52 protein-coding genes and 1 riboswitch (1 of these 53 cut by a window edge) are annotated in these 55104 nt (G+C 67.4%); of the genes, 26 read left to right on the top strand and 26 right to left on the bottom strand.

Annotation, left to right across the window (positions count from 1 at the left end; genetic code table 11):
* Positions 1-314: the end of an arsenical resistance protein ArsH gene (arsH, locus tag AC5JLE_RS17995; protein WP_164109108.1), read on the top strand. 415 nt of this gene lie to the left of the window's left edge; only the last 314 of its 729 coding nucleotides appear in the window; the start codon falls outside the window, past its left edge; the stop codon is at positions 312-314.
* Between the two features lie 28 nt (positions 315-342).
* Here the strand turns inward: arsH and AC5JLE_RS17990 are convergent, their stop codons facing one another.
* The 4 genes from AC5JLE_RS17990 to AC5JLE_RS17975 form a co-directional block, all read right to left on the bottom strand.
* Positions 343-675 carry a hypothetical protein gene (locus AC5JLE_RS17990; protein WP_239517579.1) on the bottom strand — a complete coding sequence of 111 codons (333 nt, stop codon included), beginning with the start codon at positions 673-675 and terminating at the stop codon, positions 343-345.
* Positions 676-872: 197 nt separating this feature from the next.
* Positions 873-1559, bottom strand: a complete 687-nt coding sequence (locus AC5JLE_RS17985) for a L,D-transpeptidase (protein ID WP_014645514.1) — start codon at positions 1557-1559, stop codon at positions 873-875.
* 167 nt (positions 1560-1726) lie between these two features.
* Positions 1727-1999: a hypothetical protein gene (locus tag AC5JLE_RS17980; protein WP_010487149.1), complete on the bottom strand. Its 273-nt coding sequence runs from the start codon at positions 1997-1999 to the stop codon at positions 1727-1729.
* A 211-nt stretch (positions 2000-2210) separates the two neighbouring features.
* Entirely contained in the window at positions 2211-3215 is a 1005-nt protein-coding gene (locus AC5JLE_RS17975) for a DUF2268 domain-containing putative Zn-dependent protease (RefSeq protein WP_239517580.1), read from the bottom strand.
* A 161-nt stretch (positions 3216-3376) separates the two neighbouring features.
* Here AC5JLE_RS17975 and AC5JLE_RS17970 point away from each other — a divergent pair, with 161 nt between their 5' ends.
* The 5 genes from AC5JLE_RS17970 to AC5JLE_RS17950 all read left to right on the top strand — a co-directional run bounded on the left by AC5JLE_RS17970 (position 3377) and on the right by AC5JLE_RS17950 (position 6886).
* The gene (locus AC5JLE_RS17970) at positions 3377-3952 is read left to right on the top strand and encodes an OmpO family porin (protein WP_005411880.1); all 576 of its coding nucleotides are present in this window, start codon (positions 3377-3379) and stop codon (positions 3950-3952) included.
* Positions 3953-4077: 125 nt separating this feature from the next.
* Positions 4078-4845 (top strand): helix-turn-helix transcriptional regulator, encoded by a 768-nt coding sequence (locus AC5JLE_RS17965; RefSeq protein ID WP_164109110.1) that lies wholly within the window; start codon positions 4078-4080, stop codon positions 4843-4845.
* A gap of 68 nt (positions 4846-4913) precedes the next feature.
* On the top strand, positions 4914-5282 hold the full coding sequence (locus AC5JLE_RS17960) for a VOC family protein (protein ID WP_164109112.1): 369 nt from the start codon (positions 4914-4916) through the stop codon (positions 5280-5282).
* Between the two features lie 123 nt (positions 5283-5405).
* On the top strand, positions 5406-6380 hold the full coding sequence (locus AC5JLE_RS17955) for a Dyp-type peroxidase (RefSeq protein WP_049405218.1): 975 nt from the start codon (positions 5406-5408) through the stop codon (positions 6378-6380).
* 86 nt (positions 6381-6466) lie between these two features.
* On the top strand, positions 6467-6886 hold the full coding sequence (locus AC5JLE_RS17950) for a hypothetical protein (RefSeq protein WP_164109114.1): 420 nt from the start codon (positions 6467-6469) through the stop codon (positions 6884-6886).
* Positions 6887-6992: 106 nt separating this feature from the next.
* On the opposite strand, the gene pnuC is transcribed toward AC5JLE_RS17950, so the two are convergent.
* The 7 genes from pnuC to AC5JLE_RS17915 all read right to left on the bottom strand — a co-directional run bounded on the left by pnuC (position 6993) and on the right by AC5JLE_RS17915 (position 15812).
* Positions 6993-7562: a nicotinamide riboside transporter PnuC gene (pnuC, locus tag AC5JLE_RS17945; RefSeq protein WP_069118177.1), complete on the bottom strand. Its 570-nt coding sequence runs from the start codon at positions 7560-7562 to the stop codon at positions 6993-6995.
* Between the two features lie 8 nt (positions 7563-7570).
* Positions 7571-9760, bottom strand: coding sequence for a TonB-dependent receptor (locus tag AC5JLE_RS17940; protein ID WP_164109116.1), 2190 nt, complete (start codon positions 9758-9760; stop codon positions 7571-7573).
* A 70-nt stretch (positions 9761-9830) separates the two neighbouring features.
* Positions 9831-9926, bottom strand: a riboswitch (TPP riboswitch).
* A 98-nt stretch (positions 9927-10024) separates the two neighbouring features.
* Positions 10025-11149, bottom strand: a complete 1125-nt coding sequence (locus AC5JLE_RS17935; protein ID WP_100450879.1) for a phosphotransferase enzyme family protein — start codon at positions 11147-11149, stop codon at positions 10025-10027.
* 121 nt (positions 11150-11270) lie between these two features.
* Positions 11271-11678 (bottom strand): glycine zipper 2TM domain-containing protein, encoded by a 408-nt coding sequence (locus AC5JLE_RS17930; protein WP_014645533.1) that lies wholly within the window; start codon positions 11676-11678, stop codon positions 11271-11273.
* A gap of 247 nt (positions 11679-11925) precedes the next feature.
* Complete coding sequence (locus AC5JLE_RS17925) at positions 11926-13914, bottom strand: peptidoglycan-binding protein (protein WP_032959398.1); 1989 nt, start codon at positions 13912-13914, stop codon at positions 11926-11928.
* 112 nt (positions 13915-14026) lie between these two features.
* Positions 14027-14797: a hypothetical protein gene (locus AC5JLE_RS17920; protein WP_164109118.1), complete on the bottom strand. Its 771-nt coding sequence runs from the start codon at positions 14795-14797 to the stop codon at positions 14027-14029.
* Positions 14798-15173: 376 nt separating this feature from the next.
* Positions 15174-15812, bottom strand: coding sequence for a response regulator (locus tag AC5JLE_RS17915; RefSeq protein WP_014035550.1), 639 nt, complete (start codon positions 15810-15812; stop codon positions 15174-15176).
* A gap of 75 nt (positions 15813-15887) precedes the next feature.
* Here AC5JLE_RS17915 and AC5JLE_RS17910 point away from each other — a divergent pair, with 75 nt between their 5' ends.
* The gene (locus AC5JLE_RS17910; protein WP_099475995.1) at positions 15888-19487 is read left to right on the top strand and encodes an ATP-binding protein; all 3600 of its coding nucleotides are present in this window, start codon (positions 15888-15890) and stop codon (positions 19485-19487) included.
* On the opposite strand, the gene AC5JLE_RS17905 is transcribed toward AC5JLE_RS17910, so the two are convergent.
* Entirely contained in the window at positions 19481-19882 is a 402-nt protein-coding gene (locus AC5JLE_RS17905; protein WP_014645538.1) for a c-type cytochrome, read from the bottom strand. The two genes, AC5JLE_RS17910 and AC5JLE_RS17905, sit on opposite strands and share 7 nt — an antisense overlap.
* Before the next feature lie 65 nt (positions 19883-19947).
* Positions 19948-21624, bottom strand: a complete 1677-nt coding sequence (locus tag AC5JLE_RS17900) for an electron transfer flavoprotein-ubiquinone oxidoreductase (RefSeq protein ID WP_041862952.1) — start codon at positions 21622-21624, stop codon at positions 19948-19950.
* A 257-nt stretch (positions 21625-21881) separates the two neighbouring features.
* Between AC5JLE_RS17900 and AC5JLE_RS17895 the strand changes: the two genes are divergently transcribed.
* Positions 21882-23045, top strand: coding sequence for an acyl-CoA dehydrogenase family protein (locus AC5JLE_RS17895; RefSeq protein WP_134966594.1), 1164 nt, complete (start codon positions 21882-21884; stop codon positions 23043-23045).
* Between the two features lie 203 nt (positions 23046-23248).
* Here AC5JLE_RS17895 and AC5JLE_RS17890 read toward each other — a convergent pair whose 3' ends face one another.
* Complete coding sequence (locus AC5JLE_RS17890; RefSeq protein WP_049441773.1) at positions 23249-23728, bottom strand: tRNA (cytidine(34)-2'-O)-methyltransferase; 480 nt, start codon at positions 23726-23728, stop codon at positions 23249-23251.
* A 69-nt stretch (positions 23729-23797) separates the two neighbouring features.
* On the bottom strand, positions 23798-24274 hold the full coding sequence (locus AC5JLE_RS17885; RefSeq protein ID WP_414934798.1) for an XAC0231 family protein: 477 nt from the start codon (positions 24272-24274) through the stop codon (positions 23798-23800).
* A gap of 416 nt (positions 24275-24690) precedes the next feature.
* On the opposite strand from AC5JLE_RS17885, the gene AC5JLE_RS17880 reads away from it, so the two are divergent.
* The 4 genes from AC5JLE_RS17880 to AC5JLE_RS17865 all read left to right on the top strand — a co-directional run bounded on the left by AC5JLE_RS17880 (position 24691) and on the right by AC5JLE_RS17865 (position 30178).
* Complete coding sequence (locus AC5JLE_RS17880; protein ID WP_262216759.1) at positions 24691-27540, top strand: M16 family metallopeptidase; 2850 nt, start codon at positions 24691-24693, stop codon at positions 27538-27540.
* A 169-nt stretch (positions 27541-27709) separates the two neighbouring features.
* Entirely contained in the window at positions 27710-28027 is a 318-nt protein-coding gene (locus AC5JLE_RS17875) for a DUF4156 domain-containing protein (RefSeq protein ID WP_005407628.1), read from the top strand.
* Between the two features lie 103 nt (positions 28028-28130).
* Positions 28131-29147 (top strand): 3-oxoacyl-ACP synthase III, encoded by a 1017-nt coding sequence (locus AC5JLE_RS17870; RefSeq protein WP_014035559.1) that lies wholly within the window; start codon positions 28131-28133, stop codon positions 29145-29147.
* Positions 29148-29287: 140 nt separating this feature from the next.
* The gene (locus AC5JLE_RS17865; protein ID WP_100450885.1) at positions 29288-30178 is read left to right on the top strand and encodes an alpha/beta fold hydrolase; all 891 of its coding nucleotides are present in this window, start codon (positions 29288-29290) and stop codon (positions 30176-30178) included.
* Between the two features lie 71 nt (positions 30179-30249).
* Here AC5JLE_RS17865 and AC5JLE_RS17860 read toward each other — a convergent pair whose 3' ends face one another.
* Positions 30250-30681, bottom strand: coding sequence for a YkgJ family cysteine cluster protein (locus AC5JLE_RS17860; RefSeq protein WP_029380125.1), 432 nt, complete (start codon positions 30679-30681; stop codon positions 30250-30252).
* Between the two features lie 104 nt (positions 30682-30785).
* Here AC5JLE_RS17860 and oleC point away from each other — a divergent pair, with 104 nt between their 5' ends.
* From oleC to AC5JLE_RS17845, 3 genes are all read left to right on the top strand, one after another.
* A complete protein-coding gene (oleC, locus tag AC5JLE_RS17855) occupies positions 30786-32444 on the top strand; it encodes an olefin beta-lactone synthetase (RefSeq protein WP_041862955.1) in 1659 nt (552 codons plus the stop codon).
* Positions 32441-33433: a 2-alkyl-3-oxoalkanoate reductase gene (gene oleD / locus AC5JLE_RS17850; RefSeq protein ID WP_014645546.1), complete on the top strand. Its 993-nt coding sequence runs from the start codon at positions 32441-32443 to the stop codon at positions 33431-33433. Before oleC ends, oleD begins: the two co-directional genes overlap by 4 nt.
* An 81-nt stretch (positions 33434-33514) precedes the next feature.
* The gene (locus AC5JLE_RS17845) at positions 33515-33670 is read left to right on the top strand and encodes a DUF1328 domain-containing protein (RefSeq protein WP_005407633.1); all 156 of its coding nucleotides are present in this window, start codon (positions 33515-33517) and stop codon (positions 33668-33670) included.
* 76 nt (positions 33671-33746) lie between these two features.
* Here the strand turns inward: AC5JLE_RS17845 and ddlA are convergent, their stop codons facing one another.
* Positions 33747-34841 carry a D-alanine--D-alanine ligase gene (gene ddlA, locus AC5JLE_RS17840; RefSeq protein WP_164109124.1) on the bottom strand — a complete coding sequence of 365 codons (1095 nt, stop codon included), beginning with the start codon at positions 34839-34841 and terminating at the stop codon, positions 33747-33749.
* 335 nt (positions 34842-35176) lie between these two features.
* Between ddlA and AC5JLE_RS17835 the strand changes: the two genes are divergently transcribed.
* Both AC5JLE_RS17835 and ubiB read left to right on the top strand, forming a co-directional pair.
* Positions 35177-35812, top strand: coding sequence for a ubiquinone biosynthesis accessory factor UbiJ (locus tag AC5JLE_RS17835; protein ID WP_049405183.1), 636 nt, complete (start codon positions 35177-35179; stop codon positions 35810-35812).
* The gene (gene ubiB / locus AC5JLE_RS17830; RefSeq protein WP_049405181.1) at positions 35809-37464 is read left to right on the top strand and encodes a ubiquinone biosynthesis regulatory protein kinase UbiB; all 1656 of its coding nucleotides are present in this window, start codon (positions 35809-35811) and stop codon (positions 37462-37464) included. The genes AC5JLE_RS17835 and ubiB overlap by 4 nt, the downstream gene beginning before the upstream one ends.
* Positions 37465-37516: 52 nt before the next feature.
* Here ubiB and AC5JLE_RS17825 read toward each other — a convergent pair whose 3' ends face one another.
* Genes AC5JLE_RS17825 through AC5JLE_RS17810 form a run of 4 tightly spaced genes read right to left on the bottom strand, consistent with a single transcriptional unit; the run spans position 37517 to position 40649 of the window.
* Positions 37517-38302 (bottom strand): YaiO family outer membrane beta-barrel protein, encoded by a 786-nt coding sequence (locus tag AC5JLE_RS17825; protein ID WP_134966979.1) that lies wholly within the window; start codon positions 38300-38302, stop codon positions 37517-37519.
* A 4-nt stretch (positions 38303-38306) separates the two neighbouring features.
* Complete coding sequence (locus AC5JLE_RS17820) at positions 38307-38912, bottom strand: LbetaH domain-containing protein (RefSeq protein ID WP_032962223.1); 606 nt, start codon at positions 38910-38912, stop codon at positions 38307-38309.
* Positions 38899-40038, bottom strand: coding sequence for a glycosyltransferase family 2 protein (locus AC5JLE_RS17815; RefSeq protein ID WP_014645551.1), 1140 nt, complete (start codon positions 40036-40038; stop codon positions 38899-38901). Before AC5JLE_RS17815 ends, AC5JLE_RS17820 begins: the two co-directional genes overlap by 14 nt.
* Positions 40038-40649: a PIG-L deacetylase family protein gene (locus AC5JLE_RS17810; RefSeq protein WP_014645552.1), complete on the bottom strand. Its 612-nt coding sequence runs from the start codon at positions 40647-40649 to the stop codon at positions 40038-40040. Before AC5JLE_RS17810 ends, AC5JLE_RS17815 begins: the two co-directional genes overlap by 1 nt.
* 166 nt (positions 40650-40815) lie before the next feature.
* Between AC5JLE_RS17810 and AC5JLE_RS17805 the strand changes: the two genes are divergently transcribed.
* Together AC5JLE_RS17805 and AC5JLE_RS17800 are read left to right on the top strand one after the other, a co-directional pair.
* A complete protein-coding gene (locus tag AC5JLE_RS17805) occupies positions 40816-41403 on the top strand; it encodes an O-methyltransferase (protein WP_014645553.1) in 588 nt (195 codons plus the stop codon).
* An 85-nt stretch (positions 41404-41488) separates the two neighbouring features.
* Complete coding sequence (locus AC5JLE_RS17800; RefSeq protein WP_014645554.1) at positions 41489-42232, top strand: pseudouridine synthase; 744 nt, start codon at positions 41489-41491, stop codon at positions 42230-42232.
* Between the two features lie 70 nt (positions 42233-42302).
* Here the strand turns inward: AC5JLE_RS17800 and AC5JLE_RS17795 are convergent, their stop codons facing one another.
* On the bottom strand, positions 42303-42851 hold the full coding sequence (locus tag AC5JLE_RS17795; RefSeq protein ID WP_401730180.1) for a DUF2059 domain-containing protein: 549 nt from the start codon (positions 42849-42851) through the stop codon (positions 42303-42305).
* Between the two features lie 113 nt (positions 42852-42964).
* Here AC5JLE_RS17795 and arfB point away from each other — a divergent pair, with 113 nt between their 5' ends.
* The 3 genes from arfB (at position 42965) to dcp (ending at position 46270) form a co-directional block, all read left to right on the top strand.
* A complete protein-coding gene (arfB, locus tag AC5JLE_RS17790; RefSeq protein ID WP_005420755.1) occupies positions 42965-43396 on the top strand; it encodes an alternative ribosome rescue aminoacyl-tRNA hydrolase ArfB in 432 nt (143 codons plus the stop codon).
* Positions 43397-43400: 4 nt separating this feature from the next.
* Complete coding sequence (locus tag AC5JLE_RS17785) at positions 43401-44003, top strand: lysophospholipid acyltransferase family protein (protein WP_049405171.1); 603 nt, start codon at positions 43401-43403, stop codon at positions 44001-44003.
* Positions 44004-44113: 110 nt separating this feature from the next.
* Entirely contained in the window at positions 44114-46270 is a 2157-nt protein-coding gene (gene dcp / locus AC5JLE_RS17780) for a peptidyl-dipeptidase Dcp (protein ID WP_496065514.1), read from the top strand.
* Positions 46271-46416: 146 nt separating this feature from the next.
* Here the strand turns inward: dcp and AC5JLE_RS17775 are convergent, their stop codons facing one another.
* Positions 46417-46863, bottom strand: coding sequence for a 3-dehydroquinate dehydratase (locus AC5JLE_RS17775; protein WP_004153636.1), 447 nt, complete (start codon positions 46861-46863; stop codon positions 46417-46419).
* Between the two features lie 3 nt (positions 46864-46866).
* Positions 46867-47268: a hypothetical protein gene (locus AC5JLE_RS17770; RefSeq protein ID WP_197561642.1), complete on the bottom strand. Its 402-nt coding sequence runs from the start codon at positions 47266-47268 to the stop codon at positions 46867-46869.
* Between the two features lie 275 nt (positions 47269-47543).
* Between AC5JLE_RS17770 and lepB the strand changes: the two genes are divergently transcribed.
* Together lepB and AC5JLE_RS17760 are read left to right on the top strand one after the other, a co-directional pair.
* Complete coding sequence (lepB, locus tag AC5JLE_RS17765; RefSeq protein WP_014645559.1) at positions 47544-48170, top strand: signal peptidase I; 627 nt, start codon at positions 47544-47546, stop codon at positions 48168-48170.
* A gap of 123 nt (positions 48171-48293) precedes the next feature.
* Entirely contained in the window at positions 48294-49550 is a 1257-nt protein-coding gene (locus tag AC5JLE_RS17760) for an MFS transporter (RefSeq protein ID WP_197561641.1), read from the top strand.
* Between the two features lie 118 nt (positions 49551-49668).
* On the opposite strand, the gene AC5JLE_RS17755 is transcribed toward AC5JLE_RS17760, so the two are convergent.
* Together AC5JLE_RS17755 and AC5JLE_RS17750 are read right to left on the bottom strand one after the other, a co-directional pair.
* Positions 49669-50577 (bottom strand): LysR family transcriptional regulator, encoded by a 909-nt coding sequence (locus AC5JLE_RS17755; protein ID WP_014645561.1) that lies wholly within the window; start codon positions 50575-50577, stop codon positions 49669-49671.
* A 337-nt stretch (positions 50578-50914) separates the two neighbouring features.
* Positions 50915-51883: a LysR family transcriptional regulator gene (locus AC5JLE_RS17750; protein ID WP_032956220.1), complete on the bottom strand. Its 969-nt coding sequence runs from the start codon at positions 51881-51883 to the stop codon at positions 50915-50917.
* 110 nt (positions 51884-51993) lie between these two features.
* On the opposite strand from AC5JLE_RS17750, the gene aceB reads away from it, so the two are divergent.
* Together aceB and aceA are read left to right on the top strand one after the other, a co-directional pair.
* Positions 51994-53616 (top strand): malate synthase A, encoded by a 1623-nt coding sequence (gene aceB, locus AC5JLE_RS17745; RefSeq protein ID WP_262216939.1) that lies wholly within the window; start codon positions 51994-51996, stop codon positions 53614-53616.
* A 64-nt stretch (positions 53617-53680) separates the two neighbouring features.
* Positions 53681-54982: an isocitrate lyase gene (gene aceA, locus AC5JLE_RS17740; RefSeq protein WP_197562177.1), complete on the top strand. Its 1302-nt coding sequence runs from the start codon at positions 53681-53683 to the stop codon at positions 54980-54982.
* Positions 54983-55104 lie beyond the last annotated feature (122 nt).

Below are 55104 nucleotides of genomic sequence, written 5' to 3'. Positions count from 1 at the left end.
CGGTGATGCAGGTGAGCGGCGGCTCGCAGTCGTTCAACACGGTCAACGCGTTGCGCGTGCTTGGTCGTTGGATGCGCATGCTGACCATCCCCAACCAGTCGTCGGTGGCCAAGGCCTGGCAGGAATTCGATGACGACGGCCGGATGAAGCCCTCGCCGTACTACGATCGGGTGGTGGATGTGATGGAAGAGCTGGTGAAGTTCACGCTGCTGACGCGGGGCCGGTCGGACTACCTGGTAGACCGTTACAGCGAGCGGAAGGGCGACGCGCACGCCGCGGCATTGGCGCGGGCTGCAGAGGCTACGGCTTCCTGAGCCTCATTGGTGCCGATGTGAGGCACGCTCACCCAAGCAGCCTCTTCACCCTTGAAGCTGCAAGGCGGATGATCACCACATAGGCCAGCAACATGCCGGTGCCGATGCCCATTACTTCGATTTCCCAGTTGCGGCGGTAGGGAGAAGGGCCCATGAAGGCCCACGCCAGAAGCACCGCCGCAATCAGCAAGGCGCTGCGATTGGCCTTCGAAATGAGCGCATCTTCGGTCGCGCGCCCCATGTTCGGATCCCAGGAACCGAGCAGCCACCCCAAGCCACGCAGGTAGTCGCGCGCCACGAAGAACAGGAAGACGAATACGCCTCCCATCGTGCTCAGCAGAAACTGGAAGAGTGGGTCCACCGGCGGCCTCATGGACGAGGCAGACATTGCCTCGCAGGATCGTCTACGGGCGCAGTATGCCAGCGTGCCGGGCCTCGGGGGCACCACGCCTCACACGCAGGCGACTCTCCATGAGCAGACTGTGCATCGCAGCCGCCCGGCGGGCGGGCATGGCCCGGGCATGTGCCCACAACGCCCAGGGCGGACGCACAAACGCACTACTCGCCAGCGTGCTGTGCGGTCTTCTTTTGGTTGCCATCTGTGACGGCACGGCTCTGCGCGAACTCCGGGAACGTCTTCGCGATCGAATCCTTGTCCGGCAGGATGTAGAACACACCGCCCTTCTCGAACGTGGACTGCACGATCTGCTCGTAGAACGCGGGCGAGACATTGATGCAGCCGTGGGTGACGCGGTTGTCGTCCGGCGAGGGCGATGCCAACCGCTCGGCGCGCTTTTCCTTCGGGCTGCCCGGCGGCAGCGGGTGCATCGAGACTGCGGAATCGTAGTCCACCCACAGCACGCGTCCGGCATCGTCGGACGGGCCGTAACCGCCAATGAAGCGGCCGGCAGGCGTGGTGCGGTCGTGGCCGGGAATCGCGCTCAGTGCGAGCTTGGCGACGCCCGGTGCGGAGTGATCGCCGATCGCCGAACCGAACAACGCCGGTGCTGCGCCGCGCAGCTTGCCGTCGCCGCCGAAGACCAGAACCTGCGCCGCCGCCTTGTCCATGACCGCAAACGGATAGCCCTGGTTGTCTTTGCTGGCGACCACCCAGCCGGCCAGCTCGATCACTGTCTCGGACACGCTCTGGTCGGGCGGAAGTTCATCAACGGCGGCGACCGATGGTGCAGGTGCGTCCTTGTCCCTGGCGTTGGCTACGCCGCTGCACGCAACGGCCAGTGCCATGGCCAGGGAGGCATGGAGGGCGCGGCGTGCAGGGGAGGGGGAAGTACGAATGGGACGGCTCCTTGCAATGCAATCGTGGGTGGAAGGATGCCAGTGGCCGGTGAAGGCCACTGGGTCCCGATGCACCCGATACAGAGGTGGATCAATTCAAAACGGTGAGGGAGCGATTACCCGCGCGGCTTGCGGCCGGCAGGTGCCCTTTCAAGCTGCTGCACGCGACCTTCGATCTGGTCCAGGCGCTGATTGGCCTGCTGTGCGGACTGGTTGGCGGACTCCGCGCTCTGCGCAGCGCCCTGCACCTTGACGTCGAGCTGATCGAGACGCGAGTTGATGGTTGCAAACTCGTTCTTGTATGACGCGCAGGCGCCAAGGCTTACGGTGGCGATGAGAGCCACAGCAAGTGCGCGGGCCGTCTTCATGTGTTGCGGGTTCAGGTTCATTGCACTCCCTCCTTCGTCTGGGGAAGCTGGAATATAGCGGCGTTTGTTCCCGCCGCTACCAAGCGCTTTCAGCTGGAATTTGAATACGTGGAAGCACTGTGAAGCCGGCCCCTGACCCAACATTAACAAGCGGAATCAGGCGAGCTGATCTACGTCGGCGGCGTGCCTTGTGCCTGTTCAAGGTCGCCAATTCATCAGTATGAAGCGGCTCTCACAGCACGTGCGTTTCCACGCCTTTGGCAGCAGTGCAGGCAGGCGTCCATCCACTCGCCTCGAACACGGTCGCGGCGGTGTCGGGCCGCACATCCAGCAGCGTGGCGATGGCCCTGGTCCTGTCTGGCGCGCGGGAAACATAGCTGCGCGCGATGCGGTAGCCGACCCAGTATCCGAGATCTCCACGTCGTGCTTCATCGCCGGGGCCGTCGTACAGCCACTTCGAAAGATCGGTGCCCCCGCTGTCCTGTACGAACGCGCGCTCCAGCGCACATTCGCGGCCCTGGGCCCAGCGACGCAGATGCGCGTTGGCCGGTTGCCCCGAGATCAGTTCACCCACGTACTCGGCGCCGCCTTCAAGCAACGTCTGATAGAGCAGGGTGGGCTGCGCGACATCGACGCTCGCACCGGGCTGTTGCACGTGCACGTACTCATGGGCGATCAGGTGCACGAAACGATCGCCGACGTCAGGCTGCATCCAGTCGGCGTTGCACAGTGCTTCCAGACCGATCACCACACCATCTTCGGTGGTGACGCCGCCGCTGTTGCCCCGCCCGACCAGCACGGTGACCGGAGGAAAACGTGCAGTGGGGAGCAGCGTGCCCAACCGATCGAGTGCGTCGGCAACCCGCGCGCGGATCGCCGGCAATGCCGCTGCACAGGCCCGCGCCCTGGCGAACAACGCCGGCTTGTCCTGGATGGCCCTGGCCAAACGCTCCATTGAACCGATGCGGCTGCCGGTGAAGCTGCGCAACGCCTCCGTGCCGATGTCCAGATAGCCGCGCTGCAGGTCTTCGGCACTTGGTTTTCCGCCAGTGCCATCCAGCACGCTGAAGAAACGCGTGACATCGTCTGTCTGTACCACGATGCGTGCAGAAGGTTGGGCGCGCTCGGCCGCGTTGGCTGGCAGCTGCATCATCGGCAGGGCGACGAGCAGCAGCACCCGCACCGCGCGGCGCGCATGGGGCGGAAACAGCAGTGATGCGACGGACGCGTGCGGCATGTGGAGTTCCCTGAACGCCAGCCTTATTTATACACCAGTCAGTTCAATATTCAGGGTTGATTAGACCCCCTAACGGATAATTCACACCTGTCGACCGCCTCCTCTCTCTCCCCCTCCCGGGAGGCGGCCGACGAAACCAAAATAATTAAAGGTGTGTCCCGATGAACAAGAATTCGCTGCTCGCCCTGGGTCTTCTGGCTGCCCTGCCGTTCGCCGCATCGGCAACCGACGGCCTGTCGTACAACTACGTTGAAGGCGGCTACGTGAACACCGATGCCAAGGGCGGCGACGCCGATGGCTGGAAGGTGAAGGGTTCCGTGGCGGTGCACCCGAACTTCCACATCTTCGGCGACTACAGCGCGCAGGAGACCGACAAGTTCAAGAATGACGTCGACCAGTGGCGCATCGGCGCCGGCTACAACTACGGCATCGCACCGAACACCGACCTGGTGGCCCGCGTTGCGTACCAGAAGTTCGACATGAAGCATGGCCTGGACTTCAACGGCTACTCGACCGAAGTCGGCGTGCGCACCGCGTTCAACCCGTACGTGGAAGGCTACGTGATGGCCGGCTACGAGGACTACACCAAGAAGCACGGCATCAACCCGGACGGCGAGTTCTACGGCCGCGTCGGCGCCACCGCCAAGTTCAACCAGAACTGGGGCCTGAGTGGCGAAGTGAAGCTGGCCAAGGCCGGCGACCGCGAGTGGTTCGTGGGCCCGCGCTTCACCTGGTAACAAACGCCTGTCGTTAGTGCGTGTTGTGCTGGCGTGTGACTCTCTCTCTCTCTCCCACACGCCAACCGAAGCCCGGCCTCGCGCCGGGCTTCACTTTTATGGGCCCCGTGGCGCCACAATGCGGCATGGGCGACCCTTTCTCTCTTGCAGGCACCGGCACGACCTACCAGGAACATCTGACGCCTGCGCCGCTGCGTGGCCGCTTCGGCCAGCTGTGGCAGAGCCAGCTCCCTGCCGATGCCGATGGGCACATCACCGTATTGCCCGATGGCTGCGTGGATATCCTCTGGCGCGACGGTGCGCTGTTCGTCGTCGGCCCGGACCGTGTGGCCGCGCACCCGGCGCTGGCACCCGGTGCGCAGGTGCTGGGCGCACGCTTCCGCCCCGGCCAGGCATTGGCCGCGCTGGGCCTGCCGCTGGCCGGGATCATCGGCCAGGCCGTGCCACTGGCTGATCTGAAGGGCGCGTGGGCGAACAAGGCGGCGGCCTCCATCGGCGACACCGCGCCTGTGCAGCGCCTGCAGCGGATGGCGCATTGCCTGCAACAGCACATGGGTGCGGCCGCGCTCGATACGCCGGCGCAGCGCGCCCATGTCCTGTTTCAGGCGCTCGCCGCGGGTAATGCCACGCTGGATACGCTGGCGGCGCAGTTGGGCCTGAGCCCGCGCAGCCTGCGGCGTTTCAGCCAGTCGCAGTTCGGCTACGGCGCCAAGACGCTGGAGCGGATCCTGCGGCTGCAACGTTTCCTGCGCCAGAGTCGCGCGCTGCCACAGCATTCGTTGGCGATGCTGGCCGCTGATGCCGGCTATGCCGACCAGGCCCATCTCAGCCGCGAGGCGCGCGAGCTGGCTGGCATGACCGCCAGCGAGCTGCGCCTGGAGTGGGGACAATGATGGCCGTTTTGTTCAAGACCGCCGTGCCGCGCTGACCGAAGCTGGGGTTCCAATCACGGAGCAACCTCATGAGCCACGAAGCTACCCACGAAGCCGAACGCCGCATCGACAACATCGAATTCAACGTCGCCGACATCGCCCGCAGCAAACGCTTCTACGGCGAGGTGTTCGGCTGGCAGTTCACCGACTATGGCCCGGCCTATACCGAGTTCGACGATGGCCGGCTGAAGGGCGGCTTCGTGTCTGACGCGCCGTTGCGTGCTCACGGAGGACCGCTGGTGATCCTGTACTGCGCGGACCTGGCCGACGCACGGCAGCGCGTGGTCGCCGCCGGTGGCGAAGTGGTGCAGGCGGTGTTCGCCTTCCCCGGGGGCCGCCGCTTCCACTTCCGCGATCTGGATGGCTACGAACTGGCGGTCTGGAGTGATGTGGACTGAGGTCTTCGTACCTTCGCTGGTGGACGGAACGAGAACCGCTCCGTCCCCGGTCAGGCGGTTCCGCTATGATCGCCCGCACATCGCCACACGCGATGCGTCCGCCTCAAGCCAGCAGGAACCGCCGTGAACTCCCAGCCCGCACCGATCACCGCCGTCAACCACACGCTCGACAACGAGCCGCAGCAGATCACCGCGCCGCTCACCCATTCGGCGGCGTTCCTGGTGCTGAAGGTGAAGGATGACGAGGCGTCGATCGCCAAGGCGCGCGAGGTGCTGGCCAGTACCGACGATCTGATCAAGAACACCGCCATCCGCGAGATCGAGCGCACCTTCACCTGCAACGTTGCCATTGGCCATCGCGTGTGGCAGCCGCTGGTAGGCTCCACGCCGCCACGCGAGCTGAAGCCGTTCCGCGAGATCAAGGGCGCGACCCACACCGCCGTGTCCACGCCCGGTGATCTGCTGTACCACATCCGCGCACGCACCATGGACCTGATCGTGGCGTTCGAGCGCAACCTGCTGATGGCCTTCGGTGATGCGGTCGAAGCGGTCGATGACGTGGCCGGCTTCCGCTATTTCGATGGCCGCGACCTGCTCGACTTCGTCGATGGCACCGCCAACCCGGAGGGGCTGTCGCTGCCGGAAGCCACGATCGTGGGTGACGAGGACCCGGAGCATGCCGGCGGCAGTTACGTGGTGGTGCAGAAGTACCTGCACAACCTCGATGCGTGGCGCGCGCAGAAGACCGAGGCGCAGGAGGCGATCATCGGCCGCACCAAGCACGACAACATCGAGCTGGACGACGCGCCGGCCGATGCGCAGAAATCGCACAAGACGCTATGCACCATCGAGGATGCCGACGGCGAGCACGAGATCCTGCGCGACAACATGCCGTTCGCCAACCCTGGCCGCGGCGAGTACGGCACCTACTTCATCGGCTACACGCGCCGCCTGTGGGTGATCGAGAAGATGCTCGAGCGCATGTTCATCGGTAATCCTGCACCGCTGCACGACCGCATCCTCGACTTCTCCACCGCCACCACCGGCGTGACCTTCTTCGCACCCTCGCGCAAGGTGCTGGCCGACCTGGGCGAGTGATCGCGCCGGGCCATCGCCGGCCGCCATCTGCCTGTCATCTAGGGCGCCGACCATGGCGCGCTGGATGGGAGTGCAGCAGGCAGGCGATGGCCATGGCAGGGAACAGGACCGGCATGCGCCGCTGGTGGCGGCGTCTGGCTGCGGTGTTCGGCGCGTTGGCACTGGGGAGTGCCAGCGTTTCCGCGCAGGAAGCCCCTGCGCACTGGATGGCCTACGCCGCCGCCGTGGGTGGCCAGCTGCAGCAGCGCCTGCAGCAGGAACAGGACCCGCAGGCGCAGCGTGTGCTGGCGTGGTTGCAGGCGCACCCTGACACACCGGCACCGCTTCCGGTGAGCGTGTGGATCGCGGCGGATGGCCGTATTTCGAAACTGGAATTCGACAGCCTGGGCGATGCCCAGGTCGACGCCGACCTGCGCGCGACGCTGCAGGCCGCGCCGTTGCAGGCGGCACCGCCGGCCGACATGCGCCAACCGCTGCGCCTGGGCCTGTTGCTGGAGCCGAAGTAGATCCGCGCCATGCGTGGATGTGGTGGGTAGATGCCGACCTTGGTCGGCAGGCGCGCACCAACCCAGGTTGGCGACTACCGGTAGCCCGGCCGCGCATGGCGTGGCGCTACCGCGTTGCCACCTGCGGTTCACGCGCGGCGGCGCTCCATGCGCGCAGGCCGAACACGGCCAGGCCGAGAAAGAACACGTACAGCGCGGCGGTCACGTGCAGCGACTTGAACAGGTACGCACCCACATAGACCACGTCCACTGCGATCCACACCCACCAGCAGGCCACGTGGCGGCGGGCCTGCCACCATTGCCCGACCAGGCTCAGACCGGTCAGCAGCGCATCCAACCACGGCAGGGCAGCGTCGGTGAAGCTGTGCATGGCTGCACCCAGCACCACGCCACCGCACAGGCCGATGGCCAGGTCGCGCAGCAGGGTGCCGCGTGCCAGTGGCACGATGCGGATGCTGCCCTCATCGGCGGCGTGCTGCCGCCAGTTGAGCCAGCCATAGACCAGGAAGCCACCGAAGGCGACCTGCAGCAGGGTGTCCGAGTACAGCTTGGCCTCGGCGAACACCAGGCCATACAGCGCCACCGACAGCAGGCCCACCGGCCACGCTGCCAGCCGGCGCCGGGCCATCAGCCAGACGCCGAGGATGCTGCACAGCGCGGCGGTCCACTCCAGCATCACGCCGCTCACAGCGCGAACGTCACCGACAGGCGGGCCTGTCGCGGTGCACCGGGGAACAGGTAGTAGTCACCGCCGCTGCTGCCGGTATCGCGCCAGTAGAAGCGGTTGAATACGTTGTCCACCGACAGGTTCCAGGTCACCGCGCGTTCGTGCAGGCGATGCTGGAAGCGCAGGCCGGCATCGAACACCGAGTAGTCCGGCGCGCGCACGCCACCATCGGCGCGTGCCACGTTGGCACCGGCATAGCGCCAGCCACCGGTCACGTCCAGGCCCTGCACGAACGGCAGCGCGTAGGCCACGTGCACGCTGGCGCGTACCTTCGGCACGTTCACCAGCTGATGGCCTTCATAGGCCGGCGTGCCGGTGTCGCGCGCGCGCGCCTGCAGCACGCTGGCGCTGGCCACGATCTGCAGTGCGTCCGTCAGCTGGCCGTTGGCGGTCAGCTCCAGGCCGGTGTGGGTCTGCGTGCCATCCTCGACGAAGGTGTAGCCGACGTCGCTGCTGTCGGGCCTGGCGTACTGGTAGGGCTGCGAGATGCGGAACACCGCTGCACCCAGCGTCAGCGCCTCGACCGGCACGTACTTCACGCCTGCTTCCAGCTGCCGCGACTGCACCGACGGCAGGAAAGTGTCGGCATTGCTGGTCCAGAACGGCGCTTCCTGGCCCAGCGAAATGCCGCGCACGTAGCTGGCATAGGCGTTGAGCTGATCGGTGGCCTTCCACACCACCGCGGTCTGCGGTAGGAACCGCGACAGGCGGCTGTGCCGCTGCGGAACGCCACGCTTGTCGTAGGCACGCTCGTCCAAGCGCACGAAGCGGCCACCGGCCAACCACTGCCAGTCATCGCCAAAGCTCATCCGGTCCAGCGCGAAGAACGCGGTCTGGCGGCTGTCCAGGCGTCGTGCGGAGGGGCCGGGCATCTTCGGCGACGGCTCGAACACGGGCACCTGCGGGTCGTGGATGTTGCTGGTGCCGACGTACTCGTTGACGCTCGGGCGCTTGTCCACGGTGCGGCGGAAGTAGTCGGCACCGAGGGTCAGCTGATGGCCGACGCTGCCGGTCTCGAAGCGGCCACGCAGCTCGGCACGGGCCTGCTGGTTGCGGCGGGTGTCGTCCGGGCTGCGGTAGTCGTAGACATCGTAGTCGCCGTTGGGTGCGAAGTAGTTGCCTGGCACGCTGCCATCGGCGCACTGCACGGCGTAGTAGCAACCGTAGGCGAAGGCGACGTTGTCATCGATCACCGAGCGGCTGTGGCCGACCGAGACGCGCGACTGCCAGGCATCGTTGAAGTCGTAGGTATGCAGCGCGGTGATGTTGGTGCTGGCGATATCCACCGGGCGCTGCCACGGCTGGTAGCCGAGCAGGTGCTCGCGGTCGACACCGCGCGGCAGGTCACGCGCGCCCAGCAGCTGGTAGCCGGACACCGAGCGCTGCGAGCTGGTCTGGTAGTTGGCATCTACTTCCAGCTTGCCGCGCTCGCCGATCAGCCAGTCGGCGGCCAGCGAGTAGAAGTTGCGGCGGCCATCGGCGTGCGCGACGTAGGAATTGCTGGAGTCCCATGCGGCATTCAGGCGCAGGCCGAAACGCGGGGTGATCCAGTGGCCGACATCGACGGCGACGTAGCGTGAGCCTTCCGAATCGGTGCCGAGCGTGGCGGTGCGTACTTCAGCCGGGCGCTTGCCGATGTAGTTGATGATCCCGCCCGGCGCCATCACCCCTGCCGCCAGGCCGGCTTCACCCTTGAGGATCTCGACTGACTGCACGTTCTCCAGCGCCAGGCGTTGCTCGCCGGCGATGGACAGCCCGTTGAAGCGGTAGCCGGTGGCGGCGTCCAGCGCGAAGCCGCGGATGGCGATGTTCTGGTAGTAGCCCACAGGTGCATACGCATCACCCAGCGAGGCATCGTTGCTGGCCAGCTCGGACAGCGAACGTACCTGGCGACGTTCGAGATAGTCGCGCTCGAGCACGTTCACCGAAGCCGGCGTGTCCTTCCACGAACCGCCGCCGAAGGCATTCACGCGCGAAGTATCGGCCTTCGGCTTGCCGGCCTCCACGCGCACCGCCGCCAGTTCGGTCGGCGAGCGTTCGGCACCAGTGGCAGCCGCATCGGTGGTGGCCTCGGCCTCGCTGGCATGCAGCGGCAGCGCGGCGCAGAGGGCGAGTGAGAGCAGGGTGGGGCGCAGGCAGCGGTTCATTCGGTTCGTCTTCGGACAACAAGGGAGACGAAGCGACGGCGCGCAGGTGCACCGGCCCATGATGGGGGTGTGGCTGCGGCTCAAAGCTCCCTACGCCGGTGCAAACCGGATCAGGTTCCAAGGGACTCTCTCAGCCTGGCAGATCCAGGCACCCCCGCTTCAGGTGACCATTTCACTACAAATGGTACGGATTTGCGAGCGCCAGCCGGGGTCAGATCCCTTTCCTGCGGAAAGGGATCTGACCCCAACGCTGCGTCAACCGGATCACGCGACGGCGTGCAGGGCCTGCAGCAGTGCCCGTCCCGGCGCGCTGTGGAACCACGCCGGATGGCCCAGCATGAAGGGCTGCCAGGCCACGTCGGCATTCGCGGCTGAGCGGGTGACACCTTCGAAGTACTCCACTTCGGACAGTGCGAAGTCGAAATGGACCATTGGCAGCAGGTCGGCCAGCAGGTGCACGCGTGCCGCCGACAACGGCAGCACCTCGCGGTAGCCGTCGAGCAGGGCCAGCGCGATATCGATGCGCACTGCCTCCATGCCGCGCTCCAGTTCCAGCCACGCCACTGCGTTGCGCTCGATCGCGGTGGCGAGGTCGAACAGCGCGCTGGTGGGCGACGCCAGGCCGAAATCCAGCACGGTGCTGACCTCGCCGTTGCGCCACAGCAGGTTGGAGACATGCCAGTCGTTGTGCGCCCACAGCCGGGGCTCGGCGCGCAGGCGCTCGGCCAGGCCGGCGTGCCACGGCAGCACGTCGCGCTGCAGCTGTGCTTCCCATGGAATGCGCGCGAGATAGCGTGCCAGCCCGGGACGTTCATCCAGTCCTGCCTTGATGGCGGCGATCGGATCGTCGGCACGGATCAGGTCGTCGCGCGCCACCAGCAGATGGGTGCTGCGCTGGGGCGCGTGGTAGCTGGCGGCGGCACGGTGCAGCTGTGCGAGCGTGCGCCCTGCCTCGCGGGCCTGCGCGACATCGGTCAACAGCGACCACGACACCGCGTCGCGATACAGGTCGTCGCCCACGCCGACATCGTGCAGTTCAAACGTCCATTCGCCGTGTTCGACCGCAGTGTGGCCATCGGTGGCCGGCAGCACCTGCACCACTGGCACGCCGGCGGCGGCGAGATGGGCGATGAAGTGGTGTTCTTCTTCCAGACAGGCCGCGCTGCGCACGCTGTGGTGGTGGCGCTTGATGAACACCGCGCCGCGCGTGTCGTCGACGATGGCGGCGGCAGACAGCGGCCGCGGGCTGTGCCAGCGCGGTTGGCTGTGCCCGCCCAGCTGCGGGTAACGCGTACTCAGCCACGCGATGTCCGCCGCGCTGATCGGTGGCCAGTCGGCAGCGACCTCGTCGTTGTTGAGGCCCTGCACGCGGTGGGAGGAAGACGTCATGCCACAGTCCGATCGGGAAAGTCACATCCAAGGCTGCGCATTCAACGCCATGCGCGTGGCCAACGCAAACGGGCGGGTCATCGACCCGCCCGTCTCCGCGTCATCGGTATGTCGGCGCTGCTTACCAGCCGCGATGGCGGCCGCGGTCGTGGTAGTAGCGGTTGTCGTAGTAGCGCTCACGCTGCCAGCGGCGGTCATCGCCACGGTCGTAGTAGCCACTGCGGTAGTAGCCACGGTCGTAACGGCGATCGTAGCGGTCGTCGTAACGGCGATTGTCGTAGTAACGGCGGTCGCGGCGGTCGGAGGTGGTCAGGTTGCCGATCGCGCCGCCGGCCACGGCACCGCCGACGGTGGCCGCAGGGTCGCCGTTGGACAGCAGGTTGCCGGCCACGCCACCGACCACGGCGCCGACCAGGGTGCGCTTGTCCTTCCTCGACATCGCGCTGGCATCGCTGACCACGGCGACACCGGCAACCAGTGCCAGGGCCATCGCCAGACCACGGAAGCTGAGTGTGGAAGTACTGAGCATGTTCGGTTCTCCTGTGAGGTGCATGCCACGCTGGGCAGGGAGGGCGCGGGGCGCCCCGGCTGCCGTGGAGACCACGCTGGCGTTCCAACATTGCCGGAACATTGCCTGGCCTACCGGGCGGCTTGCGCATTCATCTAGCGGCAGGCGGCATGAAGCAAGGCTGAAAGTGGCTTTTACCGCTCAGCTGGCAGAAAGGGAAAGGGCCGCGCATGGCGCGGCCCCTCCCGGTCTGCAAGGCGCTGCGGGCTCAGACGCCCATGGCCTTCTGCGCCTGGCGGGTCTGTTCCTGCTGCGCGTCCTGCTGCTGGTGCAGCACGTTCGGCGCGCCCTGCACCGCGCCGCTGCTGAGCGCCATGCTCTGCTCGCTGGCGGTGCGGGTTTCCACCGCAACGCGGCTGGCCGCCGGGTCACCGACCGTGCCCTGCACGGCGAACAGGCGCTCACCGTTCGGGCTGGGCACCACCGCGTCGATGCGCTGCAGGCCGGCGGCATGCGCCTCCCTGGTCAGGGCCGCTGCGGCGCTTTCCAGCGCGTGGCGGTCCTTGAAGGTGCCCGCCGGCATCCGCTCCAGGCCTTCGGTGGCCTGCAGGTACATCGGATTGCGCGGGTGCCGCTCGTCGTTCAGCAGCGGGCGCTCGCGGGCCTCCTTGATCGCATCCAGCGTCTTTGCACCGACGATGCCGTCGGCAACCAGCCCGTTGTCCTTCTGCAGCTGGCGTACCGCCGCTTCGGTATTGCGCCCGAAGCGGCCGTCCTCGGCCAGCGGCTTGCCGTCGGCCCCGGCATAGCCGAGGTGGCCCAGCTGCTCCTGCACCTTGCGCACGCCCTCGCTGTGCGCGCCCGGCTTGTACAGCTCGGCGTGCGGGGCGGCAGCGGCCTTGTGTTCGGCCGCAGGCTTGCCCTGGGTCTGCTCATGCGATTGGGTGCGGCTTTCCAGCAGGTCGCGCGCCTTGGACAACGGGTCCGACGCGAACAGCTTCCAGTGCGGGTGGTCCTTCACCTGCTTGAGGTAATCCTCCACCGGCATGGTGTGCACGCCCTTGCTGCCGGTGGACTGGCTGATCAGCAGCTTGTCGGTATTCGGGTCGCGCACCACCATCACGATGTGGTCGATGCCATTCCAGTGCTCGTGGCGGGTCCTGGCCGTATCCAGGCCGATGACCATGCCTTCCTTCAGCGCACCGGGCTTGAGGATGGCGTCGCGCTCGAGCAGCACGCCGGACTGTTCGACGGCCTTGTGCACGATGCCGCCGGAACCGAGGTTGCCCAGGTCGATGCGGTCGGCCTTGCTGAAGACAGCGTGCCCGGCCTTCTGGTTGATCTCGTCCATGGTCCGGTTCTGCAGGGTGCCGACCCAGCCGGAGCAATCGATGTAGCCCTGGTCCACGTTCTTGCCGGTCTTGCCCGGCACGTACAGCGCGTGGCCCGGGATGTTGATGGCGTACTTCACATCGTCGTACTTCACGCCAGCGTCGTACGCGGCGTGCAGTTCGATGCCCGGCTTCGGCGCAGCAGGAGCCGTTGCGGTCGCCGCCAGCGTGGCCGCAGCGGCGCCCACTGCGGCGGTCTGCGCAGGTGTGCCTGGAGCCTGGGCCTGGCCCGGTGCCACGGTCTGCGGCGTGATGTGCTTTTCCGGGATGCTGATCGCTGCGTACTTGTGGATGTAGTAGCTGGAGAAGGTCCGCGCCAGGTCGCCGTCGTTCATGCCACGCATTTCGGCCAGGGTGTGGCCGGTCAGCGCCTTGGCATCGGACCCGATCTGGTTGAGCACGTTGCGGCGCATGTTGATCTCTTCGCCATGGCCGTTGCGGACCACGCCGAAGGTGCCGGTGGCGATCGCGGTCTGCACCGAGCCATAGCCGGCGCTGCCCTGCTGGTGGGCCAGGTACAGGTCCAGGCCGGTCGGCGTGTCGCCGCCGGACAGGTACGGGTGGCCGGTGCGCTCATTGCGGCGCGCCATCGAGCCCAGGTTGTCCTGGTACATCTGCGCGGCGGCTTCGGTGTTGCGGGTCGGATCGAACTCGTGGCCGGTCAGGTGGTACTGGCGCGCCGAACCGGGCACGAACTGGAACAGGCCCTTGGCCCCGGTCGACGTATTGTGGGCGCGTTCGTTGAACGTGCCGCCGGTCTCGATGTGCGCGAAGCGCATGAAGTCATCGACCGGAATGCCCTTCTGCCGAGCGACCTGCTCGACGATGTCCAGGACTTCCTTTTTGCTGTAGTCATGCTGTGCCATGACGTTTTCCTCGGGGTTGATGGAGCGGCCGATGCCGCGAATCGCCAACCGGACTCATCCGTGAGTCAAGAACATGTCGGTCAACAGGTAACCCGCCTGCGGCGGATGGAAATCAGGGCGTGATGTACTGCTGGGCCTTGCTGTCGAAGCGGTAGTGCACGGTGTCGCCGGCACCCAGCGCGCGGGTCTTGCCCGGGGCTTCGATGGTGGTGCCCTTGAAGGTCACGATCAGCTGCGGCAGGCCGTTGCCATCGGCCACGAAGGCCAGTTCGCCATCGCTGTCGGTGCACGGCATCACGTTGCCGTCGTCGCAGGCCGCGCTGTTGTCTTCGCCGGTGCGCACCGAGCCGACGTAGCGCCAGACCTTGCTGTCCAGGTCGTCCTCGCTGCGCTTGGGGTTGAACAGCAGCAGGGCGTAGCCGCTGCTGCTGATGCCGCGGTCGAAGCTGCTGGTCGGCACCGCCAGCAGCAGGCGGCCGTCGGCGGTGCGGTGTTCGATCGGCTTGCGCCGGGTATCGACGTCGTCGGCCTTGTCGTAGGCGCCGAGCGCACCGATGGTCCATTCCTGGCCGCGGAACTTCCACGGCTTCTTCGCGTCGCCGCCGGCCAGCACGAAGGTGGCCTCGGCCAGATTGGCGCGGTCGTCGGGGCCGGCCGGCTGCTGTTCGCCCGGCTTGCCGTAATGCTCGCGGGTATCCCAGGAAAAGCCGGTGTAGTAGGTGGTGCCGTCCAAGGTGAAGCGGTGGCCGAACCAGAAGGTCGCCACGCTGCCGTTCTGGACCTCATAGGACGTCGCACCGTCGCCATCCACCTGGTAGATGAAATACATCACGGTCGGCGCGTCGGGCGGGGTGACGGCGGCATCGGGAGAGGGGTTCTGCATCGGGGCAACATCCTGTCGGGGCGCTTTGGCAGCCTGCGCAGGCGCAGGCTGGGAGGACGAGGGGGCCGGATCGGCGGCGCTGCAGGCGGCAGCGGAAAGAGAGACGAGCAGGCATGCCGCGAATGCGCGCAGGGGCCGCAACGGCAGGGTCCAACGTAGCTCGGGGGGGGACTGCATGCGCCTCTCCATGGTCAGCGTTGCCGGGCCAGACGGCCGGCAGGAAGCCGCACCCCATCCACCACGGACGGGAGCGAGGACATGAGCCGGTCGATTCCTTCGACCTCGCATTGAGAACTCATGCCCGTCCATCTTGGCACAGATCCGCAGACCGTCAAAGAGGGGGTGCGGCAGCCGGGTCTGTGATGTGAAGTGCGTCTCAGATCTTGCCGTCACGCAGGTAGTCGAACAATTCGGCGTCGCCCTTCAACCCCAGCTTGAGCATGGCGTCGCCCTTCTGCCGGCTGATGGTGCTGACGCTCTTGTGCAGCTGCAGCGAAATCTCCTTCACTGTCATGCCGGTGCCGAGCAGCCGCAGCACCTCCACTTCGCGTGGTGACAACGGCTTGCCGTCGCCCTCGCGCATGCGCCAGCTGCCGGCCGCGTCCACCCGCTCGCGCAGGCTGCGGCTGATGTAGGGCTGGCCGCGGTACACCGACTGGATGGCCTGCGGCAGCTCGTCCATTGACGAACTCTTGTCGACCAGACCGAGCACGCCACTGTCGAGCACCATGCGCAGGATCGCCAGGTTGCTGGAGACGCTGAGCATCAGCACCGGCAGGTCCGGATGCCGGCGGCGGATCATGCCGATCATGGCGAAGCCATCGGCCTGCGGGCTGCCCGGCATGGAGTAGTCGGTGACCAGCAGGTCACAGGGCTGGTTGGCGAGCAGGGTCATCAGCGCCTGCGCGCTGTCGGCCTCGCCGACCACGCGGCCCACGCCGCTCGACTCGATGACGGCGCGGGTACCGATGCGGACCACCGGGTGATCGTCTGCGATGATGATGCGCAAGCTCATGCTCTAGTATGGCCATCGGGCACGCCGGACCGCGACCATCGCGGTCCCTGGCAGGATTCTAGGAGATCGACGCAGATGCGTAGGTGGGCTGTTCGCGGGCTGCTCCTGCTGCTGGCGGTGCTGGCCCTGCCCGTGGCCCAGGCACAGCCGGCCCCTGGGCTGCTGCCGCTCAGCCCGTTGCAGCGCGAATACCTGGTGGCGCATCCGACCATCGTTGTCGGGCAGTATGACAGCGGTTGGCCGCCCTTCGAGTCCCTCCGTGACGGCCAGCAGGTCGGTCTGGGACCGGACTACCTGTCGCATCTTGCACGCCAGCTCGGCATGAAGGTCGAGGCGCGCCGCTATCCGGACTGGACATCCGTGCTGGATGCGGCATGTCGTGGCGAGATCGACGTGGTGATGAATGTCGGCCTCAGTGCCGACCGCACCCGCTGCATGGTCTATACCGCGGCCTACAGCGAAGCGCCGCTGGCCCTGGTGGGCCGGCCGGACGACCTGCGTGCCTCCGACATGCCCGACCTGGAGGGTCTGCGGGTGGTGATCGAGCAGGATTTCCTGACCGGTCCGCAGGTGCGCGCCCGATTCCCGCGTGCCCGCCAGCTTGTCGTAAACGACACGTTGAGCGCATTGCAGATGGTCAGAGACGACAAGGCCGATGTCTACATCGGCAATGCCTTTGTCGCCACCGAGCTGATTGCCAGCCGGCGCCTGCAGGGCGTGGCGCTGTTGCGGCCGAGCGACCTGCCCCCTGAACGGCTGCACTTCGGCATTCCCAACAGCAAGCAACCCCTGGCCGAAGCCCTGGACCTGGCGCTGGCGGCCACCAGCCAGGCCCAGCGTGATGCCCTCGCACAACGATGGCTGCCACCGCCGCACTGGTCGGCATCGGCGCAGCTGGCGCTGAGCCAGGCCGAGAAGCGCGTGCTGGAGCAGCCGTTGAAGATCGGTTTCGCCCCGAATGCCGCGCCACTGTCGTTCACCGGCGAGGATGGCCGGCCCAGCGGGCTGGCCAGCGAATACCTGCAGCGCCTGATGCAGGCCGGTGCCAACCTGCAGGTCGAGGACAGCCACGACTGGTACGAGGTGCGCGAGAAGGCCCGCCGCGGTGAGCTGCAGGCGGTGATGGGCATTCCTGTCGATTCACGGTACCTGGGCCCGGACTGGGTGTTCAGCCAGCCCTTCATCAGCGTGCCGAACGTGATCGTGGTCAGGAGCGATGGCGAGTCGCTGCTGGGCCTGGCTGACCTGCAGGGCAAGCGCGTGCTGCTGTCCGACCCGGAGCGTGTGCGCGGCTACGTGCTGCAGCAGGCACCGCAGGCGCGGATCATCGCTGCACGCAGCGCCGAGCAGTCGCTGCAGCGCCTGCTCGCTGGCGACGCCGATGCGTACATCGGCAACCTTGCCGTGGTCGATCACCTGCTGCGCAGCCGTTTCCCGGGGCGGCTGCAGGTGGCGGCACCGGCCGGCTTCAACGACCAGCTGGTGCTGGCTGTGGACCGCCGCCACGCGGCACTGGCTACCACCTTCGATCGCCTGCTGCTGCAGATGACCCCACGCAAGCGCGAGGCCCTGCGCAATGCCTGGCTGGGGGTGGAGTACCGCAACGGTGTCGACTGGAACAAGGTGCTGCGGTGGGGCGTGCCGGTGCTGCTGGTGCTGCTGACCGCGCTGCTGGTACATGGCGTCGGCCATTGGCGGCTGCGCCGCGAGGTGGCAGGACGTCGCCAGCTGGAGCAGCGTCTGGCCGAGGTGACCGACAACCTGCCTGCAGTGGTCTATCAGGCGCGTCGCGACGCCGATGGCGCGCTCAGCTTCCCGTTCATCGCCGGTGACCTGCCTGCGTTGTTCGGCATTACACGGCAGCAGGCCGAACAGGATGCGAGGGTGTTGCTGGAACGCATCGAGGAAGAGGACCGCGCGCACATCCTGCACTCCATCGAGCAGGCCGCGCGCCAGTTCGCCCCATTGATCCTGGAGTTCCGCCTGCGCAGCGATGGGGAGGGCGTGCGCTGGGTGCGCAGCCAGGCCCACCCCTATGCCGCCGAAGAGGGCGCGGTGATCTGGAGCGGTTACTGGGTGGACGTGAGCGAAGCGCGGATGCAGGCCGATGCCCTGGCGGCGGCGAAGGCGGACGCCGAGCAGGCCGCCGAGGCCAAATCGCGCTTCCTGGCCACGATGAGCCATGAGATCCGCACACCGATGAGTGGCGTGCTGGGGATGCTGGAGGTGCTGGCGCACTCACCGCTGGACAGCGAACAGCAGCGCATCCTCGGCGTTATCGAGGATTCGGCCCAGATGCTGCGGCAGATCCTCGATGACATCCTCGATTACTCGCGGCTGGAAGCAGGGGCGTTGCGCCTGGAGCCGGTGCCGCAACCGCTGCGGCCCCTGCTGGAGAGCGTGTGCCGCCTGCTGTCGGCCCAGGCCAGCGCGCGTGGCCTGGCGCTGCACGTGCAGATCGATCCCGAGCTGGCGCCGGCCCACGAAGTGGACGGCGTGCGGCTGCGCCAGATCGTGTTCAACCTGCTCAGCAATGCCATCAAGTTCACCGCACAGGGCGAGGTGCGCCTGCAGCTGGAGGTGCTGGGGCCGACCAGCGAAGACGGCGTGCAACCGCTGTGCCTGAGCGTTACCGACACCGGCATCGGCATCGCACCGGAACAACTGCAGCACCTGTTCGCGCCCTTTACGCAGGCCGGCGCCTACATCCAGCGTGACCACGGCGGCACTGGCCTGGGCTTGAGCATCTGCCAGCGACTGGTGCAGATGATGCAGGGCGAATTGACCCTGCACAGCACGCTGGGCGAAGGAACCCGCGCCGAAGTGCGGGTATCGCTGGTGGAGGCCGGCAGCGAGGACGCGGCGGCACTGCTGGCCGAGCAGGACCAGACCGCGCTGCTGCCCGCCGCGCTGCGTCAGGCACGGGTGCTGGTGATCGAGGACCACCCGACCAACCAGGCGATGATGGCGTGGCGGCTGCAGCAGCTGGGCGTGCCCCATGTGCTGCTGGGCGATGGCCAGCAGGCGCTGGATCGCCTGTCGTCGGAGAGCTTCGACCTGGTGATCACCGACTGCCGCATGCCGGTACTCGATGGATTTGGCTTCACCCGCCTGCTGCGCGAACGCGAGGGCCGTACCGGCCAGCCGCGGCTGACGGTGCTGGCGCTGACCGCCAGCGTGCTGGACGACGATGCGCGCCGCTGCCGCGAGGCCGGCATGGACGAGGTACTGGCCAAGCCGCTGTCGCTGGCCACGCTGCGTGCGGCGCTGCTGCGCTGGCTGCCGCAGGCCCAGGGCCAGTCGTTCGAGGTGCCGGTGCCGGAGGTTGCCGCCGACGACGGTGAAGCATTGCCTGATCTGGCCACCCTGCAGCAGCGCTTCGGCTCGCGCGTGGTGGCCGAGCAGCTGCGCGACAGCCTGTTGCAGGCCAGCGAGGGTGACCTGGCCGCCGTGCAGCGCGCCGTGCAGGCTGGCGACCGCCAGGCTGCGGCGCTGCACCTGCATCGCCAGGCCGGCGGGCTCGGGGCGATCGGGGCCACGGCACTGGCCCAGCAGGCCAATGCCCTGGTCGAGCGCCTGCAGGATGCGGCAGAGGCCGATACGGCGCCGTTGTTCGCCACCGTAACGACGTTCGTGGCGCGGCTGCAGCAACAGCTGCAGCGCCTGGCTCACTGAGCCGACTGCTGCTGCAGGTAGGCGATCACCAGGGCGCGGCGTTCTGCGCTGGGGAAGGCGTTGTACATGCGGGTGCCCGGCACCAGGTGCGTGGGTGACTGCAGGAAGGTATCCAGCGTCTGTGCGGTCCAGGTGATGTCGGCGCGGCGCATGCCGTCGGAATACCCATAGTCGGGCAGGCTGCCGGCGCGGCGGCCGATCACGCCGTGCAGGTTGGGTCCGAAGCGGTGGATGCCACCGGGCTGCACGGTGTGGCAGCCGGCACACAGTTCGAACGCGCGCTGCATGGCCTGCTGCCGGGCCTGTTCGGGCGTGGCCGGCACCGCGGGCGGGCGCTGGCAGGCCGTGGCAAGCAGGGCCACGGCAACGGCGGTGAGCAGGCGGCAGGCACGCATGGGTGGGCAGGATAGCGGTGCGGTGGAGCGGTCGGGGGGCGCCACACCGTCGCACCCCCGGGCGATCACATGCCCGAGTAGTTCGGGCCGCCGCCGCCCTGCGGGGTCACCCAGACGATGTTCTGGGTCGGATCCTTGATGTCGCAGGTCTTGCAGTGCACGCAGTTCTGCGCGTTGATCTGCAGGCGCGCGTTGTCGGCTTCGCCAACGAACTCGTACACACCGGCCGGGCAATAGCGGGCTTCCGGGCCTGCGTACTCGGCCAGGTTCACCTTCACCGGAATGCTGGGGTCCTTCAGCGTCAGGTGGCTGGGCTGGTTCTCGTCGTGGTTGGTGCTGCTCAGGAACACCGAGCTGAGGCGGTCGAAGGTCAGCACCCCATCCGGCTTCGGGTAGGCGATGCGGGTGTGCTTGGCGGCCGGTTCCAGGCAGGCATGATCCGGCTGCGTGCGGTGCAGGGTCCACGGCGGGTTGCGCACGCCCAGCTTCGGCAGCAGCCACTGCTCGACGCCGGTCATCAGCGTGGCCACGGTCTGGCCCTTCTTGAACCACTGCTTGAAGTTCTTGGCCTGCTGCAGTTCGGTGAACAGCCAGCTGGCTTCGAACGCCTTCGGGTAGGCGCTCAGTTCATCGTGCTGGCGGTCGGCGGCCAGCGCGTCGAACGCGGCGTCGGCGCACAGCATGCCGGTCTTGATCGCGGCATGGCTGCCCTTGATGCGGCTGGCGTTGAGGTAGCCGGCCTCGCAGCCGACCAGTGCACCGCCCGGGAACACCGTCTTCGGCAGCGACAGCAGGCCACCGGCGGTGATCGCACGCGCGCCGTAACCGATGCGGGTACCGCCTTCCAGATGCTTGCGGATGGACGGATGGGTCTTGAAGCGCTGGAACTCTTCGAATGGGCTCAGCCACGGGTTCCTGTAGTCCAGGCCGACCACGTAGCCGATGGCGACCTTGCCGCCGTCGGCGTGGTACAGGAACGCGCCGCCGTAGGTGTCGCTGTCCAGCGGCCAGCCGGCGGCGTGAACCACCAGGCCCGGCTCATGCCGGGACGGGTCGATCTGCCACAGCTCCTTGATGCCGATGCCGTAGGCCTGCGGGTCCTTGCCTTCGTCCAGCGTGTAACGCGCGATCAACTGGCGGCCGAGATGGCCGCGCGCGCCTTCGGCGAAGATCGTGTATTTCGCCTGCAGCGCCATGCCGCGCTCGAACGCCGGGCCGATGCTGCCATCCTTCTCGATACCCATGTCGCCGGTGGCCACGCCGATCACTTCACCGTTGTCGCCGTACAGCACCTCGGCTGCGGCGAAGCCGGGGAAGATCGCCACTTCCAGCGCCTCGGCCTGCTGCGCCAGCCAGCGGGTCACTTCGCCCAGGCTGATGATGTAGTTGCCTTCGTTGTGGAAGCACTCCGGCAGCAGCGCGTTGGGCGTGCTGCGCGCGCCGGTTTCGCTGAGGAACAGGAATTCGTCACGGGTGACCTTCTGCTTCAGCGGTGCGCCGCGCTCGGCCCAGTCCGGGAACAGCTCGGTCAGCGCGCGCGGATCCATCACCGCACCAGACAGCACGTGCGCGCCTGGTTCGGACCCCTTCTCCAGCACGCACACCGACAACTCGCGGCCGGCTTCGATCGCGCGCTGGCGCAGGCGGATCGCGGTGGCCAGGCCGGCGGGGCCGGCGCCGACGATCACCACGTCGAATTCCATTACTTCACGCGGGGGCAGGGCGTTGGCTTCAGCGCTCATCGATTGCATGACTCGTGGGTAGGGCCGGCATCGGGGCCACCGGCGGTGCCTGGGAATCGCGCGTGCAGCCACGAGCGAAACGGTTGTTTGAATGTGTCAGGGTACCGGGCCGCGCGTGATCGAGCTAGATCGCCGATGTTCACGTCACGATTGCTGCGGTGCAGCGTAAGGCTGCGGCCCGGGTGGGTGCCGACCCTGGTCGGCACGCTCTGCCCGGATGACCGACAATGGCCGGGTCCTGACTGCGCGTGAGTGCCATGGCTTTGCATCCGTACGATCTGTTCGATGTCCGTTCCCTGCTCAATGAGGAAGAGCGCGCGGTGCAGGAGAGCGTCGCCCGCTTCACCAACGAGCGCGTGCTGCCGATCATCGGCGATGCCTTCGACCAGGCCCGTTTCCCCGATGAACTGGTGCCGGAGATCGCCTCGCTGGGCCTGCTGGGCGCCACCCTGCCGGCCGAATACGGCGGCGGTGATCTGGGTGCGGTCAGCTATGGCTTGATCTGCCAGGAGCTGGAGCGCGGCGATTCGGGCCTGCGCAGCTTCGTCTCGGTGCAGAGCTCGCTGTGCATGTACCCGATCTATGCCTACGGCAGCGAGGAACAGCGCCAGCAGTGGCTGCCGGCGATGGCGCGCGGCGAACTGATCGGCTGCTTCGGCCTGACCGAGGCGCACGGTGGGTCCGACCCGGCCAGCATGAAGACCCGCGCGGTGCGCGACGGCAGCGACTGGCGCATCAGCGGCAGCAAGATGTGGATCACCAGCGGCCCGGTGGCCGACCTGGCCATCGTCTGGGCGCAGACCGAGGACGGCATCCAGGGCTTCGTGCTGGAGAAGGGCATGGCCGGCTTCACCACGCAGGAGATCAAGCACAAGATGAGCCTGCGCGCGTCGCTGACCGGCGCGCTGTTCTTCGATGACGTGCGCGTGCCCGACAGCCATCGCCTGCCGAACGTGAAGGGCCTGAAGGGGCCGCTGGGCTGCCTGACCCAGGCCCGTTACGGCATCAGCTGGGGCCCGATCGGTGCCGCCGTTGCCTGCCTGGATGAAGCGCTGGGCTATGCCAAGGAGCGCGTGCTGTTCGGCCGCCCGCTGGCGGCCACCCAGAGCGCGCAGATCAAGCTGGCCGAAATGGCCCGCCGCATCACCACCGCGCAGCTGCTGGCGCTGCAGCTGGGCCGCCTGAAGGAAGCCGGGGAGCTGCAGCCGCAGCAGGTCAGCCTGGCCAAGTGGAACAACTGCCGCATGGCCATCGACATCGCCCGCGAATGTCGCGATCTGCTGGGTGGGGCCGGCATCACCACCGAACACGTGGCGATCCGGCATGCACTGAACCTGGAATCGGTGATCACCTATGAAGGCACCGAGACCGTGCACCAGCTGGTGATCGGCCGCGAACTGACCGGCATCAACGCGTTCTGAAACCTGGTTCCGGTGGGTGCCAACCTTGGTTGGCACATCTTTCCAGAAGTTTCTGCAGCCGCCTTGACCTGTCTTTGGTAGGTGCCAACCTTGGTTGGCACACTCCTTCGGCACGCGACCGGGGAACAGTGCGGACCAAGGTCCGCACCCACCAGAAGCAGGTCACACCCACCAGCAGCGATCCACAGCCACCCCGGAGCGGTTTACGCGCCGCCGGCAAACCCATGCTGCCGCCACGCCTCGTACATCACCACGGCAACGGTGTTGGAAAGATTGAGGCTGCGGTTGCCCGGCCGCATCGGCAGGCGCAGGCGGCGTCCATCCGGCAATGCATCGAGCACGTCCTGCGGCAGGCCGCGGCTTTCCGGGCCGAACAGGAAGGCATCACCATCTTCGAACGCCACGCTGTCATAGCGGACGCTGGCACGCGTACTCAGGGCGAACAACCGCTTCGGTGCGATCCGCGCCAGCGCGGTGTCCAGGTCGGGGTGCACCTGCAGGCGCGAGTACTCGTGGTAGTCCAGGCCGGCGCGCTTGAGCTGCTTGTCTTCCAGTGCGAAGCCGAGCGGCTCGACCAGGTGCAGCTGCGCGCCGGTGTTGGCGCAGAGCCGGATCACATTGCCCGTGTTGGGCGGGATTTCCGGTTGGAACAGGATCACGTGGAACGGGGGCGCGGCATTCATCGGCGCAGTGTACCTGCGACGGCGGCCGCCTCTACGGCGCACGCCCTGCGCTGGGCAGGGCGGCACCGCTTACGGGCGCAGCAGGACCTGGGCGGTTTCGGTGGCCAGGGCCTGCAGGTCTGCAGCGCTCGGACGCACCTGCAGGGCCGGCAGGTTGACGATCACCTGGTTGGCGACGCTGGTGGCAGCGGCAGCCAGGGTGGCGGCGTAGCGCTGGGCTTCCAGTTCGGCGGCCAGGGCGACGCGCTGTTCCAGGCTCGGGCGCACTTCCACCGAGGCCAGGGTGGTGATCGGCATCGCGGCGGCGACCGGGGCGACGACGTAGCCGTTGCGCTCGGCCAGCTGGTCGGCGCTCGGGCGCACTTCCACGGTGGCCAGGGTCGGGATGCCGCTGGCCTGTTCCCAGGCCTGCTGGGCCAGCTGGTCGGCGGCCGGGCGAACCTGCACGGTGGCCAGGGTCTTGATGGATTCGGAGGCCTGCACCGACGAAACAACCGCGGTGCCGGCGATCAGGGCGATGGCGATGGCAATGGTCTTGGCGTTCATGACGGGGCCTGTTTAGTGTTGGTGATCAGTGGTGTGGTAGTAAGGTAGTACACCAATTCTGGGGATGCAAGAAGAATTTTCGATTTCCTGCATTTGTTCAGTCTTCAGTCAGCTTGCGTCTGAAGCCCTTCCTGGCGCAGGAAGTGCCAAGCAATCCCCGTGCCAACTTTTATTCATTGATTTACAAGGGTTTTTTATCAATCGAAAAGTGTCCGGTGGGCGGACACCTGTCCATTCGATGTGCCGCGGACACTGTCCGGACGCCTTCAGCCGGCACATGTGACGGTTCACGCCCCCCGGCTGGGGCCGGGCCGGATGGCCTTCAGGGCAAACACCCCCAGTGACTGGCGACCGATTCCTGCCGTTGCCTGCGCAGGCTAGGATCGGGGTTCACCTATGTGACCAAGGATCCGGATATGTCTCTCGCCCTTCGCCCGCGCGCCGCATTGCTGGCCGTCGCCCTCAGCACCGCCCTGGGCACGCTTGCGCCCACCTCCGCGCTTGCCGCCAGGCCGACGGCACCGGCCAAGGTCGATATCCCGTACGAGCAGTTCACCCTGCCCAACGGCCTGCGCGTGATCGTGCATACCGATCGCAAGGCGCCGATCGTCGCGGTCAACGTCTGGTACCACGTGGGCAGCAAGGATGAGCCGGCCGGCCGCACCGGCTTCGCGCACCTGTTCGAGCACCTGATGTTCCAGGGCAGCGAGAACCACGACGGCGAATTCTTCGAACCGTTCAAGCAGGTCGGTGCCACCAACCAGAACGGCACCACCAACACCGACCGCACCAACTACTTCGAGAACGTGCCGACCACCGCGCTGGACATGGCGCTGTGGATGGAGTCGGACCGCATGGGCCATCTGGTCGGTGCGATCGACCAGGCTGCGCTGGACGAGCAGCGCGGCGTGGTGCAGAACGAGAAGCGCCAGGGCGAGAACCAGCCCTACGGCCAGGCCTGGGACCAGATCAACAAGGCGCTGTATCCGGTTGGCCACCCGTACCACCACGGCGTGATCGGCTCGATGAACGATCTCAACGCGGCCTCGCTGGATGACGTGAAGACCTGGTTCCGCACCTGGTATGGCCCGAACAACGCGGTGCTGGTGCTGGCCGGCGACATCGACCTGGCCACCGCCAAGGAGAAGGTCGCCAGGTACTTCGGCAGCATCCCCGCTGGCCCGACCATGGCGCAGCCGGCGGTGAACGTGGCCAAGCGCAGTGCCGATACCCGCGAGACGATGACCGACAAGGTGCCGCAGGCGCGCATCTACCGCGCCTGGAACGTGCCGCAGGTCGGCACCGCCGACATCGACCAGTTGCAGCTGTTCTCCGAAGTGCTGGGCGGCGCCAAGTCCTCACGCCTGAGCCAGCGCCTGCAGCACCAGGACAAGCTGGTGGACAGCATTGGCTCGGGCCTGTCGACGTCGCAGCTGGGCTCCAACTTCGTGATCGTGGCGACCGTCAAGCAGGGCCAGGACCCGGTCAAGGTCGAGAAGATCATCGACGAGGAACTGGACCGCCTGATCAAGCAGGGCCCGACCGCGGCCGAGCTGGAGCGCGCCAAGACCGGCGCCCGTGCCGGCTTCATCCGTGGCATCGAGCGCATCGGTGGCTTCGGCGGCAAGGCCGATGCGCTGGCCGAGTGCGCGGTGTTCACCGGCGACCCGGGTTGCTTCCGCACCTCGCTGGCCAACATCGAGAAGGCCAGTGCCGCCGATCTGAGCCGCCTGGGCGCAGAGTGGCTGGACAAGGGCAGCCACACCCTGGTGATCGCACCGGGTGAGCGCGTGGCGCTGAAGGAAGAACCGAGCCAGACGCCGAAGCCGTTCACCGTGCCGGCGGTGGACCCGAAGTACAGCACCCTGCCGGAACAGGTGGACCGCAAGGCCGGCGTGCCGCAGACCCGCGAGTTCCCGCAGCTGAAGTTCCCGGCACTGCAGCGCGCCACGCTGAAGAACGGCACCCAGGTGATCCTGGCCGAACGCCACGAGATTCCGGTGGTGCAGTTCAGCTACCAGTTCCCGGGCGGCTTCAGCGCCGACCAGGGCCGCAAGCCCGGCACCGCCAACTTCACCATGAGCCTGATGACCGAAGGCGCCGGCAAGCTCGGTTCGCTGGCCTTCGCCGACGCCGCAGACGCACTGGGCGCCAGCCTGGATGCCTCGGCCGGCCTGGACTCGATGAGCGTGGACCTGTCGGCGCTGAAGGAAAACCTGGCACCGTCGCTGGCGCTGTACCGCGACCTGCTGCGCGAACCGCGTTTCGAGCAGGGCGAGATCGACCGGGTCAAGGCGACCTGGATCGCCGGCATCCAGCAGGAGAAGGTGAACCCGGGTGCAGTGGCCATGCGCGTGCTGCCGCCGCTGCTGTACGGCAAGGGCCACCCGTACGCCATCCCGTTCACCGGCAGCGGCGACGAGGCGGCGATCAACGGCCTGACCCGCGAAGATCTGGTTGATTTCCACCACGACTGGCTGCGCCCGCAGAACGGCACCCTGATCGTGGTCGGTGACACCACCCTTGCCGAGATCGTGCCGCTGCTGGACAAGCAGCTGGGCGACTGGAAGGCGACCGGCGAGGCGCCGCAGGTGAAGGCGGCCACCGATGTCGCGCTGCCGAAGGGCCCGCGCGTGTTCCTGATCGACCAGCCGGGTGCGGTGCAGGCCAACCTGTTCGCCGGCCAGGTGGTGGCGCCGTCCAGCGCCGCCAGTTCGACCCGCTTCGACATTGCCAACGGTGTGATCGGCGGCGACTTCACCTCGCGCCTGAACATGAACCTGCGCGAGGACAAGCACTGGTCGTACGGCGCGCGCAGCAGCGCGACCAGTTCGGTGGGCCAGCGCCCGTGGATGGCCAGTGCGCCGGTGCAGATCGACAAGACCGGCCCGGCACTGGCGGAAATGCGCAAGGAGATCGCCGCATTCGCCGACGGCAGCAAGCCGGCCACCGCTGCCGAAGTCAACCGCATCCGCAACATCCAGACCCTCAGCCTGCCCGGTGCCTACGAGACCGCCAATGCAGTGGCCGCGACCATCGGTTCGATCGTGCAGTTCAAGCGCCCGGACGACTATGTGCTGCGTCGCAAGGCCGAGATCGAAGCGATGACCCCGGCGCAGGTGCAGCAGGCCGCTGCCGAGATCAAGCCGCAGGCCCTGACCTGGGTGGTGGTGGGCGATCTCAAGCAGACCGAAGCGGCCGTGCGCGCGCTGAACCTGGGCGAGGTGACGGTGATCGACGCCGAGGGCAACCCGGTCAAGAAATAAGGCACGACCCGGCCCGCCTGTGGCGGGCCGGCTCCCCCGGTAGTGCCGGCCGCTGGCCGGCAAACCCTTAAGGGGTCGGATCCCCCGCAGGGGCTCTGACCCCGGCCCCGGCTACCCCCGATTCAGGCTGTTCAGGCAGAATCGCCCCATACCCTTCCAGGATCTGCCCATGCGCGTTCTGCTGCTTTCCTCCCTGCTGCTCACCGTCACTGCCTGTACCTGGGTGCCGATCGAACCGGCCGGCAAGGCGACCCGCGTGTTGCCGGCAGGTCCGGTTCCGGCCGGCTGCATCGCCAAGGGCGAGGTGGTGGTCACCGTGAAGAGCAAGGTCGGCTTCTACAACCGCAACCCGCTGCGCGTGCAGGAAGAGCTGGAAACCCTGGCCCGCAACGAGGCCCCGAGTGCCGGCGCCAACGCCGTACAGGCCGCCGCCGCGCCCGCCGATGGCAGCCAGCGGTTCGCCGCGTTCCAGTGCCCTCCGCGCTGAACGCTTCACCATACGGCCAAGCCTGAATTCGTAAAGATGCGGTGAAGGCCCCGGGGGTTATAGAATAGCGCCCCCTTTTGCCTGAGCCTTGGCGCTAACCTCGATGCTCTTCAAGAATGTCTCGATCGCCGGCCTGGCACACGTTGATGCGCCGCATACGCTGACGACCAAGGAAATCAACGAGCGGCTGCAGCCGACGTTGGATCGCCTCGGTATCCGCACCGACGTGCTCGGCGATATCGCCGGCATCCATGCCCGCCGCCTGTGGGACAACGGCGTGCTGGCGTCCGATGCCGCCACCATGGCCGGCCGCAAGGCGCTGGAAGACGCAGGCATCGATGCGACGCAGGTCGGCCTGCTGGTCAACACCTCGGTCAGCCGCGACTACCTGGAGCCGTCCACCGCCTCGATCGTGTCGGGCAACCTCGGCGTCAGCGACGAGTGCATGACCTTCGACGTCGCCAATGCCTGCCTGGCCTTCATCAACGGCATGGATATCGCGGCGCGCATGATCGAGCGTGGCGACATCGACTACGCGCTGGTGGTGGATGGCGAGACCGCCAACCTGGTGTACGAGAAGACCCTGGAGCGCATGACCGCCCCGGACGTCACCGCCGACGACTTCCGCAACGAGCTGGCCGCCCTGACCACCGGTTCGGGCGCCGCCGCGATGGTGATGGCGCGCTCGGAACTGGTGCCGGATGCACCCCGCTACAAGGGTGGCGTGACCCGTTCGGCCACCGAGTGGAACCAGCTGTGCCTGGGCAATCTGGACCGCATGGTCACCGATACCCGCCTGCTGCTGATCGAAGGCATCAAGCTGGCCCAGAAGACCTTCACCGCCGCGAAGATCGCCTTGGGCTGGGCCGTGGAAGAGCTGGACCAGTTCGTGATCCACCAGGTCAGCCAGCCGCACACCGCTGCGTTCATCAAGAACTTCGGCATCGACCCGAAGAAGGTCATGACCATCTTCGGCGAGCACGGCAACATCGGCCCGGCCTCGGTGCCGATCGTGCTGAGCAAGCTCAAGCAGCTGGGCAAGCTGAAGAAGGGCGATCGCATTGCACTTCTGGGCATTGGTTCCGGCCTGAACTGCTCGATGGCTGAAGTGGTCTGGTAAGCAGCCCGCTGCCCGACCTCCTGTAGAGCCGAGCCATGCTCGGCTCACGCGCGCAGCGCGGCTCTTCCGCAGCGGACCGGAGAGCAGCCGAGCATCGGCTCGGCTCCACATTGCGCCGCGACTCTCCCTAGGTGCTCCGCATGCGCGATCTTCCCGGTTACCCCGCCCACCCGAAGCGCTTCGAGGTTCGCCCCGGCCTGTCGATGAACTATCTCGACGAAGGCCCGCGCGATGGCGAAGTGGTGGTGATGGTGCATGGCAACCCGTCGTGGAGCTATTACTGGCGCACGCTGGTGGCCGGCCTGTCGGACACATACCGCTGCATCGTGCCGGACCACATCGGCATGGGCCTGTCGGACAAGCCCGATGACAGCCGCTACGAGTACACGCTGCAGTCGCGCGTTGACGACCTCGATGCGCTGCTCAAGCATCTGGGCATCACCGGCCCGGTGACCCTGGCGGTGCACGACTGGGGCGGCATGATCGGTTTCGGCTGGGCGCTGTCGCACCACGACCAGGTCAAGCGCCTGGTGGTGCTCAATACCGCCGCGTTCCCGATGCCGGCGGCGAAGACGATGCCGTGGCAGATCGCGCTGGGCCGCCACTGGAAGATCGGCGAGTGGATCATCCGCAGCTTCAATGCGTTCTCGTCCGGTGCCTCGTGGCTGGGCGTGGAGCGGAAGATGCCGGCCGACGTGCGCCGCGCCTACGTGTCGCCGTACAACAGCTGGGCCAACCGCATCAGCACCATCCGTTTCATGCAGGACATCCCGCTGTCGCCGGCCGACAAGGCCTGGTCGCTGCTGGAGCGGGCCGGCAAGGCGCTGCCGTCGTTCGCCGACCGACCGGCCTTCCTCGGCTGGGGCCTGCGCGACTTCGTGTTCGACGACCACTTCCTGAAGGGCTTCCAGGCCGCGTTGCCGCAGGCCCAGGTGCATGCCTTCGAGGACGCCGGGCACTACGTGCTGGAAGACAAGCACGAAGTGCTGGTGCCGGAGATCCGCGCTTTTCTGGACAAGAACCCGATCTGATCGGTGTGCCGACCAACGGTCGGCACACCCGAAGGGTTGATGAGGTTGCCGGCCAGCGGCCGGCACTACCATTACGCGGCGACCGGTGCCTGCGGCGGTGAGGACGGGCTGTTGCCGTTGTCGTCCGGGTGATCGTCGTCATTGTCGGCGTCATCGCGCCAGCGCCAGTCGGCCAGCGTCAGCGGGTCCAGGCCGTAGGCGATGCGTGCCTTGTCGCACTGCGGGCTGGCCTTGCCGTACTCCCACGATGCATCCACCTCACGGCACACGCTGGGCCGGTTGGGGTGGATGGTGCAGCGTGAGTACACGCCGATCTGCGCGTCCAGCGCCACGCAGCGCACCGGCTTGGAGTGGGTGCCGCGCATGCACAGGCGGTGCGGGTCCAGCACCTCGGTCAGCTGGTGCGGCACGCCGCCGGGGGTGACCTCGTCCGATTCCATCCAGTGGAAGGCCACGCGGTATTGGGTGCAGCAGGCGCCGCAGGTCATGCAGGGATGTTGCATGGGCAAGCCGCCTCGGGCGGCAGTCGGAATCAGGAACGAGGGTGCGGATTTTCCACGAAGTGGGCCGCCGCGCAAGAAATTCCGTAAGCGGCGACAATGAACGGATGAACCGACCCTGCAACATTGCCGCGCGCCTGCCTGAACTGGCGCGTGAACGCCCTGACCAGATCGCCATCCGCTGCCCGGGCCGCCGGGGCGCCGGCAACGGCATGGCCGCCTACGATGTCACCCTGGATTACCGCCAGTTGGACGCCCGCAGTGATGCCATGGCCGCCGGCCTGGCCGGCTATGGGATCGGCCGTGGAGTGCGCACGGTGGTGATGGTGCGGCCGTCGCCGGAGTTCTTCCTGCTGATGTTCGCGTTGTTCAAGCTGGGCGCGGTGCCGGTGCTGGTCGATCCGGGCATCGACAAGCGCGCGCTGAAACAGTGCCTGGACGAGGCGCAGCCGCAGGCCTTCATCGGCATTCCGTTGGCGCACGTGGCGCGGCTGGCGCTGCGCTGGGCGCCGTCGGCGACCCGCCTGGTCACCGTTGGCCGCCGCCTCGGCTGGGGCGGTACCAGCCTGGCTGCGCTGGAGCGCGCCGGCGCCAAGGGCGGGGCGATGCTGGCCGATACCGATGGCGAGGACATGGCGGCGATCCTGTTCACCAGCGGCTCCACCGGTGTGCCCAAGGGCGTGGTCTACCGCCACCGCCACTTCGTGGGCCAGATCCAGCTGCTGGGCAGCGCGTTCGGCATGGAAGCGGGCGGCGTGGACCTGCCGACCTTCCCGCCCTTTGCCTTGTTCGACCCGGCGCTGGGCCTGACCTCGGTGATCCCGGACATGGACCCGACCCGGCCGGCGCAGGCCGATCCGGCACGCCTGCACGATGCCATCCAGCGCTTCGGCGTGACCCAGCTGTTCGGCTCGCCGGCATTGATGCGGGTGCTGGCCCGGCATGGCCGGCCGTTGCCGACGGTGACCCGGGTGACCTCGGCCGGTGCGCCGGTGCCGCCGGACGTGGTCGCCACCATCCGCAGCCTGCTGCCCGCCGATGCGCAGTTCTGGACCCCGTACGGCGCCACCGAGTGCCTGCCGGTGGCGGTGGTCGAGGGGCGTGAGCTGGAGCGTACCCGCGCGGCCACCGAGGCCGGCGCCGGCACCTGCGTGGGCAGCGTGGTGGCCCCCAACGAGGTGCGCATCATCGCCATCGACGACGCCCCGCTGGCCGACTGGTCGCAGGCGCGCGTGCTGGCGGTTGGCGAAGTGGGAGAAATCACGGTGGCTGGCCCGACCGCCACCGACAGCTACTTCAACCGCCCGCAGGCCACGGCCGCCGCGAAGATCCGCGAGACGCTGGCCGATGGCAGCACCCGCATCGTCCATCGCATGGGTGACGTGGGCTACTTCGATGCGCAGGGCCGGCTGTGGTTCTGCGGGCGCAAGACCCATCGCGTGGAAACCGCACAAGGGCCGCTGTACACCGAACAGGTCGAGCCGGTGTTCAATACCGTGCCCGGCGTGGCACGCACGGCACTGGTCGGCGTTGGCCCGGCGGGTGCGCAGGTACCGGTGCTGTGCGTGGAACTGCAGCGTGGCCAGAGCGACAGCCCGGCGTTGCAGGAAGCGCTGCGTGCGCATGCCGCAGCGCGCACGCCTGAGGCCGGCCTGCAGCACTTCCTGATGCATCCCGCGTTCCCCGTCGATATCCGTCACAACGCCAAGATCGGCCGCGAGAAGCTCGCCGTCTGGGCCAGCGCCGAACTGGAGAAGCGCGCATGAAGATCCTGGTCACCGGTGGTGGTGGTTTCCTTGGCCAGGCGCTGTGCCGCGGGCTGGTCGAACGTGGCCACCAGGTGCTGGCGTTCAACCGCAGCCACTACCCGGAACTGCAGGCCATGGGCGTGGGCCAGATCCGCGGCGATCTGGCCGATGCGCAGGCAGTGCTGCACGCGGTGGCCGGCGTCGATGCGGTGTTCCACAACGGCGCCAAGGCCGGCGCCTGGGGCAGCTATGACAGCTACCACCAGGCCAACGTGGTCGGCACCGACAATGTCATTGCGGCATGCCGCGCGCACGGCATCAACCGGCTGGTCTACACCTCAACGCCCAGCGTGACCCACCGCGCCACGCATCCGGTGGAAGGCCTGGGGGCTGACGAGGTGCCGTACGGCGAGGACTTCCAGGCACCGTATGCGGCGACCAAGGCGATCGCCGAACAGCGCGTGCTGGCCGCTAACGATGTATCGCTGGCGACGGTGGCACTGCGCCCGCGCCTGATCTGGGGCCCGGGTGACCAGCAGCTGGTGCCACGCCTGGCCGAGCGTGCACGTCAGGGTCGCCTGCGCTTGGTCGGCGACGGCAACAACAAGGTCGATACCACCTACATCGACAACGCCGCGCTCGCGCATTTCCTCGCTTTCGAGGCATTGGCGCCGGGTGCCGCGTGTGCGGGCAAGGCCTACTTCATTTCCAACGGCGAACCGCTGCCCATGCGCGAGCTGGTCAACCGGCTGCTGGCCGCTGTTGGCGCGCCGACGGTGGACAAGGCGATCAGTTTCAAGACCGCCTATCGCATCGGCGCGGTCTGCGAACGGCTGTGGCCGCTGCTGCGCCTGCGTGGCGAGCCGCCGCTCACCCGCTTCCTGGCCGAGCAGCTGTGCACGCCGCACTGGTACAGCATGGAGCCGGCCCGCCGCGATTTCGGCTATGTGCCGCAGGTCAGCATCGAAGAAGGGCTGCGCAGGCTGAAGGCTTCATCTGCTGCATAGATCGCCGTCACTGGTTGCACACCGCAGGATCGGGAGGATGGACCCACGCCATCCAAGGCTCGACCACCCGCGAGGAGCGCCATGCTGCATTACGCCATCATTTTCTTTGTCATCGCCATCATCGCCGCCGTTCTGGGCTTTTCCGGCATTGCCGGCGCCGCAACGAACATCGCCTGGATCCTGTTCGTGGTGTTCCTGATCCTTGCGGTGATCTCGATGTTCCGCAAGCGCGGCTAGCCGGTAGTGCCGGCCGCTGGCCGGCATCGCTTTCCGCAGAGTCGAGCCATGCTCGGCTCTGCGGGCGATCACAACGCTACACGGCGCTGTGCAATCCGCGATCGGCTTCGTGACGCTCCTGTGCCAGTTCGATCAGGCGCGTAATCAACGTCGTGTAATCGACACCGCTGGCACCCCACAATTTCGGGTACATGCTGATGCGGGTGAAGCCCGGCAGCGTGTTGACCTCGTTGATGACGATCCCGCCGCCCGCAGTAAGGAATACGTCCACGCGCGCCATGCCGGCACACTCCAGCGCCTGGTAGGCCTGCAGTGCGATCTGCTGGATGCGCGCCTGGGTTGCGGCATCGATATCCGCAGGTACCACCACCTCGGCGCCAGTTTCGTTGATGTACTTGGTGTCGTAGGCGTAGAACTCGTCGTGCACCACCACCTCGCCGCACAGGCTGGCCTGCGGATGCGCGTTGCCCAGTACCGCGCACTCGATCTCGCGGCCGACCACCGCCGATTCCACCAGCACCTTGTGGTCGTAGCGCAGCGCCAATGCCAGTGCCTCGGCGAAGCCCGCTGCCTCCTTGACCCTGCTCACGCCCACCGACGAACCCTGGTTGGCCGGCTTCACGAACAGCGGCAGGCCGAGCTGCGCGATCACCGCATCGACATCGACCGTTGCCGCCTGGTGGCGACGGATGCACAACCACGGTGCCACCTGCAGGCCAGCGTCGCGCAGCAGGCGCTTGGTCACGTCCTTGTCCATCGCCACTGCCGAACCCAGTACCGGCGAGCCGACGAAGGGCAGGTTGGCCATGCGCAGCAGGCCCTGCAGCGCACCGTCCTCGCCCAGCGGCCCATGCACGATCGGCAGCACCACATCGATCTGGCCCAGCGCGCTGGCCGGATCGGACGGCTGCAGCTGTGCCTGTTCCGCACCCGGGCGCACCGCCAGCGACTGGCCCGAGCGATGCAGCGCGATGCGCGACGGATCATCGGCGTTGATCAGGAAGGTGTCCGGCTGGTTCAGATGCCACTGGCCCTGCTTGTCGATGCCGACCAGCACCGGCTCGAAGCGCTCGCGATCAAGCGCATCGAGAATGTTCTTCGCCGACTGCAGTGAAACCTCGTGCTCGGAGGATTTGCCCCCGAAGATGATGCCGACCCGGGTCCGTGCCATGGGAATGCGATGTCCTGTGCGTTGCGTGGCCGTACAGCATGAACCTTCCATAGCCACCCAGGTGAGGCACAGATGAATCACCGGGCTGCCAGCTCGGGTAGCGGCCAACCATGGTTGGCCCCCTGACATCCAGCGCCGACCAAGGTCGGCATCTACCAACGCCAGATCCCATCAGCATTGGGGTCAGAGCCCGTTGCGCAGCAACGGGACCCACCCCGCCATCTCACGGATCGCCAGCTTTTGATGTTGATCTTGCCGGCCAGCGGCCGGCACTACCGCGGGTGCCGGGCGGCAGCCCGGCGCAAGCCCCCCACCCACGCAGGTAGAATGCGCACATGGCTCTTTCCCTGCTCAAGTCCCTCAAGCCGGTCGCTGGCCGCGCCCTGCAGATCGCCCTGAACCGCGCGCTGGCGCTGGATCCGGATACCCGCCATGCACTGGCCAGCCTCGATGGCCGGCACATCGACCTGACCCTGGAAGCGCCGTCGCTGGCGATGCGCATCAGCGTCGACGGCGACCAGCTGCGGGTCGGCCCGGTGGATGCGCAGGAAGCCGACCTAGCCGTGCGCAGCAGCCTGGCCGGCGTGCTGGCGCAGCTGCCGCTGCTGGCCAACGCACGGCGCGGCGAGTCCAACAGCAAGGGCCGTGTACGCGTGGCCGGTGACGCCGAACTGGCGCGACGCCTGCAGCAGCTGGCCAAGGGCTTCGACCCGGACTGGCAGCAGCCGTTCGTCAGCGTGTTCGGCGAGGTACTGGGCGTGCAGGTGGCCAACACCCTGCGCAGCGCCCTGCAGCACGCGCGCCAGGGTGCGATCGATCTGGCCCACAGCGCTGCCGAGTTCATCACCGAGGAATCGCGCGACGTGGTACCGCGCGCCGAACTGGATGCCTTCCACGATGATGTGGACGTGCTGCGCGATGACGTCGAGCGCCTTGGCGCGCGCGTCCAGCGCCTGCGGGGTGCCGCATGAAGGCCGTGCTGCGGGCAAGCCGCATCGGCCGGGTGATCCTGCGCTACCGCCTGGACGACCTGCTGCAGGGCACGCCGGCTGAGCGCTGGCTGCGCCTGGCCAAACCGTTCGTGCCGCGTGCTTCGGCCGACATCGCTGTACAGTCGCGCGGTGCGCGCCTGCGCCTGGCGCTGCAGGATCTCGGCCCGATCTTCGTCAAGTTCGGCCAGATCCTGTCCACCCGCCGCGACCTGGTGCCGCCGGACGTGGCCAACGAACTGACCCTGCTGCAGGACCGGGTCAAGCCGTTCGACGGCGATACCGCGCGCCGCATCGTCGAGGAAGCACTCGGCCTGCCGGTCAGCGAGGCATTCGCCAGCTTCGATACCGAACCGCTGGCCTCGGCCTCGATCGCACAGGTGCATGCGGCCACGCTGGCCGATGGCCGCCAGGTGGTGGTCAAGGTGCTGCGCCCGGGCATCGAGAAGCAGATCGACGCCGACATCGCCCTGCTCAACTCGCTGGCCGCCCTGGTCGAGCGTACCCATCCGCGTGCCGACAAGATCCGTCCGCGCGAAGTGGTGGCCGAAGTCGAGAACACCCTGGCCGCTGAGCTGGACCTGCAGCGCGAAGGCGCCAATGCCAGCGTGCTGCGCCGCTTCTGGGAAAACAGCGACGACCTGTACGTGCCGGAAGTGATCTGGAGCCACACCGCCGAGCGCGCGCTGACCCTGGAGCGCGTGTGGGGCATTCCGTCCGATGACATCGCTGCACTGGACAAGGCCGGCATCGACCGCAAGGCGCTGGCCGCCAAGGGCGTGCGGGTGTTCTACACCCAGGTGTTCCGCGACAACTTCTTCCATGCCGATGCGCACGCCGGCAACATCTGGGTCGATACCGATCCGTCGCGTCGCGCCAACCCGCGCTTCATCGCGCTGGACTTCGGCATCATGGGCCAGCTGTCGCAGGAAGATCAGTACTACCTGGCCGAGAACTTCATGGCCATCTTCAACCGCGATTATCGCCGCATCGCCGAACTGCACGTGCAGGCGCGCTGGATGCCGGACAACGTGCGCATCGATGATCTGGAAGCGGCCGTGCGTTCGGTGTGCGAGCCGTACTTCACCCGCCCGCTGTCGCAGATCTCGCTGGCCGAAGTGCTGATGAAGCTGTTCCGCGTGGCGCAGCGCTACCAGCTGACCCTGCAGCCGCAGCTGATCCTGCTGCAGAAGACCCTGCTGAACATCGAAGGTGTCGGGCGCCAGCTGGATCCGCAGATCGACATCTGGGCGGTGGCCAAGCCGGTGCTGGCGAAGATCCTGCGCGAGCGCTACAGCCCGCGTCGGGTCGTGCGCGAGATCGGCAAGCGCTTGCCGGAAATCATGACCCACGCGCCGGACATGCCGCGCCTGGTACATGCCTGGCTGACCCAGCAGGTGGAGGGCCGCCATGAGCTGGCGATGCGCTCGCGCGATCTGGTCGCGCTCGATGCCAGCGTGCAGCGCCTGCAGAAACGCGCGGTCGGTGCGATCACCGGCGTCGGCCTGCTGGCCATCGCCGCACTGGTGTACGTGCTGCAGCCGCCAGGCTGGTACTGGGGCGACCTGCCGATGTGGAGCTGGGTGTCCGGTGCCGTCGGCGCGCTGGCGCTGGCGCGCGCGTGGTGGCGCTGAAGCCTGTTGATCGAGGGTCGGCGGCATCACGCGCCGCCGACCCGCCACGGCTCTACCAGTGGTAGCCCAGGCCCAGGTGCGACTGCACGCTCTGGAAGCGGTCCAGGCGCGTCCTGTGCCAGGTCTTGCCAATGCCCATGTCCAGCACCAGATGCTCCCCCAGCGGCTGGCTGCGGCGCAGGAAGGCACGACGTGCATCGTGTTCGCGCAGCAGCAGCGGATCGGAATCGGCGGTGTAGCCGGACGTACCGCTGCCCAGCCACAGCTGGGTCGAACCACCGCCCTGCGCATCCTTCAGGCGCAGTGACAGCGTGGTGCCATGGCCGTCGGGCCCATTGGACTGGCGATGCCGCTCGTGGCGCAGTGAGGTGGTCACGCGCGGGAAGTAGTGCGAGGCACCTACCGACCAGCCACTCACGTATGCGCCGGCATGGTACTGGGCGTACTTGCCGCCCACGCTCAGCACGGTCTGCGGTGCCACCTTCCACTGGAAGTCCTGGTTGAGCTGGCGGTTGACGAATACCGGGTCATCGTTGGAGGCGGTGAAGGCGGTGCGGGTCGAAAAGCGTTGACTCCAGCGCTGGTGCAGGGAGCCCTGCACCCGATTGCCGCTGAAGCGCTTGCTGCCGTAGTCGCGTTCACCATGGGCCAGGCCCAGATGCCAGCGGCTGTCACCGCCGCGACCGGCCACATCCACGGTCTGTACGTCGCGCTTGCCGAAGCCATCGGTGTAGTCGGCATGATCCAGCTGCACCGAGACCCGGTCGATGCCGGCATGGGCGCTGGACACAGCCAGCAGCAGGACGCACGGCAGTGCGCCACGGATGATCAATCGCATGGGGTTACTCCAGGGGTTGGGAATGCAGCGACTGCAGCAGCCGGTAGCGACCGGGCGGCAGGTTTCGTTCCACGGTGATGCGCGGGCCGAACTGGCTGCCCGGGGCGACGATGCGACCGGGCAGGATGATCACGCCGACGCCCAGCGCGGCACCTTCGCCGATCCAGGCGCCGAGCTTGTCGCGCTGGCTGTCGATGACGGTGTCGCCGATGTGGACGGTGACCGTTGCGCCATCCAGGCGATGGTTGCTGGTACGCACCAGCGCGCCCAGGTAGGCACGGGCGTCGACGCGGCTGTCGGCGATGAAGCACTGCGGGCCGATGCAGGCGCCGTCGCCGATCAGTGCGTTCTTCAGTTCACTGGCAAAGCCGATGCGCACACCGTCACCGATGTGCAGCGGACCGCGCAGCAGTGCGTTGTTGCCGATCAGGCAGTCGCGGCCGATCGATACCGGCCCGTGCAGCTGGGCGCCGTCGCAGATGCGGCTGCCAGCGCCGATCCGTACCTCGCCCCGCACGATCGCACGCGGCGAAACCTGGGCGCTGGAATCGACGTGGGGTGGCAGCGTCGATAGCGCGTCGGCCATGGCGGCGAGGTCATTCCACCACATGCGGATACCTGGTCGGCTTGTCGCGTGCCGGCTCGCGGCCGGTAAACAGCCCGGCCACGCCATGCATCAGCCAGATCGCATAGGCGAGCAGCACGTACAGCATCGAGAACGCGGCGGCAGGGACCAGCGACGCGCGGCGGTGGTGGATCGCACTGATCACCGCCAGCAACATGACGATGCCGATCCAGAACAACGGCATCACCGACAGGGCGAGGCCACCCGGCCCATGCAGCTGGGCCGCACCGAACCAGACCTGCAGCGTCAGCACGATGCCGGCAAGGGCAAGCAGCATCATCGGCAGGATGCTGAACACGCCGAAGCGGGTCAGCAGCAGGCCGCGATGCAGGCGCATGCATACCGCATAGCCGACGATCCAGCGTCGCCAGCGCCGCCATTCCTCCACCAGCGTGTTGCATTCCTGCGGGTAGACCACGCAGCGCACGCTCTGGCGGACACGGTAGCCCTGCGCGACCAGCGACCAGGACATGTCCAGGTCTTCGACGCGGGTACGGTCGGAGAAACCGACCTTGCGCAGCACCGAGGTGCGGAACAGGCCACACGAGCCGGAGACGATGAACGGTGCGCCGCCCAGCCATTGCTGGAAGCTGCGCTTGATGACGATCATCGGCAGCTTCAGGCTGGCGCGCACATGCGGCAGGAAGCCGGCACCCTGCAGGCTGGACGAGGGTACGCCACCGACCGCATCGGCACCGCGCTCGATCTCGTCCAGCAGGTGGCCCAGGCCATGGCCGCGCGGATCGATGTGGGTGTCGGCGTCGGTCAGGAACACCTGCTCGGCGGTGGCGTGCCGCAGGCCATGCATCAGCGCGCCGCCCTTGCCGGTGTTGGCCTGGTGCACGGCCACGAGGCGCCCGGGCCAGCGTGCCTGCAGCGCATCGAGTACCTGGGCGGTGTTGTCGGTGGAACCGTCATTCACGCAGATCACCCGTGCCACGTAGGGGTTCTGCAGCAGGCCGGTCAACGAGCGCTCCAGGCACGGCGCTTCGTTGTAGGCCGGCACGATCGCATCGATGCTGTACAGGCGCGTGCTGGGGCGACGCGAGGCCTGCACGCACACACGCACCAGGATGAAGGCACACATGGCCAGGAACAGCAGCGTTTTCATCACAGCACCAGCCGGTAGGGCACGAAGCCCTCACTGGGGCCGATGCCGATCTGCTGGCCGCGGAACTGCGCGTGACAGCGCAGGTGGTCCTCCTGCATGTAATGGCGATCGCCCTGGCTGGCATGCTCGCGCAATGCGTGGATCTTCAGGTCCAGTTGTGCGCTGATGTCCTCGAACACCTGCGGTGCGAACTGCGGCAGGGTGCTGGGGCTCTCGTAGCAGAGGATCTGCGGGATGCTGCGGCAGGCGATGATTGACGCTTCATGGACGGTGCGATGGTCCTGGTGGTGGTCTTCGCCGCACATCGTGTAGACGCGATGCGGTGCGATCTGCGCGCAGGCCTGCTCGATCACCGCGACGATGTCGTTGCGGCAGGCAGGAAAGCGCGTATCCGGGAAATCCTGCTGGATCACCTCGGTCACACCCAGGCGGCGCAACGCGCGGTGGGATTCGTCGCTGCGGTCGATGCCGGCATGGCAGCCACGGCCACCACGGCTGAGCACCAGCGCATGGATGCGTGCACCGTCGCGGGCCAGCTTGGCCAGGCTGCCGCCGCAACCGAGTTCGATGTCGTCGGGGTGGGCGCCGATTGCCAGAATGTCGAGAACCATGGCCGTGTCCTTGCGGAAACCAATGAGGGCCGCGGGCCGGTGGACCATCCCGCGTGAAGAAGGCGGGAACTATCGCAACCCCATCGGAGTACAGGCTTAAGACAAGTACGAAATGTGGCCGGACAGGCCACAATGCTCACCCTTGCTGTGGCAAATGAAAGAAGCAATGACGATGCAGCTTTCGGAATTGAAGAACGAACTGGCACGCTTCGGTGCTGAAAACGACGCGCATGAAACCGAGCGCGCTCGGCGCATGCTCAACATCACGCCGGACACCGGTGAATTCCTGTCGGTGCTGGTGCGTTTCGGCAATGCGCGCCGGGTGCTGGAGATCGGCACCTCCAACGGTTATTCCACGCTGTGGATTGCCGAAGCCGCAGCCGCCATCGACGGCCACGTGACCACACTGGAATACGCCGCGGACAAGGTGGCGATGGCGCGTGACACCTTCGCGCGCAGTGGCCTTGCCGATCGCATCACGCTGGTCCACGGCGATGCCGGGCAGTGGCTGGCACAGGCCGCCGATGCCAGCATTGACCTGCTGTTCCTCGATTCGGACCGCGAACAGTACGCCGGCTGGTGGCCGCAGCTGCGCCGTGTGCTGCGGCGGGGGGGCCTGCTGGTGGTGGACAACGCCACCTCGCACGCCGCGCAGATGGAACCGTTGCGCGCGTTGCTGGATGCCGATCCGGACTTCGGCACCAGCCTGGTGCCGGTGGGCAACGGCGAGCTTCTGGCCGTGCGCAACGCTTGACCGCCGCGCCACCAACCCGGGGTCAGATCCCTTTTCCGCAGGAAAAGGGACCTGACCCCGATCAGGGCGCCCGTATAATCCTGCGGTGAGCACCGAACCTGACACCCTCGCTGCGGTCGAGACCGAAACCGCGCCCCTGCAGCTGCTGCACCTGGACGAGCGCCTGGCCGTGGTCAACAAGCCCGCCGGGCTGATGGTCCACGACAGCAAGCTGGCCCGTGGCGAAGATGATTTCCTGGCCGACCGCCTGCGCGAGCAGCTGGGCCGCCCGATCTTCCTCGTGCACCGCCTGGACCGGGCCACCAGCGGCTGCCTGCTGCTGGCCTTCGACCGCGAGACCGCCAGTGCGCTGGGCAAGGCGTTGATGGGGGGTGAAGTGGCCAAGGACTACCTGACGGTCTGCCGGGGCTGGCCGGCCGAGCTGTCCTGGCGGGTGGACCATGACCTGGACGGCGGGCCGGGCAAGCCGGTGAAGAAGCCGGCGGTCACCGACTTCCAGCGCCTGGCCACCGGCGAGCTGTCGGTGCCGGTGGGTGAGTTCAGCAGTTCGCGCTACGCGCTGCTGCGCTGCCAGCCGCAGACCGGGCGCTTCCGGCAGATCCGCCGGCACCTCAAGCACCTGTCGCACCACATGATCGGCGACACCAGCCACGGCGATGGCCGCCACAACCGCATCTTCCGCATGCAGGGCGTGCACCGCATGCTGCTGCACGCCGAGCGCCTGCGCTTCCCGCACCCGGACGGTGGCAGCGTGGATGTCAGTGCGCCGCTGGATCGCGAGTTCCAGAAGGCGCTGGACCTGTTCGGCTGGCAGGTGGACGACGCCTGATGCTGCTGCGGTAAGCCGAGCGTGGGCTCGGCTCTACAGCCAGCGGCCGGGCGTGGCCCGGCGCACCCCGTTATTTCTTTTCCGGCTCGTTGACGATCGCTTCCAGGTCCTTCTGCAGATCCGCGAACAGCGGCTGCATGCGCGCCTGGATCGCCACCATCACGTTCTGCATCAGCGCCGGGGTCTTGTCCAGCAGGCTCTGGCCGGCCGCGCTCTCGTAGAACTCGGCCATTGCCAGCACGTCTTCCTTGCTGAAGGTCTTCTTGTACAGGTCCACGTACATGGGCCGCAGCTGTTGCCACGACATCGCCTGGCGCAGGGTCTGGCTGGTCCGGGCCTGGATCCGCTTCAGCTGTTCCTGCTGCTGGGCGGTGAGCTGGCGCTGCGCGGCCACCTGCTGGAACTGCTGCTGCTGCATGGCTTCGATCTGCGGCACCATGGTGTCAATCATGCTCTGCGCGCGCGAGGCCGACAGCAGGCGGTTGATGTCGCCATCGGTCGGCGGGGCGGCCAGGGCCGGAACGCTGGCCACGGCCAGCGCCAGCAGCAGGGCGGCGCGGCGCAGCAGGGACGGCAGGGCGGGTGTGGAGCGGGTCATGCGGGGCTTCCTGCGGTACATGGGACCGCCAGCATACCCGCAGCCCAGGCGAAGGCGGCGTGTTCGGTGCCTGATCGGCGGCATACGGGGCGCGATGGCGTACTTCACCACGTGCCTGCCGCTACAATGCGCGGATGGGCAGTGGACCGGTCACCATCAGCGCGCAGCTTGAAATCCCCGACGGCGAGATCGTCGAGCGGTTCGTGCGCGCCAGTGGCGCCGGCGGCCAGAACGTCAACAAGGTGTCCACCGCGGTGGAACTGCGTTTCGACGTGGCCAACTCGCCCTCGTTGCCCGAACCGTTGCGCGCGCGCCTGCTGGCGCGGCGTGACCGGCGCATGACCGGCGAAGGCGTGCTGGTCATCGACGCGCAACGATTCCGCACCCAGGATCGCAATCGCGAGGATGCGCGCGAGCGGCTGGCGGCCTTCATCCAGGCCGGGCTGAGCGTGCCCAAACCGCGCAAGGCCACCAAGCCGACCCTCGGGTCGAAACTGCGTCGTCTGGACGCCAAACGCGGGCGCGCGCAGATCAAGCGCGGGCGCTCATCACGTGACTGGGAGTGATTGCTTGAACAACCCGACTTCGTTGCTGCCGGCCGTGCCGCCGCAGATGCCGCAGGTCAAACCCAACGCCTTCCTGCGCTGGCTGGCGCGCTGCACCCTGCGCATGGGCGGCTGGAAGGTGACCGGCACCCTGCCGGACATCCCCAGGCTGGTCTTCATCATCGCCCCGCATTCGTCCAACTGGGACGGGCTGTGGGGCATGGCGGCGAAGATCGCGCTGGGCATGAAGGTGAAGGTGCTGGGCAAGGCCTCGCTGTTCTGGTGGCCGCTGGGCCCGCTGCTGCACAAGCTGGGCGTGATCCCGCTCGATCGCAGCTCGCCGCAGGGCACCGTCGGCCAGGCCGTGGACCTGCTGCGCAACAACGAGAAGATGTGGTTCGCCATCACGCCCGAGGGCACCCGCAAGGCGGTGAAGGACTGGAAGGCCGGTTTCCTGAAGATCGCCCGGATGGCTGACGTGCCGATCCTGGCGGCGTATTTCCACTATCCGGAAAAGACCATCGGCATCGGTCCGCTGTTCACCCCGAGCGGCGACGATGTGGCCGACATGGCTGCCATCCGCGAGTTCTACCGGCCCTGGATCGGCAAGACCCGCGGCACGGTCTGAGCCGGTTGCAGGCCGCCGCATAGACGCCACGTCCGGCACATGCCGGGCGAGCGCGACAGGAGTAGGGTGGAGGGCTGGTATCCATACCGTCTGCCCAAGGAGCGTTTTACATGTCGCGTACCGTAGTCCTGGCCGCCGCCATCAGCCTGGCGCTGGCGGCCTGTTCCGGCAAGGAGTCCACCCCCGTGTCCGATGCCCAGAAGACCCCGGCCCAGCAGCCGGCCGAAGCCTCCACCAATCCGCTGCTGAGTGCCAGCACGCTGCCGTTCCAGGCCCCGCCGTTCGACAAGATCAAGGACAGCGACTACCTGCCGGCGTTCGAGGAAGGCATGCGCCAGCACCTGGCCGACGTGCGCAGGATCGCTGACAGCAGCGAGCCGGCCACCTTCGACAACACCATCGTGGCGATGGAGCGCAGCGGCGAGACGCTGAACCGCGTGTCGCGCATCTTCTTCGGCCTGGTCCAGGCCGATACCAACGATGCGCGCCAGAAGATCCAGGAAGACGTGGCGCCGAAGCTGGCTGCGCACCAGGACGAGATCAATCTCGATCCGAAGCTGTTCGCGCGCGTGAAGTCGCTGTACGACCAGCGTGACACGCTGGAACTGGACCCGGTGCAGAAGCGCCTGGTCGAGCACTACTACGACGGCCTGGTGCGCGCCGGTGCGCAGCTGTCCGACGCTGACAAGGCGACCCTGCGCAAGCTCAACGTGGAAGAGACCACGCTCTCCACCCAGTTCCATACCCGCCTGGTGGCCGCCACCGCCGCTGCGGCCGTCGTCGTCGACGACAAGGCCAAGCTGGCCGGCCTGGACGAGGGCGCTATCAACAACGCTGCGGCCGCCGCCAAGGACCGCAAGCTGGATGGCAAGTTCCTGCTGCCGCTGCAGAACACCACCCAGCAGCCGGTGCTCGGCTCGCTGAGCGACCGCGATCAGCGCGCCGCCGTGCTGAAGGCTTCGGAAACCCGCGCCGAGCGCGGCGATGCCAACGACACCCGGCAGACCGTGCAGCGCCTGGCCCAGCTGCGTGCGCAGAAGGCCAAGCTGCTCGGCTTTGACACCTTCGCCGACTACCAGCTGGGCGACCAGATGGCCAAGACCCCGGCTGCCGCGCTCAAGCTGCTGACCGACACCGTGCCGGCCGCCACTGCCAAGGCGCGTGCCGAAGCCGGTGAGATCCAGAAAGTCATCGACGCGCAGAAGGGCGGATTCCAGGTCGCCGCTTCGGACTGGGACTTCTACGCCGAGCAGGTGCGCAAGGCCAAGTACGATCTGGACGAGTCGCAGATCAAGCCGTACTTCGAACTGGACAACGTGCTGCAGAACGGCGTCTTCTACGCCGCCACCCAGCTGTACGGCATCACCTTCAAGCCGCGCACCGACATTCCGACCTACAACCCGGACATGAAGGTGTACGAAGTGTTCGACAAGGACGGCACCTCGCTGGCGCTGTTCTACACCGACTACTTCAAGCGTGACAGCAAGTCCGGTGGCGCCTGGATGGACGTGTTCGTCGAACAGGACGGCCTGACCGGTGCCAAGCCGGTGGTCTACAACGTCTGCAACTTCACCAAGCCGGCCGCCGGCCAGCCTGCGCTGATCAGCTTCGACGACGTCACCACCATGTTCCATGAGTTCGGCCATGCGCTGCACGGCATGTTCTCGAACGTGAAGTACCCGTCGATCGCCGGCACCGCGACCTCGCGCGACTTCGTCGAGTTCCCGTCGCAGTTCAACGAGCACTGGGCGCTGGACCCGAAGGTGTTCGCCAACTACGCCAAGCACTACAAGACCGGCGAGGCGATGCCGCAGGAGCTGGTCGACAAGATCCTCAAGGCACGCAGCTTCAACCAGGGCTACGCGACGACCGAGTACCTGTCGGCCGCGCTGCTGGACCTGGCCTGGCACACGCAGAAGGCCGACGCGCCGCTGCAGGATGTCGGCGCCTTTGAAGCCAGCGCGCTGAAGAAGTTCAAGGTCGACCTGCCGCAGGTGCCGCCGCGTTACCGCACCACCTACTTCGACCACATCTGGGGTGGTGGCTACTCGGCCGGTTACTACGCCTACTTCTGGGCCGAAGTGCTCGACCACGATGCCTACCAGTGGTTCACCGAGCACGGTGGCCTGACGGCGGCCAATGGCCAGGAGTTCCGCGACAAGATCCTCTCGCGCGGCAACAGCGTGGAGCTGTCGACCCTGTACCGCGATTTCCGCGGCAAGGACCCGTCGGTGGAACCGCTGCTGAAGTTCCGCGGGCTGAAATAAGAAAGCGAAAACGGCGGGGGCAACCCCGCCGTTTTTCTTTCTGTAGCGTCGAGCCATGCTCGACGTTCTTCTGTAGAGCCGAGCCCACGCTCGGCTGATGGTTCCTGGAAAGGCAGCCGAGCATGGGCTCGGCTCTACAAACAGCGTTACGTTCCCACGTGCACCCGGTTGGCCTGCTCGGCCAGGCCCAGGTGATCCAGCGCGATATCCAGCGCCAGCACGTAGCTCTGCGCGCCGTAGCCGGCGGCGATGCCCAGGCGCTGGCCGACACCAGCCGGCAGGCACGGCTCGGCTACCGCGCCGTCGTCATGCACTTCCACATAGGCGTTGTGCAGGTAGGGCAGCAGGCGCTGCAGGCGCAGGCTGTTGGCACACGCGCCCGGATCGAGCAGGGTCACCTCGCCGCGGCTGTGATCGGCCACACGCAGCGCATCGAGCAGTTCCTGTTCCGAACCACAGGCACGGATCGCCACGCTGGTGCCGGCGTCGATCGCACGATGCACCAGTGACTTCAGGACCGGTGCCGGCAGCGGCATCGCGGTGCGGATCAGGGCGCCGGCCGCTTCCGGGCCACGGATGATGAAGATCGACATGGCTCAGCCCTCCTGTGCCAGGCGGCGGCCGACAATGGCCAGCGACAACGGGTAGCCGGCCTGCTGGCTGCGCTGGTCGACCACCACGGCGGCGGGACCGTGCTGCAGGCGCAGGCGTGCCTCCAGACCGGGTTCGCTGGGGGCCTGCAGTTCGATGTACTGCGCCGGCAGCCGTTCCAGCGCCGCCTGCAGCGCGCCACCTTCGGCCTGCCATTGCGCCTCGTCAGCGGTACCGACATCCAGCAGTACCCAGTCGGCCGAGCGCGCCTGCGGCTGGCACAGGCACTGGCGTACCTCGGACAGGCTGGCGCAGTCGCTGCACAGCACGCGATGGCCGGCCAGCTGCGCCGGCAGTTGGGGACGCGGTGCCGACGAAGAGGCGTGGCGGATCACCAGGAGGGTCATACAACACCTTGCGGAATGCGCCCTGCGGCGCGGTGGGCACACGATGCGCGCGCTGGCCGTAAAGGTGCGATGCCCGCGGCCGGTCCCGCGCGTAAAACCTGCGTAACCCTTCCTGTAGAGCCGAGCCTGCGCTCGGCTGCTCTGCGCCCCAGTCGGGCAACCTCGACGCTACAAGGAACAAGCCGAGCGTGGGCTCGGCTCTACCGGATCGCGTCGCGGGAACCTCTCCCGCCTGGATGTGGTCTGATGCAGCTACCACCTACCCGGAGCCTGTCATGGATGCTGCTGCCCGTCCTCCCTTGTCCGAACGCGCGCTGGTCTGGCTGAAGAAGGAAGCATTGCCGCTGCTGGTGATGCTCGGCCTGCTCGCCGCCGCCCGCGATACCCTCGCCAACCACTACGTGGTGCCGAGTGGCTCGATGCAGCCGACCCTGCAGCCGGGCGACCGGGTGGTGGTGGACATGCGCGCCTACGGCCTGCGCCTGCCGTTCACCGGCAAGGAACTGATGGCCACCGGCGTCCCGCAGCGCGGTGAAGTGGCGGTGTTCGATTCACCGGCCGACGGCACCCGCCTGATCAAGCGCGTGGCGGCGGTGGCCGGTGACCACGTGCAGATGCGCGAGGGCCATCTGAGCATCAACGGCCAGCCGCTGCAGATCGCCGATCTGCAGGACGTGGAAGCCTTCGGCGAGCGCCGTGCCCGCCTCGACCTGGACATGGGCGGCGGTCCGGACATCGCCGATCTGGTGGTGCCGGCCGGCAAGGTGCTGGTGCTGGGTGACCACCGCGGCAACAGCTTCGACGGCCGCTTCTTCGGCTTCGTCGACGCCGACAAGGTCTACGGCCGTGCGGTGGCGGTGTACTACCGCCGCGGCGACGGTTTCGAGTGGCAGCGCCTGTAAGCTGAATTGATACTTCTTGAGTATCAATCCTGACTTATCAGGTTATGGATCGACTGGATCGACAGGCCTAGTCTGAGGCCCGTTCCCTCCCATGCCCGGCCGCCCCACCGGCCCTTCGATCCCATGACTGGCGAAACCGCGGCGGCCGTCGAGCGCCGCCCCCCCACTGTCGATCCCATCGCCGAGACCCGCATCCAGCAGGGCACGCCGGCCTTCCGCCGCACCGCGCTGGCACTGTTCCTGGCCGGCTTCTCCACCTTCGGCCTGCTGTACACCGTGCAGCCGCTGCTGCCCGAGTTCAGCCGCCACTTCGGCGTGTCCGCCGCAGGCAGCGCGATGTCGTTGTCGCTGACCACCGGCACGCTGGCGGTGGCGATGCTGTTGGCCGGCCTGCTGTCCGATGCGGTCGGCCGTCGCCCGTTGATGATCGTTGCGCTGCTGGCGTCGGCCATGCTGTCGCTGAGCACGGCGCTGGTGGACGACTGGACCACGCTGCTGGTGCTGCGCACCCTGCTTGGCCTGGCCCTGAGCGGCGTGCCGGCGGTGGCGATGACCTACCTGGTCGAGGAGATGGACAGCCGCGCGCTGGGCCTGGCGATGGGCCTGTACATCGGCGGCAACGCCATCGGTGGCATGAGCGGGCGCCTGCTGGCCGGCATCATCGCCGATCACTGGGGCTGGCGCTGGGGCATCGGCGTGGTCTCGATCATCGCCATCGCCAGTACCGTGCTGCTGTGGCTGCAGCTGCCGCCGTCGCGCCATTTCAGCGCGCGACGCGATGGCCTGCGCGAGTTGCCGTCGCGCTGGCGCACGCTGTTCGCCGACCGGGGCCTGCCGTGGCTGTTCGCCACCTCGTTCGTGCTGATGGGCGTGTTCGTCACCCTCTACAACTACCTGGGCTATCACCTGCTGGCGCCGCCGTACCACCTCAGCCAGACCGTGGTCGGGCTGATCTTCAGCGTCTACCTGGTGGGCACCTTCAGTTCGGCGTGGATGGGCCAGCAGGCTACGCGGTACGGGCGCGGCCGCATCCTGTCGATCTCGTTCGCGCTGATCGGCGCCGGCATCGCGCTGCTGGCGATGCCGTGGCTGAGCACGATGGCACTGGGCATCGCGCTGGTGACCTTCGGCTTCTTCGGTGGCCACTCGGTGGCCAGCAGCTGGGTCGGCAGCCGTGCCGGTACGATGCGCGCGGAAGCGTCGGCGCTGTACCTGTTCGCCTACTACCTGGGCTCCAGCGTGCTGGGCGGGGTGGGTGGCCTAGCCTACGCGGCCTGGGACTGGCTGGGCGTGTGCGCGTTCGCTGCCGTGCTGACCCTGATCGGGGGCGGCATCGTCTGGGCGCTGCAGCAGCGCGCGCCGCAGCCGGTCACGGCCTGACGCCAGCCTCGCGTTCCGCACGGGCGCGGCGTTGCTCTGGTAGATGCCGACCTTGGTCGGCGCTCTGGCACGGCAGCCAACCAAGGTTGGCGTCTACCAAACCTAAGTGGGTGGCACTTCACCCTTCGGCGAACGCCCCGCGCAACAGCCCGGCGAAGTTGCGGATCAGCGGCGTCACCCCCTCGCGGTGCCATGCCAGCTGCACCTCCGAATGCGCACCGGCATCGGCCAGCGCCACGAAGCGCGCGCCTTCCACGCGGATGTGATCGCAGGACGAGGGCAGGATCGCCGCACCCAGGCCTGCAGCCGCAAGACTGATCAATGTCGATGCCTCACCGGCTTCCTGCACGATGCGCGGCGTGAACCCGGCGGCCGCGCACAGCGCGATCATGTGGTCATGGATGCCCGCGCCCGCGCTGCGGCGAAATGCCACGAACGGCTCCTGCGCGAAGTCGCGTAGCGACAACGTGCCCTGCTTCGACAGCCTGCGCAGGGCAGGGTGGTCGGCATGCACGATCAACGCCAGTGGATCGACGAACAGGCTGTGCGCCACCAGCTCCGGCGGCAATGCGCGCTTGCGGATGATGCCCACGTCCAGTGAACCGTCGAGCAGCGCATCGATCTGCTGCAGCGTGTTCATTTCGCTCAGCTGCAGCCGCACCTGTGGGTACTGCTGGCGGTAGCGCAGGATCGAACGCGGAATCTGCGGCGACAGCGGCGTGGCCCGGGTCAGGCCGATACGCAGTTCGCCCTGCTCGCCGCGCTGCGCGCGCTGTACCTCGTCCACCGCGGTTTCCACCTGCTGCACGATGGCCCGTGCGCGCTCCTGCAGCAGCTCACCCGCAGGCGTCAGCTGCACACGACGATGGCTGCGCACGAACAGGCGCGCCCCGATCAGGTCTTCCAGCTGGCGGATCTGCTGGCTGAGCGGCGGTTGCGACATGCCCAGCCGCTCCGCCGCCTGGCCGAAGTGCAGCGTATCGGCAACGGCGAGGAAGTAACGCAGGTGGCGGAGTTCGATGGACATGCGCCCAGTCTATGCATCGCCAGCCACAAATGGGGTCAGATCCGTTTTCCTGCGGAAAACGGATCTGACCCCGGTCACCCGTCATCCACGCATGGCGTGGATCTACCGTGTCGACCAAGGTCGACACCCACCAACAGCAGCGACCAACTGTCAGAGGCGGGGCGGTGTGGGTGGGCAGGACCGTTGGCGCCATGGATGGCGCCATCGAGCCCCCAAGGAGGGGTTCACGGCGTGTCCTGCCCACCCACACCGCCCCGCCATCTACGGAATGCCCGCTTTTGACGTTGCCGTTGACGTTGATTCGGCAGGTGCAGGGCGCAGCCCTGCCGAACACCCCTCACCGCTCCGAATGCCCGCTCTGGTCGTAATCGCGCGGACTGAACAACTCCGGCTGGATCAGCTCGATGAACGCGCGCGCCTGCGCCGACAGCGCCTTGCCCCGGCGCACGATCACCCCGTAACTGCGCTCGGGGAACCAGCGCTTCATCGACCGCGCCGCCAACCGCTCGCGGTCGGCCTCGTGCAGGCACAGCGCCGGCACGATGGAAATGCCCATGCCCATCGCCACGTACTGCTTGATCACCTCCCAGCCGCCCACTTCCAGTGCCACGGTGTAGGCGATGCGGTGGCGCTGGAACACCTGGTCAACCAGCCGGTAGGTGATCTGCCGCTTCGGCGGCAGCACCAGCGGGTAGCGCGCGATGTCGGCCAGCTCCAGCTCGCCGCCACTGGCCAGCGGATGGTCGTGCGGCGCGATCAGTACCTGCTCGAAGCGGTAGGCCGGGGCGTAGGTCAGGTCGGCCGGTACATCGGTCATCGAACCGATCGCCAGGTCGGCGGCGTCCTCGCGCAGCAGGTCGGTGCCATCGGCGCTGATCGCGTTGTGCAGGGTCAGGCGCACGTCCGGGTGGTGCAGGCGGAAGCGCTCGACGATCTTCGGCAGCAGGTACAGGATCGTCGAGCTGTTGGCGGCGATGTTCAGCTCGCCCGCATCCAGGCCGCGCACCTTGTCGCGGAAGCGCGCCTCCAGCCCGTCCAGGTTCTCCACCAGCGGCTGCGCCATCTCGTACAGCAGCTGGCCCTCGCGGCTGGGTACCAGGCGGCGCCCACTGCGCTCGAACAACGGCACCCCCAGTTCCCGTTCCAGGGCCTGCAACTGCAGGCTGATGGCTGGCTGGCTGACGAAAAGTGCCTCAGCCGCCCGTGAGACCGAGCCCAGGCGCACCGTCTGGCAGAACGCACGCAATGGCTTCAGCCGGTCGGATTTGTAGGAAAAACGCGGACTTGGCGGGGTGCGTGTGCTCATCGCGTCACAAGTATTAGCACAACTTATGTAGAACATTGCAAAAACTGTTTTGCCAAATACTCCGGCCCAGCGGCACCGTGGAGACGTTCCCCCACCGCTGGAGTCGCCCCATGTCCGCCGTCGCTTCCGCTGTTCCCACCCCTGCCAGCAAGGCTACCCCCGGCATCGCCCTGGCGACCCGCGTGGCCGGCCAGGACACCCTGCTGCCGGCGCCGCTGCTGGCCCTGCTGGTGTCGCTGCACCGTGCGGTGGAACCGGGCCGGCAGGCACGACTGCAGGCGCGCCGCGAGCGCCAGGCGTTCTTCGACCAGGGCGGCCTGCCGGACTTCCGCGAAGACACCACCGCGATCCGCAACGGCGACTGGCGCGTTGCCCCGCTGCCGGCCGCGCTGCAGGACCGCCGCGTCGAGATCACCGGCCCCACCGACCCGAAGATGGTCATCAACGCGCTGAACTCCGGCGCCAAGGTGTTCATGGCCGACTTCGAGGATTCGACCTCGCCGACCTGGCGCAACCTGCTGGCCGGGCAGCAGTCGCTGGCCGCCGCGGTGCGTGGCGATCTCGACTACACCGCCCCCAATGGCAAGCACTACACGCTGCGCCCGCATGACGAGCAGGCGGTGCTGATCGTGCGCCCACGTGGCTGGCACCTGGACGAAAAGCACGTGCGCATCGATGGCCAGTTCATCGCCGGCGGCCTGTTCGACGCGGCGGTGTTCGCCTTCCACAACGCCCGCACCCTGCAGGCGAAGGACCGCGGCCCGTACTTCTACCTGCCCAAGCTGCAGAGCATGGAAGAGGCGGCGCTGTGGGAAACCGCGCTGTCGCACATCGAAGGCATGCTCGGCCTGCCGCACGGCCAGATCAAGGTGACCGTGCTGATCGAAACGCTGCCGGCGGTGTTCGAGATGGATGAGATCCTGCACGCGCTGCGTGACCGCATCGTCGGCCTGAACTGTGGGCGCTGGGACTACATCTTCTCGTACCTGAAGACCTTCCGACGCCACGCCGACCGCGTGCTGCCCGAGCGCGGCCAGGTGACCATGACCCAGTCGTTCCTGAAGGCCTATTCGGAACTGCTGATCCAGACCTGCCATCGCCGTGGTGCACATGCGATGGGCGGCATGGCCGCGCAGATTCCGATCAACAACGATGCCGCCGCCAACGAACAGGCGATGGCCCGCGTGCGCGCTGACAAGCTGCGCGAAGTGACCGCCGGCCACGACGGCACCTGGGTTGCGCATCCGGCGCTGATTCCGGTGGCGATGGCGATCTTCGACGAACACATGCCCGGTGCGAACCAGCACAGCGTGCTGCGCCAGGATGTGTGCGTCGGCCGCGACGAACTGATCGCACGGCCGCCCGGCACCATCACCCGCGCCGGCTTCGAAGGCAACGTGGAAGTCTGCGTGCGCTACCTGGCGGCATGGCTGGATGGCAACGGCTGCGTGCCGATCCACCACCTGATGGAGGACGCGGCCACCGCCGAGATCAGCCGCAGCCAGTTGTGGCAGTGGCTGCATACGCCGGGCCAGCAGCTGGACGATGGCACCGCCATCGACCTGGCACTGCTGGATGCCACGCTGGCACAGCTGCCGGCACGGCTGGGTGACACCGCCACGCTGCCCGGTGGCGCACGCATCGGCGAGGCCATCGCCCTGCTCGGCGAACTGAGCCGCAGCGACGAACTGACCGATTTCCTGACCCTGCCGGCCTACGCGCGCATCGACTGATCGCCGCCCGCGTTTCCCGCCGTTTCCCTCCCCGCTGCACGCACGAACCGAACTGGAGAAAGACATGAGCACGCTGCCCACTGCCGAACAGATCCAGCACGACTGGGATACCAACCCGCGCTGGGAAGGCATCCAGCGCAACTACAGCGCCGCCGACGTGGTGCGCCTGCGCGGCACCGTCCACATCGAGCATTCGCTGGCCCGCCTGGGTGCGGAGAAGCTGTGGGCGTCGCTGCATGAGCGCGAGTTCGTCAACGCGCTGGGTGCATTGACCGGCAACCAGGCCATGCAGCAGGTCAAGGCGGGCCTGAAGGCGATCTACCTGTCCGGTTGGCAGGTGGCGGCCGACGCCAACCTGGCCGGGCAGATGTATCCGGACCAGTCGCTGTACCCGGCCGATTCGGTGCCGGCAGTGGTCAAGCGCATCAACAACACGCTGCTGCGCGCCGACCAGCTGCACCACGCCGAAGGCAAGGACGAGATCGATTTCCTGCAGCCGATCGTGGCCGATGCCGAGGCTGGCTTCGGCGGCGTGCTCAACGCCTTCGAACTGATGAAGGCGATGATCGAGGCCGGTGCTGCGGGCGTGCACTTCGAGGACCAGCTGGCCTCGGTGAAGAAGTGCGGCCACATGGGCGGCAAGGTGCTGGTGCCGACCCGCGAGGCGATCGAGAAGCTCAACGCCGCGCGCCTGGCCGCCGATGTGCTGGGCGTGCCGACCCTGCTGGTGGCGCGCACCGATGCCGAAGCGGCTGATCTGCTGACCAGCGACATCGACGGCAACGACAAGCCGTTCACCACCGGTGAGCGCACCGTCGAAGGCTTCTACAAGACCCGCAACGGCCTGGACCAGGCGATCAGCCGCGGCCTGGCCTATGCGCCCTACGCCGACCTGGTGTGGTGCGAGACCGGCAAGCCGGACCTGGAATTCGCACGCAGGTTCGCCGAGGCGATCCACGCGAAGTTCCCGGGCAAGCTGCTGGCCTACAACTGCTCGCCCAGCTTCAACTGGAAGAAGAACCTGGACGACGCCACCATTGCGAAGTTCCAGCGCGAACTGGGCAGCTACGGCTACAAGTTCCAGTTCATCACCCTGGCCGGGTTCCATGCGTTGAACTACGGCATGTTCAATCTGGCCCACGGCTACGCACGCCGCCAGATGAGCGCGTTCGTCGAGTTGCAGGAAGCCGAGTTCGAAGCGGCCGAGCGCGGCTTCACTGCGGTCAAGCACCAGCGCGAGGTCGGTACCGGCTACTTCGATGCGGTGACCCAGGCGATCCAGCAGGGCCAGTCGTCGACCACCGCGCTGACCGGCTCGACCGAGGAAGAACAGTTCCATGGCGGGCGCAGCGAACGCGCGGCGTGATGCGGCGCGCCGCGTGATCCGGTGGTGCCGGCCGGGGGCCGGCAACCCAACGATGTTTGCGAATCCCATGCAGTTTGCCGCCCGCGGGCGGCACGAACCGGCGCCCGGTGATCCGGGTGGGC

Source organism: Stenotrophomonas sp. (assembly GCF_059505245.1).
Note: the sequence above shows the minus strand (reverse complement) of the source record. Positions and strands in the feature narration are given on the sequence as shown.

Excerpts from the sequence above, each read along its gene's own strand:
- AC5JLE_RS17985 (WP_014645514.1), bottom strand. The coding sequence starts at position 1,559 with ATGGCACTGGCCGTTGCGTGCAGCGGCGTAGCCAACGCCAGGGACAAG.
- AC5JLE_RS17980 (WP_010487149.1), bottom strand. The coding sequence starts at position 1,999 with ATGAACCTGAACCCGCAACACATGAAGACGGCCCGCGCACTTGCTGTG.
- AC5JLE_RS17975 (WP_239517580.1), bottom strand. The coding sequence starts at position 3,215 with ATGCCGCACGCGTCCGTCGCATCACTGCTGTTTCCGCCCCATGCGCGC.
- AC5JLE_RS17970 (WP_005411880.1), top strand. The coding sequence starts at position 3,377 with ATGAACAAGAATTCGCTGCTCGCCCTGGGTCTTCTGGCTGCCCTGCCG.
- AC5JLE_RS17965 (WP_164109110.1), top strand. The coding sequence starts at position 4,078 with ATGGGCGACCCTTTCTCTCTTGCAGGCACCGGCACGACCTACCAGGAA.
- AC5JLE_RS17960 (WP_164109112.1), top strand. The coding sequence starts at position 4,914 with ATGAGCCACGAAGCTACCCACGAAGCCGAACGCCGCATCGACAACATC.
- AC5JLE_RS17950 (WP_164109114.1), top strand. The coding sequence starts at position 6,467 with ATGGCCATGGCAGGGAACAGGACCGGCATGCGCCGCTGGTGGCGGCGT.
- pnuC (WP_069118177.1), bottom strand. The coding sequence starts at position 7,562 with ATGCTGGAGTGGACCGCCGCGCTGTGCAGCATCCTCGGCGTCTGGCTG.
- AC5JLE_RS17940 (WP_164109116.1), bottom strand. The coding sequence starts at position 9,760 with ATGAACCGCTGCCTGCGCCCCACCCTGCTCTCACTCGCCCTCTGCGCC.
- AC5JLE_RS17935 (WP_100450879.1), bottom strand. The coding sequence starts at position 11,149 with ATGACGTCTTCCTCCCACCGCGTGCAGGGCCTCAACAACGACGAGGTC.
- AC5JLE_RS17930 (WP_014645533.1), bottom strand. The coding sequence starts at position 11,678 with ATGCTCAGTACTTCCACACTCAGCTTCCGTGGTCTGGCGATGGCCCTG.
- AC5JLE_RS17925 (WP_032959398.1), bottom strand. The coding sequence starts at position 13,914 with ATGGCACAGCATGACTACAGCAAAAAGGAAGTCCTGGACATCGTCGAG.
- AC5JLE_RS17920 (WP_164109118.1), bottom strand. The coding sequence starts at position 14,797 with ATGCAGAACCCCTCTCCCGATGCCGCCGTCACCCCGCCCGACGCGCCG.
- AC5JLE_RS17915 (WP_014035550.1), bottom strand. The coding sequence starts at position 15,812 with ATGAGCTTGCGCATCATCATCGCAGACGATCACCCGGTGGTCCGCATC.
- AC5JLE_RS17910 (WP_099475995.1), top strand. The coding sequence starts at position 15,888 with ATGCGTAGGTGGGCTGTTCGCGGGCTGCTCCTGCTGCTGGCGGTGCTG.
- AC5JLE_RS17905 (WP_014645538.1), bottom strand. The coding sequence starts at position 19,882 with ATGCGTGCCTGCCGCCTGCTCACCGCCGTTGCCGTGGCCCTGCTTGCC.
- AC5JLE_RS17900 (WP_041862952.1), bottom strand. The coding sequence starts at position 21,624 with ATGAGCGCTGAAGCCAACGCCCTGCCCCCGCGTGAAGTAATGGAATTC.
- AC5JLE_RS17895 (WP_134966594.1), top strand. The coding sequence starts at position 21,882 with ATGGCTTTGCATCCGTACGATCTGTTCGATGTCCGTTCCCTGCTCAAT.
- AC5JLE_RS17890 (WP_049441773.1), bottom strand. The coding sequence starts at position 23,728 with ATGAATGCCGCGCCCCCGTTCCACGTGATCCTGTTCCAACCGGAAATC.
- AC5JLE_RS17885 (WP_414934798.1), bottom strand. The coding sequence starts at position 24,274 with ATGAACGCCAAGACCATTGCCATCGCCATCGCCCTGATCGCCGGCACC.
- AC5JLE_RS17880 (WP_262216759.1), top strand. The coding sequence starts at position 24,691 with ATGTCTCTCGCCCTTCGCCCGCGCGCCGCATTGCTGGCCGTCGCCCTC.
- AC5JLE_RS17875 (WP_005407628.1), top strand. The coding sequence starts at position 27,710 with ATGCGCGTTCTGCTGCTTTCCTCCCTGCTGCTCACCGTCACTGCCTGT.
- AC5JLE_RS17870 (WP_014035559.1), top strand. The coding sequence starts at position 28,131 with ATGCTCTTCAAGAATGTCTCGATCGCCGGCCTGGCACACGTTGATGCG.
- AC5JLE_RS17865 (WP_100450885.1), top strand. The coding sequence starts at position 29,288 with ATGCGCGATCTTCCCGGTTACCCCGCCCACCCGAAGCGCTTCGAGGTT.
- AC5JLE_RS17860 (WP_029380125.1), bottom strand. The coding sequence starts at position 30,681 with ATGCAACATCCCTGCATGACCTGCGGCGCCTGCTGCACCCAATACCGC.
- oleC (WP_041862955.1), top strand. The coding sequence starts at position 30,786 with ATGAACCGACCCTGCAACATTGCCGCGCGCCTGCCTGAACTGGCGCGT.
- oleD (WP_014645546.1), top strand. The coding sequence starts at position 32,441 with ATGAAGATCCTGGTCACCGGTGGTGGTGGTTTCCTTGGCCAGGCGCTG.
- AC5JLE_RS17845 (WP_005407633.1), top strand. The coding sequence starts at position 33,515 with ATGCTGCATTACGCCATCATTTTCTTTGTCATCGCCATCATCGCCGCC.
- ddlA (WP_164109124.1), bottom strand. The coding sequence starts at position 34,841 with ATGGCACGGACCCGGGTCGGCATCATCTTCGGGGGCAAATCCTCCGAG.
- AC5JLE_RS17835 (WP_049405183.1), top strand. The coding sequence starts at position 35,177 with ATGGCTCTTTCCCTGCTCAAGTCCCTCAAGCCGGTCGCTGGCCGCGCC.
- ubiB (WP_049405181.1), top strand. The coding sequence starts at position 35,809 with ATGAAGGCCGTGCTGCGGGCAAGCCGCATCGGCCGGGTGATCCTGCGC.
- AC5JLE_RS17825 (WP_134966979.1), bottom strand. The coding sequence starts at position 38,302 with ATGCGATTGATCATCCGTGGCGCACTGCCGTGCGTCCTGCTGCTGGCT.
- AC5JLE_RS17820 (WP_032962223.1), bottom strand. The coding sequence starts at position 38,912 with ATGTGGTGGAATGACCTCGCCGCCATGGCCGACGCGCTATCGACGCTG.
- AC5JLE_RS17815 (WP_014645551.1), bottom strand. The coding sequence starts at position 40,038 with ATGAAAACGCTGCTGTTCCTGGCCATGTGTGCCTTCATCCTGGTGCGT.
- AC5JLE_RS17810 (WP_014645552.1), bottom strand. The coding sequence starts at position 40,649 with ATGGTTCTCGACATTCTGGCAATCGGCGCCCACCCCGACGACATCGAA.
- AC5JLE_RS17805 (WP_014645553.1), top strand. The coding sequence starts at position 40,816 with ATGACGATGCAGCTTTCGGAATTGAAGAACGAACTGGCACGCTTCGGT.
- AC5JLE_RS17795 (WP_401730180.1), bottom strand. The coding sequence starts at position 42,851 with ATGTACCGCAGGAAGCCCCGCATGACCCGCTCCACACCCGCCCTGCCG.
- arfB (WP_005420755.1), top strand. The coding sequence starts at position 42,965 with ATGGGCAGTGGACCGGTCACCATCAGCGCGCAGCTTGAAATCCCCGAC.
- dcp (WP_496065514.1), top strand. The coding sequence starts at position 44,114 with ATGTCGCGTACCGTAGTCCTGGCCGCCGCCATCAGCCTGGCGCTGGCG.
- AC5JLE_RS17775 (WP_004153636.1), bottom strand. The coding sequence starts at position 46,863 with ATGTCGATCTTCATCATCCGTGGCCCGGAAGCGGCCGGCGCCCTGATC.
- AC5JLE_RS17770 (WP_197561642.1), bottom strand. The coding sequence starts at position 47,268 with ATGACCCTCCTGGTGATCCGCCACGCCTCTTCGTCGGCACCGCGTCCC.
- lepB (WP_014645559.1), top strand. The coding sequence starts at position 47,544 with ATGGATGCTGCTGCCCGTCCTCCCTTGTCCGAACGCGCGCTGGTCTGG.
- AC5JLE_RS17760 (WP_197561641.1), top strand. The coding sequence starts at position 48,294 with ATGACTGGCGAAACCGCGGCGGCCGTCGAGCGCCGCCCCCCCACTGTC.
- AC5JLE_RS17755 (WP_014645561.1), bottom strand. The coding sequence starts at position 50,577 with ATGTCCATCGAACTCCGCCACCTGCGTTACTTCCTCGCCGTTGCCGAT.
- AC5JLE_RS17750 (WP_032956220.1), bottom strand. The coding sequence starts at position 51,883 with ATGAGCACACGCACCCCGCCAAGTCCGCGTTTTTCCTACAAATCCGAC.
- aceB (WP_262216939.1), top strand. The coding sequence starts at position 51,994 with ATGTCCGCCGTCGCTTCCGCTGTTCCCACCCCTGCCAGCAAGGCTACC.
- aceA (WP_197562177.1), top strand. The coding sequence starts at position 53,681 with ATGAGCACGCTGCCCACTGCCGAACAGATCCAGCACGACTGGGATACC.